This window comes from Parabacteroides sp. PF5-6 (assembly GCF_029504695.1).
Taxonomy (GTDB): domain Bacteria; phylum Bacteroidota; class Bacteroidia; order Bacteroidales; family Tannerellaceae; genus QVMG01.
On the sequence record NZ_JAQFIN010000015.1, the window covers coordinates 1 to 57,671 of the forward strand.

General features: G+C 52.0%; 51 protein-coding genes and 1 pseudogene (1 of these 52 running past the window's edge). 21 read left to right on the plus strand and 31 right to left on the minus strand.

Features of this window, described 5'->3' with window-relative positions:
• Positions 1 to 82: 82 nt before the first annotated feature.
• The 4 genes and pseudogenes from M2133_RS13780 to M2133_RS13795 form a co-directional block, all read right to left on the minus strand.
• Positions 83 to 1,129 (minus strand): annotated as a pseudogene (locus tag M2133_RS13780) (AAA family ATPase); the annotation flags it as partial.
• Positions 1,130 to 2,071: an SPOR domain-containing protein gene (locus M2133_RS13785; protein ID WP_277466763.1), complete on the minus strand. Its 942-nt coding sequence runs from the start codon at positions 2,069 to 2,071 to the stop codon at positions 1,130 to 1,132.
• A 27-nt stretch (positions 2,072 to 2,098) separates the two neighbouring features.
• Positions 2,099 to 2,653, minus strand: a complete 555-nt coding sequence (locus M2133_RS13790; protein ID WP_277466764.1) for a PepSY-associated TM helix domain-containing protein — start codon at positions 2,651 to 2,653, stop codon at positions 2,099 to 2,101.
• Positions 2,637 to 3,155, minus strand: coding sequence for an OB-fold nucleic acid binding domain-containing protein (locus tag M2133_RS13795; RefSeq protein WP_277466765.1), 519 nt, complete (start codon positions 3,153 to 3,155; stop codon positions 2,637 to 2,639). Before M2133_RS13795 ends, M2133_RS13790 begins: the two co-directional genes overlap by 17 nt.
• Positions 3,156 to 3,397: 242 nt before the next feature.
• Here M2133_RS13795 and M2133_RS13800 point away from each other — a divergent pair, with 242 nt between their 5' ends.
• On the plus strand, positions 3,398 to 3,691 hold the full coding sequence (locus M2133_RS13800; RefSeq protein WP_277466766.1) for a hypothetical protein: 294 nt from the start codon (positions 3,398 to 3,400) through the stop codon (positions 3,689 to 3,691).
• A 158-nt stretch (positions 3,692 to 3,849) separates the two neighbouring features.
• On the opposite strand, the gene M2133_RS13805 is transcribed toward M2133_RS13800, so the two are convergent.
• Both M2133_RS13805 and M2133_RS13810 read right to left on the minus strand, forming a co-directional pair.
• Positions 3,850 to 4,437 carry an LEA type 2 family protein gene (locus M2133_RS13805; protein WP_277466767.1) on the minus strand — a complete coding sequence of 196 codons (588 nt, stop codon included), beginning with the start codon at positions 4,435 to 4,437 and terminating at the stop codon, positions 3,850 to 3,852.
• A 393-nt stretch (positions 4,438 to 4,830) separates the two neighbouring features.
• Complete coding sequence (locus tag M2133_RS13810) at positions 4,831 to 6,042, minus strand: hexokinase (protein WP_277466768.1); 1,212 nt, start codon at positions 6,040 to 6,042, stop codon at positions 4,831 to 4,833.
• Positions 6,043 to 6,228: 186 nt separating this feature from the next.
• On the opposite strand from M2133_RS13810, the gene M2133_RS13815 reads away from it, so the two are divergent.
• The 7 genes from M2133_RS13815 (at position 6,229) to M2133_RS13845 (ending at position 13,006) form a co-directional block, all read left to right on the plus strand.
• Entirely contained in the window at positions 6,229 to 6,588 is a 360-nt protein-coding gene (locus tag M2133_RS13815; protein ID WP_277466769.1) for a DUF1801 domain-containing protein, read from the plus strand.
• Positions 6,589 to 6,740: 152 nt separating this feature from the next.
• Complete coding sequence (locus M2133_RS13820) at positions 6,741 to 7,403, plus strand: ABC transporter ATP-binding protein (RefSeq protein WP_277466823.1); 663 nt, start codon at positions 6,741 to 6,743, stop codon at positions 7,401 to 7,403.
• A gap of 24 nt (positions 7,404 to 7,427) precedes the next feature.
• Entirely contained in the window at positions 7,428 to 8,684 is a 1,257-nt protein-coding gene (locus M2133_RS13825) for an ABC transporter permease (protein WP_277466770.1), read from the plus strand.
• Positions 8,685 to 8,686: 2 nt separating this feature from the next.
• Entirely contained in the window at positions 8,687 to 10,021 is a 1,335-nt protein-coding gene (locus tag M2133_RS13830; RefSeq protein WP_277466771.1) for an FtsX-like permease family protein, read from the plus strand.
• 57 nt (positions 10,022 to 10,078) lie between these two features.
• Positions 10,079 to 10,291 carry a hypothetical protein gene (locus M2133_RS13835; RefSeq protein WP_277466772.1) on the plus strand — a complete coding sequence of 71 codons (213 nt, stop codon included), beginning with the start codon at positions 10,079 to 10,081 and terminating at the stop codon, positions 10,289 to 10,291.
• Positions 10,292 to 10,356: 65 nt separating this feature from the next.
• On the plus strand, positions 10,357 to 11,706 hold the full coding sequence (locus M2133_RS13840; protein ID WP_277466773.1) for a sigma-54 dependent transcriptional regulator: 1,350 nt from the start codon (positions 10,357 to 10,359) through the stop codon (positions 11,704 to 11,706).
• 1 nt (position 11,707) lies between these two features.
• Positions 11,708 to 13,006, plus strand: coding sequence for an ATP-binding protein (locus M2133_RS13845; RefSeq protein WP_277466774.1), 1,299 nt, complete (start codon positions 11,708 to 11,710; stop codon positions 13,004 to 13,006).
• Here the strand turns inward: M2133_RS13845 and M2133_RS13850 are convergent.
• From M2133_RS13850 to M2133_RS13875, 6 genes are all read right to left on the minus strand, one after another.
• Positions 12,963 to 15,440 (minus strand): DUF4982 domain-containing protein, encoded by a 2,478-nt coding sequence (locus M2133_RS13850; RefSeq protein ID WP_277466775.1) that lies wholly within the window; start codon positions 15,438 to 15,440, stop codon positions 12,963 to 12,965. The genes M2133_RS13845 and M2133_RS13850 overlap by 44 nt on opposite strands.
• 111 nt (positions 15,441 to 15,551) lie before the next feature.
• A complete protein-coding gene (locus M2133_RS13855) occupies positions 15,552 to 17,915 on the minus strand; it encodes an ABC transporter permease (protein ID WP_277466776.1) in 2,364 nt (787 codons plus the stop codon).
• Between the two features lie 228 nt (positions 17,916 to 18,143).
• Positions 18,144 to 18,629, minus strand: a complete 486-nt coding sequence (ybaK, locus tag M2133_RS13860) for a Cys-tRNA(Pro) deacylase (RefSeq protein ID WP_277466777.1) — start codon at positions 18,627 to 18,629, stop codon at positions 18,144 to 18,146.
• Between the two features lie 117 nt (positions 18,630 to 18,746).
• Entirely contained in the window at positions 18,747 to 20,873 is a 2,127-nt protein-coding gene (locus M2133_RS13865; RefSeq protein ID WP_277466824.1) for a Tex family protein, read from the minus strand.
• Between the two features lie 185 nt (positions 20,874 to 21,058).
• Positions 21,059 to 22,441: an ATP-binding cassette domain-containing protein gene (locus M2133_RS13870; protein ID WP_277466778.1), complete on the minus strand. Its 1,383-nt coding sequence runs from the start codon at positions 22,439 to 22,441 to the stop codon at positions 21,059 to 21,061.
• Positions 22,442 to 22,447: 6 nt separating this feature from the next.
• Complete coding sequence (locus tag M2133_RS13875) at positions 22,448 to 23,338, minus strand: ABC transporter substrate-binding protein (RefSeq protein ID WP_277466779.1); 891 nt, start codon at positions 23,336 to 23,338, stop codon at positions 22,448 to 22,450.
• 113 nt (positions 23,339 to 23,451) lie between these two features.
• Here M2133_RS13875 and M2133_RS13880 point away from each other — a divergent pair, with 113 nt between their 5' ends.
• The 6 genes from M2133_RS13880 to rseP are packed head-to-tail and all read left to right on the plus strand — an operon-like array spanning position 23,452 to position 29,286.
• Positions 23,452 to 24,075, plus strand: a complete 624-nt coding sequence (locus tag M2133_RS13880) for a DUF4290 domain-containing protein (protein ID WP_277466780.1) — start codon at positions 23,452 to 23,454, stop codon at positions 24,073 to 24,075.
• Positions 24,072 to 25,376, plus strand: a complete 1,305-nt coding sequence (gene murA, locus M2133_RS13885; RefSeq protein ID WP_277466781.1) for a UDP-N-acetylglucosamine 1-carboxyvinyltransferase — start codon at positions 24,072 to 24,074, stop codon at positions 25,374 to 25,376. Before M2133_RS13880 ends, murA begins: the two co-directional genes overlap by 4 nt.
• 11 nt (positions 25,377 to 25,387) lie before the next feature.
• Entirely contained in the window at positions 25,388 to 25,909 is a 522-nt protein-coding gene (rimM, locus tag M2133_RS13890; protein WP_277466782.1) for a ribosome maturation factor RimM, read from the plus strand.
• A gap of 5 nt (positions 25,910 to 25,914) precedes the next feature.
• A complete protein-coding gene (locus M2133_RS13895; protein ID WP_277466783.1) occupies positions 25,915 to 26,787 on the plus strand; it encodes a M23 family metallopeptidase in 873 nt (290 codons plus the stop codon).
• Positions 26,788 to 26,791: 4 nt separating this feature from the next.
• Positions 26,792 to 27,940 (plus strand): 1-deoxy-D-xylulose-5-phosphate reductoisomerase, encoded by a 1,149-nt coding sequence (locus tag M2133_RS13900; protein ID WP_277466784.1) that lies wholly within the window; start codon positions 26,792 to 26,794, stop codon positions 27,938 to 27,940.
• A 17-nt stretch (positions 27,941 to 27,957) separates the two neighbouring features.
• Complete coding sequence (gene rseP / locus M2133_RS13905) at positions 27,958 to 29,286, plus strand: RIP metalloprotease RseP (RefSeq protein ID WP_277466785.1); 1,329 nt, start codon at positions 27,958 to 27,960, stop codon at positions 29,284 to 29,286.
• A gap of 138 nt (positions 29,287 to 29,424) precedes the next feature.
• Here the strand turns inward: rseP and M2133_RS13910 are convergent, their stop codons facing one another.
• The 9 genes from M2133_RS13910 to glmS all read right to left on the minus strand — a co-directional run bounded on the left by M2133_RS13910 (position 29,425) and on the right by glmS (position 38,299).
• On the minus strand, positions 29,425 to 29,991 hold the full coding sequence (locus M2133_RS13910) for a Fe-S-containing hydro-lyase (RefSeq protein ID WP_277466786.1): 567 nt from the start codon (positions 29,989 to 29,991) through the stop codon (positions 29,425 to 29,427).
• A 140-nt stretch (positions 29,992 to 30,131) separates the two neighbouring features.
• Positions 30,132 to 30,974 carry a fumarate hydratase gene (locus M2133_RS13915; protein ID WP_277466825.1) on the minus strand — a complete coding sequence of 281 codons (843 nt, stop codon included), beginning with the start codon at positions 30,972 to 30,974 and terminating at the stop codon, positions 30,132 to 30,134.
• A 2-nt stretch (positions 30,975 to 30,976) separates the two neighbouring features.
• A complete protein-coding gene (locus tag M2133_RS13920; protein WP_346843245.1) occupies positions 30,977 to 31,927 on the minus strand; it encodes an alanine-tRNA synthetase second additional domain-containing protein in 951 nt (316 codons plus the stop codon).
• Positions 31,927 to 32,247: a DUF4387 domain-containing protein gene (locus M2133_RS13925; protein ID WP_277466827.1), complete on the minus strand. Its 321-nt coding sequence runs from the start codon at positions 32,245 to 32,247 to the stop codon at positions 31,927 to 31,929. The genes M2133_RS13920 and M2133_RS13925 overlap by 1 nt, the downstream gene beginning before the upstream one ends.
• Positions 32,248 to 32,251: 4 nt before the next feature.
• Entirely contained in the window at positions 32,252 to 33,613 is a 1,362-nt protein-coding gene (locus tag M2133_RS13930; protein WP_277466787.1) for an acyclic terpene utilization AtuA family protein, read from the minus strand.
• 16 nt (positions 33,614 to 33,629) lie between these two features.
• Positions 33,630 to 34,874, minus strand: coding sequence for a methylaspartate ammonia-lyase (locus M2133_RS13935; RefSeq protein WP_277466788.1), 1,245 nt, complete (start codon positions 34,872 to 34,874; stop codon positions 33,630 to 33,632).
• Positions 34,875 to 35,011: 137 nt separating this feature from the next.
• Entirely contained in the window at positions 35,012 to 36,469 is a 1,458-nt protein-coding gene (locus M2133_RS13940) for a methylaspartate mutase subunit E (RefSeq protein ID WP_277466789.1), read from the minus strand.
• Positions 36,470 to 36,500: 31 nt separating this feature from the next.
• Entirely contained in the window at positions 36,501 to 37,874 is a 1,374-nt protein-coding gene (gene glmL / locus M2133_RS13945; RefSeq protein WP_277466790.1) for a methylaspartate mutase accessory protein GlmL, read from the minus strand.
• A gap of 11 nt (positions 37,875 to 37,885) precedes the next feature.
• Entirely contained in the window at positions 37,886 to 38,299 is a 414-nt protein-coding gene (gene glmS, locus M2133_RS13950; protein WP_277466791.1) for a methylaspartate mutase subunit S, read from the minus strand.
• 289 nt (positions 38,300 to 38,588) lie between these two features.
• Between glmS and M2133_RS13955 the strand changes: the two genes are divergently transcribed.
• From M2133_RS13955 to M2133_RS13970, 4 genes are all read left to right on the plus strand, one after another.
• Positions 38,589 to 39,749: an NAD(P) transhydrogenase subunit alpha gene (locus M2133_RS13955; RefSeq protein ID WP_277466792.1), complete on the plus strand. Its 1,161-nt coding sequence runs from the start codon at positions 38,589 to 38,591 to the stop codon at positions 39,747 to 39,749.
• 6 nt (positions 39,750 to 39,755) lie between these two features.
• Positions 39,756 to 40,067, plus strand: coding sequence for an NAD(P) transhydrogenase subunit alpha (locus M2133_RS13960; RefSeq protein WP_277466793.1), 312 nt, complete (start codon positions 39,756 to 39,758; stop codon positions 40,065 to 40,067).
• On the plus strand, positions 40,067 to 42,070 hold the full coding sequence (locus M2133_RS13965) for an NAD(P)(+) transhydrogenase (Re/Si-specific) subunit beta (RefSeq protein WP_277466828.1): 2,004 nt from the start codon (positions 40,067 to 40,069) through the stop codon (positions 42,068 to 42,070). Before M2133_RS13960 ends, M2133_RS13965 begins: the two co-directional genes overlap by 1 nt.
• Before the next feature lie 506 nt (positions 42,071 to 42,576).
• Positions 42,577 to 43,203, plus strand: a complete 627-nt coding sequence (locus tag M2133_RS13970; protein ID WP_277466829.1) for an HAD family phosphatase — start codon at positions 42,577 to 42,579, stop codon at positions 43,201 to 43,203.
• A gap of 351 nt (positions 43,204 to 43,554) precedes the next feature.
• On the opposite strand, the gene galE is transcribed toward M2133_RS13970, so the two are convergent.
• From galE to M2133_RS14015, 9 genes are all read right to left on the minus strand, one after another.
• Complete coding sequence (gene galE / locus M2133_RS13975; RefSeq protein ID WP_277466794.1) at positions 43,555 to 44,583, minus strand: UDP-glucose 4-epimerase GalE; 1,029 nt, start codon at positions 44,581 to 44,583, stop codon at positions 43,555 to 43,557.
• Between the two features lie 86 nt (positions 44,584 to 44,669).
• Positions 44,670 to 45,242 carry an electron transport complex subunit RsxA gene (gene rsxA, locus M2133_RS13980; RefSeq protein WP_277466795.1) on the minus strand — a complete coding sequence of 191 codons (573 nt, stop codon included), beginning with the start codon at positions 45,240 to 45,242 and terminating at the stop codon, positions 44,670 to 44,672.
• Between the two features lie 19 nt (positions 45,243 to 45,261).
• Positions 45,262 to 45,846 carry an electron transport complex subunit E gene (locus M2133_RS13985; protein ID WP_277466796.1) on the minus strand — a complete coding sequence of 195 codons (585 nt, stop codon included), beginning with the start codon at positions 45,844 to 45,846 and terminating at the stop codon, positions 45,262 to 45,264.
• Positions 45,839 to 46,534: an RnfABCDGE type electron transport complex subunit G gene (locus M2133_RS13990; RefSeq protein WP_277466797.1), complete on the minus strand. Its 696-nt coding sequence runs from the start codon at positions 46,532 to 46,534 to the stop codon at positions 45,839 to 45,841. Before M2133_RS13990 ends, M2133_RS13985 begins: the two co-directional genes overlap by 8 nt.
• A gap of 1 nt (position 46,535) precedes the next feature.
• On the minus strand, positions 46,536 to 47,492 hold the full coding sequence (locus tag M2133_RS13995; RefSeq protein WP_277466798.1) for an RnfABCDGE type electron transport complex subunit D: 957 nt from the start codon (positions 47,490 to 47,492) through the stop codon (positions 46,536 to 46,538).
• A 66-nt stretch (positions 47,493 to 47,558) separates the two neighbouring features.
• Complete coding sequence (gene rsxC / locus M2133_RS14000) at positions 47,559 to 48,890, minus strand: electron transport complex subunit RsxC (RefSeq protein ID WP_277466799.1); 1,332 nt, start codon at positions 48,888 to 48,890, stop codon at positions 47,559 to 47,561.
• A 1-nt stretch (position 48,891) separates the two neighbouring features.
• A complete protein-coding gene (locus M2133_RS14005; RefSeq protein ID WP_277466830.1) occupies positions 48,892 to 49,755 on the minus strand; it encodes a Fe-S cluster domain-containing protein in 864 nt (287 codons plus the stop codon).
• Entirely contained in the window at positions 49,755 to 50,180 is a 426-nt protein-coding gene (locus M2133_RS14010; protein ID WP_277466800.1) for a SoxR reducing system RseC family protein, read from the minus strand. Before M2133_RS14010 ends, M2133_RS14005 begins: the two co-directional genes overlap by 1 nt.
• Positions 50,181 to 50,267: 87 nt before the next feature.
• Positions 50,268 to 51,815, minus strand: coding sequence for a DUF3078 domain-containing protein (locus M2133_RS14015; RefSeq protein WP_277466801.1), 1,548 nt, complete (start codon positions 51,813 to 51,815; stop codon positions 50,268 to 50,270).
• A gap of 933 nt (positions 51,816 to 52,748) precedes the next feature.
• Here M2133_RS14015 and M2133_RS14020 point away from each other — a divergent pair.
• From M2133_RS14020 to M2133_RS14030, 3 genes are all read left to right on the plus strand, one after another.
• On the plus strand, positions 52,749 to 54,233 hold the full coding sequence (locus tag M2133_RS14020) for a TolC family protein (protein ID WP_277466802.1): 1,485 nt from the start codon (positions 52,749 to 52,751) through the stop codon (positions 54,231 to 54,233).
• A 40-nt stretch (positions 54,234 to 54,273) separates the two neighbouring features.
• Positions 54,274 to 55,647 carry a sigma-54 dependent transcriptional regulator gene (locus M2133_RS14025; protein ID WP_277466803.1) on the plus strand — a complete coding sequence of 458 codons (1,374 nt, stop codon included), beginning with the start codon at positions 54,274 to 54,276 and terminating at the stop codon, positions 55,645 to 55,647.
• Positions 55,648 to 55,780: 133 nt separating this feature from the next.
• Positions 55,781 to 57,082, plus strand: coding sequence for an ATP-binding protein (locus M2133_RS14030; protein WP_277466804.1), 1,302 nt, complete (start codon positions 55,781 to 55,783; stop codon positions 57,080 to 57,082).
• 495 nt (positions 57,083 to 57,577) lie between these two features.
• Here the strand turns inward: M2133_RS14030 and M2133_RS14035 are convergent, their stop codons facing one another.
• On the minus strand, positions 57,578 to 57,671 hold the 3' portion of the coding sequence (locus tag M2133_RS14035) for an aminoglycoside phosphotransferase family protein (RefSeq protein ID WP_277466805.1). Its footprint extends 1,001 nt past the window's final position; the window shows 94 of its 1,095 coding nt (coding positions 1,002-1,095); the start codon falls outside the window, past its right edge; its stop codon occupies positions 57,578 to 57,580.

A 57,671-nucleotide genomic window follows, 5' to 3' on the forward strand; every position in this document is an offset into this window, starting at 1 on the left:
ACTAATCAACCCCTTAAATGGGACTTTTTACGAAAAGATAAGAAAAATTAAAGGATTTATGTTTCACGCTGTGTCACAAACTATTACGCCAGGAAGTCATCTCCACCAGATGTTCGACACCACTTTCCAATAGGACATAGACGTGTCCCTCTTCGTCGATGCCGGAGATCATGCCGATCGTGCCGTTCACCCAGCGGCGTTCCGGGTCGTTATCGATAAAGATAACCTGCGCCTGCTCTTTGATCGACAGGTTTAGTTGGGTCGGCAGGGAGCTTTCCGGGAAATCTCCGTCGATAGCGCCTTGGGAGATGAATTCTTCGCCGGGCAGTTCGGCCAGTTTCTTTTCGTTGATATGGTCTACCTGGTCGCGACGGGTGGCCAGAGTGATGTACATGTCTTCGTTGCGCGGATCAAAACCCGGGAAATGGCGGGCGTTGATGATCTCCAGCTCTTCCTTGCGGATCGCATTGTTGCGGATATGATCCAGGATCTGAATAAAGGTCTGGTCGGTCTGCCGGTACACTTTCTGCAGTTCGATCGGCACCAGGTTGATCTCCCGGAATACCCGGGCGGAGAAAAAGAACGGGCTGGCATAGAACAGGCTGAGTATCTCTTTCTGATCGCTGGGCACGACCGGTTCCAACTGGAAGATATCCCCGACAAACAAGAGTTGTTTGCCGCCGAAAGGCAAGCGGGTATTGCCCGAGAAGACGCGCAGGATGCGGTCGATCGTATCGATCGTATCCGCCCTGACCATGGAGATCTCATCGATAATGATCAGTTCCACCTCTTGCAATAGCTTCCGGTGTTTCTTCTGGTATTTGAAAAACTCAAAGATACGTCCGCCTTTGGTACTCAGGTCGGGGTCGTCGGGCATCATCGGACGGAAAGGAAGCTTGAAGAAGGAATGTAATGTCACCCCTTCGGCATTGATTGCCGCAATGCCCGTAGGGGCCAATACGACATATTTCTTTTTGGTGTGTTTGCAGATGTATTTGAGGAAAGTGGATTTACCCGTACCGGCTTTTCCGGTCAGGAAAACCGATTGCCGGGTATGGGTGATCAGGCGCAAGGCGTCCTGAAACTCTTTATTGTCCGTATCTAATTGGAATTCTAACGCGCCATTCATCTATCTACTGATAAAAAGCCAGGCATCTTTATGTTTCTCGCCTTCCCTTATCACCGATAAATATGTCTCTGCGTCCTGCCGGTTGTCGAACTTGCGGATATACACCCGGTAGCGGTTATCCCGCACGACAAGGCCGCTCTCCCGGTACAGGGATTGGTCTATGCCGGCCATATACTCGTCGGCCTTCTCCTGGTCGGGGAAGCTACCTATAATAATATGGTACATCTTTTGGGAAGTGGCCGGTGGAATAGGAGTCTCTTTCGCGATATCTACTATGGCAACTGTTTCACTCTCCGGTTCGGCGACTGTTGTCGTTTTCGGCAGCAGGATCTCACACGGCAGGATACTGGCGGTATAAGCCGATTGCTTGATGTCTTTGACCGGTGTGGAGATCAGAAAGAACAGGGCTATAGCGGCAGCCGAGGCTACGGCTCCGCGAATGAACCGTTTGTTGACCGGGATATAGAACATATCTTTCTTCCGCTTGAACTCTGCCTCCCGGTCTTCTGAAAAGACAAGAGGCGGGAGCGCCGGGAAATGGAAAGAGGAGAGCCCGTAATAATCGACATCAAACCGGTCGGCTTTCCCTCTATGGAAGATCAGTTGTCCTTCTTCTCCACGGGTAAGGGAGCCGATAGTCCCTAATGCGGCTTTTCCGTATTGCTGTAATGCCGATTGGATCTCGGCAATATCTTCATCTACCATCGCTTGCGCCTTGCGGTAGTCTGCCCCGTAGGTTTGCATATAGGAGCCGGTCAACAGGCTGTCGTTATGTTGTAAGGCGCTATTGAATACAATCTCCTTATGCATGGGGGCGAATGTGTGGTCTTCTTTGCGGTAAACAGACGGAACGGTCTGTAACACAAAGCCACCAATGCCCGGGATGATCACACAGTCGTGGATAAACAATAGTCGTTCTATATGTGTTGTGATGCGAAGCATACGACAAAGATAACGTTTTTTCTTCTCTTACACAAAAAATAAATAGATAAGCGGGATCAGTAATCCGGCCAAAAGGTACCATTTTCCCCGGCCGGCAAGTCCTTTTTTTCCTTTGACCATCACCAGCCCGGAGAGGGCGAAAAAGAGCAAGACTACAGCAAACAGGTCGGCCATAAAGGTCCAGCCTTTCACCTGGTTGTAATGCAGTTTGTTGATGAAATAGACGAAGGGACGTTTGATGTAGAACTCATACGTGAGTTCGCCCGTCGCCGGATGATACTGCGCCGTGCCTCCGTTGGCTAGGATCCTGGCCGGACGGTCGCCGGAGGGGAGAATGCGCTTGATCGCCGGCAGATCGGATTCTTTCGCCCATTCTGCCGTCAGCTCCTTTTCGGTCAGCCCCGGCGCGATCGTTTTACTGCCTTTGACTACCTTATAGGCGGGGTCGCTCCCGCCCATGTGATTCAATAGAATGCCGGAGATGGCATAGATCACGCAAAGCCCTACCATCAGGAACCCCAGGTCCCGATGCAGGATACGCATCCAGCGGGTGAACGTTTTACCGTCAATCGAGCGCTTCATACGACAGGCCGTCTATCCGGTAAATGGTGAACACCTCTTTGTTGTGCTCTTTCATCCACTTGCGCATATCCTCGATGCTGGCACGTTCCGTATCGCATTGTTCTTCTTCCAACGTACCTTCCGTTTGCATGGCTAAGACTTTGTCTTCCTGCGCCTGCAAGTCTTCGGGTGAGAGTTGTTGGGCTTCTTTCACAATGCCTTTCACCTGGATCCGTGAACCGACCAGTTCTTTGTCGAACGTCTCGATCTCGCCGCCGCTCATAATCTGTATCGACACCTTGCCGGTCGCGTCGGTGATGAAACACTTCTTGCCGGAATGTTTGCATACGTGGGTGACAATTCCTTCAACGGATACTTCCTGCTCGACTTTTTGGTCGATCTCCGTCATGAGTGTACTCAGTTCATACGCCACGTTTTCGTTGGCTTGTTCGGCTTTTTTCGATTGGCATGCGGAGAATAAAACGACAACTGCCAGGGTCATCAGGAATGGGAGGTTTTTCATACTGCGATTCTTTTTAGTTTTGTACATATTAGGGACTCAAAAATAAGTAATTACCACAAAAATAGGCAAAAACTATGAAACAAGGTATACATAAACTAAAAAAGGAAAACGACGCTTTGGTTTTTTAAGATTAGGAGTGGTGATTTGGAACAAAACAGTCGCAATATTGACCTTGGAAAATCGTTTTATTCTTGTGATCTTTGAGTGTGGATCACAAAGTATAAATTTAAACTGATATAGAGATGAGGATCGCGTTAGTATTAAAGCAGAAGAAGCAGGATGAAGTCGAGAGACATATCAGTCAGGCAGTCGTTTTCAATGTGGAAGACGGCAGAGTAATGGGAGTAGAGAACGAAACGGTCGATGCCGACAATCTGAATTCTTTATTTCTTTGGGCACTCTCCCGCAAAGTGGGAGAAATCTATATCCCGGAAGTGGCCGATTGGGTCAAAATCCTTTTCCACGCCGTCGGGGTAACCATCAAACGGTATGATGAACTGGAAGACAATAAACTCTTCCAAACGTTTATAGTATGATTTCTTCCTTGATGGTAAGAGAGCACGCAGATGACACAGACTAAAGCGCAGATGACCGCAGATAAATATTAAGTTAACAATAAATTATCTGCGGTCATCTGCGCTTTAGTCTGCGTCATCTGCGTGCCATAATATCAAGGATGAACCTTTCTGTTTCTTTATTTCTTCCCCCCAAAAGCAAACTGGACCGGGATATAAGCCGGAGAGGTGATGGCCTGGTTGCCGATCATAAAGGTCGGGCGGATCTGCAGGGTGACCTGTGATTTCTGGTCGTTGATGCCCGCGATGTTCTTGACGATATTCAGGGCCGCATCTTTGCTTTCTCCCTTCAATAAGGTAGCCAGGTCGAGGCCGATGGAAAGCGGCAGGAGCTGCTTCTCGCCCGATGCGATATTCAACGCCTGATTGATCGTGCCGGTGGTAAACTGCACGTTGTCGATATTCAGGATATATTGTAACCCATGCAACATCGCCGCGGTTGGATTCGGATTGCTCACATCAATGTTCAAGTTGAAATTCAATGGAATAGACGAAGCATTCCCGGTCAGTACCGACGTCAATTGCACCACTTGCAATGCCGAGATACCTTTCGACAGATCCACACCCGCCAGATTCATCGCCGAGATCGAATTGAAATCATATTTACACTGCGTCAGGTTGTATGCGCCACTCACCTGCTTGGCCACATCACACCCGAAAAAGGTCAACATCACGGTTAAAAGAAGAAAAATACATTTAGTTTTCATACGTCATTATTTTATTCAATTAGAGGAAACAAAGATAATGAAAAGATTTTATCCCCCTCTACTTCGCGTTGGGATCGGGGGGAGGAGAAGTGAAAAGTGGCGGGAGTATTTGTTTGTTGATAACCGTCAACACATTTGTTGACAATTGTCAACAGATCTGTTGATAACTATCAACAAATCTGTTGATAATTATCAACAAATAAATGCTCCTTGCAGTAGTTTGATTTTCAGGCTGTTGTAGCTATTGCTTTCGGTGGTGAAAATTTTGGGTGAAAAAGGGGCTGAAAAATGCGGTCTATACAAAAAAAACCGGGGTAGCAACCATATAAGGTTTGCTACCCCGGGCAGTATTTCTAATAGCTATCTTCTAACTACTATCTTCTATCTTCCGTCTTAGCTAATCGCTGCAATTGCCGTTCCGATCAGGTTGGCATTTTCCATCGGTTCGACGTAGACGCGTACTTCCGGATAGCCGAACTCGTTCAACAGGTTCTGCAATTCTTCCATACACATGTCTTTGTAGCTGCGGCCGAAACGCACGGTGCTCCAGAAGAGGCTTCCTTCGGCGGTGAGACATACTTTCTTTACCTTCGGGTTGTGGGCGATCAATACTTTCACCAGACCGGCCAGGGAGGCGGCCACTAACTTAGCCGAACGCACATAGATCCAGTTGGCTACCTGTACGTGATCTTCTTTGTAGATGTCGGGATAGCTGATCATGGTGGTCAGGCGCTCGGCATCGAATTTCTTTTCGAACTCTTCCAATGGGAATACCGCTTTGAGGATCTCACCCAGATACATACCGGAGATCGCTTTCTCGAAACGTTGTCTGCCCCGGTTGTCGGAAAGGGCGTCGACGGTATTGTCGATCGAAGTGAGGTGCGGCGGGCAGAAGTTTCCGGATTCCAGGTTGATCGGCATGGAACCGAAATTCTTCAGGTCGTTATCTAATTTACCTACGTTCTTGGAATCGATAAACGTTGCCATATTCGTTCCCGTACCTACGATCAAGCCGATATAGGCGTCGTATTTCTCTCCGGCATAACCGGCAAAGAGGCTGGCCACCGTGTCGTTGATCACCTTCACACCGGTGAACGGGATCTTCGGGCTCTTCTCGTTGAGGTAGGTCATCAGCGGTTTACCCACGGGTTTGCCTACCATCTCTTCGATATTCACGCCTTTGGTCCAGCGCAACAATACGCCGTCGCCATCGGTCATCGATTCCGCCGGATAAGAGAAGCAATAGCCGATCGGCATTTCTTCTTCGCGTTTGATTTCAAGGATCGGATCCGCCAGTTCGGTAAAGAGGTCTTCCTGGCTGAATCCTTTCGTTTTCATTATCTGTAAGTCTTTCTTCCAACCGTTTTCCGGATGGATCTTCGCTTTGTTTCCGCTAAAGTCAACGGTGGCTACCCGGTAGTTTGTTCCGCCCAGATCCAATACGACGGCTTTGTCGCTTTCTTGCGGTGCTTTGGGGGAGATGTAAGTGGGCAGACATTGAATCTGGCTGTTGGGCGTGTTCAGCCCTTGTTCTACTTCTTTCTGTAACGCGTCGGCAATATCCTTCAATTGCTGCGTACTCAACTCGAATACATTCTTCTTCATAAAGTCTGTGTTTTATTAATATTAGAAAATTCAATTGGTCTAATGGAGCCCAAAGATGTAAAGTATTTTTCAGAAAAACAATTCTGAGCCGGCAAAATCAAAGGAATTCCGGCTGAATTATTTGGAGAATGGGTGTAAGATCACTTTATTTGTCTGTTGAACGAAACACGATAAAAAGGCATTCTTATGACACCGGAAAAGCAGACACCCCAGACGATCGATCAGTATATGGCAGATTTCGAGCCGGAAGTACAGGCCCGGATGGCGAGTGTGCGCCAACTGGTACGCACTTTAGTCCCCGAAGCATTGGAAACCATAAGCTGGGCGATGCCGACCTTCAAGTACCGAAAAAAGAACCTACTCCATTTCGCCGGACACAAAACCCATCTGGGCCTCTACCCCGGCCCGGAAGCGATGGTCGCCTTTGCCGATGAGCTTACCGCCTACAAAACAAGTAAAGGAGCCCTCCAGCTCCCTTACAATCAACCGTTACCAATCGACTTGATCACCCGCATCATCCACTACCGGGTGGCGGCGTTGTCTTGATGTCTTACTGCTCTGTGGACAGATTTGTCCGAATTCGGACAGGCCCTTTTTCTGAAAATGCTTTGTTTTCAGGAGAATAGCTTTTTGGCATATCCCTTGCTTGTATGGATGACGTAGATAAACACTGAAATAAATAATAAATAGCTATGGGAATAATCAAACTGGAAGGTATAACCAAGATATACCGCACGAAAGAGGTCGAGACAGTCGCGCTGGAGAATGTGAACCTCGAGGTGAAAGAGAAGGAGTTTCTTTCCGTTATGGGTCCTTCGGGCTGTGGGAAGAGTACACTGCTCAATCTGATGGGGTTGTTGGACTTGCCCGACGAGGGAGAGATCCGGATCAATGGGATCGATACCACCGGAATGAAAGACGGGCAGATGGCAGACTTCCGGAACGCAACGTTAGGCTTTGTGTTCCAGAGTTTTCATCTAATCAACTCATTAAATGTATTAGATAATGTAGAGCTCCCGTTGCTCTACCGCCCATCGACGGAGAAAGAACGGCGGGAAAAGGCAAAGGCGGTGCTCGAAAAGGTCGGCCTGTCGCATCGGATGCGCCATTTCCCTTCACAGCTCTCGGGTGGGCAGAGTCAGCGCGTTGCCATAGCCCGGGCGATTGTAGGTGGGCCGAAGATTATCCTGGCCGACGAACCGACGGGTAATCTGGACAGTCGCATGGGGCAGGAGATTATGGATCTCTTATTCCAGTTGAATGAAGAAGGCGCCACGATCGTGATGGTCACGCACGATGAACATATCGCCGAATCGACCCAGCGCATTGTGCGGTTCTTTGATGGGAGGAGAGTGGAGTGAATAAAGAACGAAGAATGAAGAATTATGTATAAATTATATTTCAAGCAAGCCATAGCAATGCTGAAACAGAATAAGTTTATCAGCTTGATCGCTATTCTGGGTACGGCATTGGCTATAATGATGATTATGGCGATTATCGTTTCGGATAATATAAAAACCATCAGTATAGGGGCTGAACCAAACAGGTACCGGACTTATTATATACCGACTATGATGGAACGGGATACGGTTCAGAATTCCTGGATGACGGGGACAATCTCTTACGATCGCTACCAGGGTTATCTCTCCGATCTCCAGACTCCGGAATACAGTACAATAATGAGTCGGAGTGAACAACTGGTATGTCGTGAGGGAGAATCGGAGATTCATACTTTAAAAAGGCGTACTACCGGAGAGGATTACTGGAAGATTTATTCTTTCCGGTTTATAGAAGGTGCACCCTGGGGAGAAGAAGAAGTACAATCGGGAGTGAAACATGCGATCCTGTCGGAAAGCGCCACGCGCAAGCTCTTTAAAGGAGAGAAAGCGGTCGGGCAGATGATCCTGATCAATTTTGTGCCTTATCGGGTGACTGGTATCGTGGAAGATATTTCCGAAATATTCAATATGGCTCATGCCGATCTCTGGATTCCTTATACCAGTATTGATAATTATCAATCCTGGGGCGTTGATATGCTGGTGTTGATGGCAAAAAATAATTCCGATCTGCCGGAGATCGACCGGGAAGTGAGGCAGGCGGAAAAGAAGTACGACGCCTCGCATGCCAATAAGGTGCTTTCTTACCGGGGACCGGCCAAACACTCCGATTATCAGCTTTCGGGCTGGGCGTCTACCAATGAAGACGCAGCTGTAAAGATCAGAGTGGCCCGTCGGAAATCTCTGTTTATCTTTCTGGTTCTTCTGTTGGTCCCGGCGATCAATTTATCCGGACTAAGCCTTTCGCGCATGAAAAGGCGCACGGAAGAAATCGGTGTCCGGAAAGCTTTCGGAGCCAAACGGCATGTGATCCTGATTCAGGTGCTTTTCGAAAACCTGATCACCTCCCTATTGGGTGGGGTTGTTGGGCTGTTGTTGTCCTATGGTGTGATCTACCAGATGAAACATTGGCTGCTTGGAGTGCCCGAGGATAGTTATATCCCTTTCAATGCGCTTGTCTCCTGGCCCGTTTTATTATCGGTGGTGCTCGTGTGCGTATTGTTAAATCTCTTATCGGCAGGGATACCCGCCTATCGGGCTTCGTGTATGAATATTGTTAATTCACTTACTCAAAATGATAAATAAAGATGATACGGCATATATTAAAAATTATCTGGAATGAGCGCAAAGCCAATGGCTGGATTATTGTCGAATTTATTGTGGTGTTCTGTGTCTTGTGGTTTTGTTGCGATTATATGAGTTTCATCGTTAAAAGCAATCATGAACCGTTGGGTTTTGATATCGATCACACGTATGAGATAAGAATGTCGAAAAAGACCGGGATGGAACCGAAAGAAGAAGAGGCTATCGATCATTATTCGTTGGTGCAAACTTTTATCAGGCGGGTGAAGCAATATCCCGGAGTCGAAAGTGTGTCTTTTTCGAACTCGGCCGCACCTTATTTGCGGTCTTCATCGAGCGGAACTATGGTGTCGCTGCCCGATTCGATCCATGTGCAAACAAGGATACGGTATGTGTCTTCTGAATTTTTCGATGTGTTTAAGATAAAATTAGAACAGGGGCGTATCTTTAATTGGGAAGATAATGCAGAGAGTAAAAATGTGATAGTCTCCGGAAATCGTAACGGGCATTTTGAATATACCGCTGAAAACAATAAAAATGTGGAAGTCTCCGGGAAAGGAAAGGGGAGTTCGGAGCGCACAGAGGCAGGTGATAAAAAGCAGGAACTGGAATTGTCTAAAATCCGTGCGTTATATAACGATCATATGAAAGAAGAATATCCGATTGTTGGCATTGTGAATCCGACAAAAGAAGACCCGTATGCTCCCTACCTAGGAGGAGTATATTACCCTCTCGGACGAGATCGGACTTCTCTGAATAGTCAGATTGTCGTGCGTATAACCCCTCATGCTGATAAGGATTTTCCCGAACGATTTACCCGCGAAATGCGACAACAGTTAAATCTGGATCCTTATTTCCTGGCCTCTGTCGTTTCATTGCAGAGTCTGAAAAAGGATGTGTTGGCTTATAGTGGGATAACAGGAAATCTGAATAGCATCTATGCGATCACTACTTTTTTGGTGATCAATATCTTCTTAGGCATTATCGGAACCTTCTGGTACCGGGTACAAGCACGCCGGAATGAGATCGGAACACGTATTTCGATGGGGGCCACCCGGAAAGATGTGCAACGTATGTTGTTTGGAGAGACCTTGTTGCTCCTGTTTATCGCCAGTTTTGTCGCTGTAAATATCTGTTTGAACATTGCGCAGACTGATTTCCTGGAAGCTATCGGTTTGCCCAAAGCCAACCGTGAGCAAATAGGGATGGGGATAGAACAAGATGTTATCAATTATTTTGTCACTTACTTCTTCCTTGCGATCATTTCCCTTCTTGCCGTCTGGTACCCCACCCGGCAGGCTTCACGCGTGGCACCGGCGGAGGCGCTGCGGGAGGAGTAATGCTTTGGTAGTTAGCTGAAAAGTATTATCTTTGTTGTAACCTAAAGATATAAAGATATGAGGAAATTAGTGTTGGACATAGATATCGATGATCGTTCGGATGTGAAAAAGATTGTGGACGCATTGAAAATGTTTAAGGGAGTGAAGCGAGTTTCCTTGGAGCGGGATATAATATATCCCCAATTGGATCGGGCGTTGGAAGAGGTACATTCCGGAGAAGTAGTCCGGGTTAAGACTATTGCGGAATTGAGGCAAAGTCTCGATTCTTAACTCTATCGTCATGTATGAGATTGAGTATGCCCCCCACTCGGACTTATTTCGATAAATAAAGCTTTATGATTTTAATCTGCGACGACGACGCGACTGTTCGGACTTCTTTGACGTTGGTCTTGAAGCGGGCAGGGTATGCGGTGGAGGCGGCTTCGACTCCCCGGGAGGTGATTGGCTTTGTGCGGCAGAACTGCCCGGAGTTGATCCTGATGGATATGAATTATTCCAATACCACGACGGGGGAGGAAGGGTTGCAACTCTTGGCCGAGGTGCGGGTGTTTCGTCCCGAGGTGCCGGTGATCCTGATTACCGCCTGGGGTTCGATCGACTTGGCGGTGCGCGGTATCAAAGCCGGAGCCTTCGACTTCGTGACCAAACCCTGGAATAATCTGATGTTGTTGCATACCATCCGGACTGCCATCGAATTGAGTGGACAGGGACAGGAGATAAAGAAGGGTTCGACCGCTATAATACCACAAGGCCGAATTATCGGGCGTTCACCTCTGTTGATGCAGGTGTTGGAAACGGTTAATCGTATCGCCCATACCCATGCTTCTGTTTTGATTACGGGTGAGAGCGGTACGGGCAAGGAACTGATTGCCGAAGCGATCCATGAAGCCAGCCAGCGGCGCGAGAAGCCGTTTGTGAAGGTGAACCTCGGTGGCATCTCCCAGTCGTTGTTCGAAAGTGAGATGTTTGGCCACCGGCAGGGCGCTTTCACCGATGCGCGACACGACCGTGTGGGGCGGTTCGAGATGGCGCATAAAGGAACGATCTTTCTGGATGAGATTGGCGAGTTGGACCTGGTGTGCCAGGTGAAACTTTTGCGGGTGTTGCAGGACCAGACATTTGAAGTCTTAGGCGATAGCCGACCCCGACAGGTCGATACGCGCATCATCAGTGCCACCAACCGGAACCTGGCGGAGATGGTCACCCGGGGCACGTTTCGCGAAGATTTGTTTTACCGCGTCAACCTGATCTCGATCCGTGTGCCCGCCTTGCGTGAGCGGTTGGATGATTTACCACTCTTGGTCGAACATTTTGTTCGTCAGCAGGCACGCCAGAATGGAATCGACGAGGTAGAGATCGCTCCCGATGCCTATACTTTCCTGCGCAAATTGCCTTTCCCGGGAAATATCCGGGAACTGAAGAACCTGGTCGACCGTACCATCCTGGTGTCGGGCAAGAAACGCATCACCGAGCAGGACTTTAAAGACCAGTATGTCGAGATCCCGGTGAATCCCGAACGGGAGCAATATTCGGTCCAGTCTCTTGAACGGGTCGAACGGAATATGATCCGCAAGGCGATCGAACTGTATGGCAGTAACCTCTCGAAGATCGCCACGGCATTGGGTGTGAGCCGGCAAACGCTTTATCGCCGGTTGGAAAAGTACGATATCAAACTACCGGAATAGTATGCGATCGAAGTGGGTGTTTTGGGCTATTGTCGCTTTTATCCTTCTTATTCTGATAGGGGTCGGCTTCCTCTTTTTCCGGGATAAGCCTTTCCCGTTCTGGGTGATCCAGTGCATTGCCTTACTCTCTTTCTTTTTTGCGTTGTTCTTGTATCAGAAGTTGATTCGTCCGTATCACCTCTTATTGAGTGGTATGTCGTTGTTGAAGGAGCAGGACTTCGCGACCCATCTGCGGCCGGTGAATAACAAAGATGCCGACCAGGTGATTGCTGTATTTAACCGGATGATCACCCACCTGCGCAGCGAGCGATTGGTGGTGCGCGAGAAGAACCAATTCCTCGACCTATTGATCAAAGCCTCTCCGCAAGGCATTCTCCTATTGAATTTTGATAAACAAATTGCTGATATAAACCCGGCAGGTCTGAAGATCCTGGGCATTGAGAAGTTGGCGGAAGTCAAAGGAAAGAAACTGAATGAAGTCTCTTTTGCGTTAGCCCCGACACTGGCCGCGTTGAAACCTCAGGACGATATGATCGTGCGTGGAGCGGGTGCTTCGGTCTTCCGTTGTGTGCGTTCCTCTTTTGTGGATCAAGGCTTCGACCATCCTTTTATCTTTATCGAAGAATTGACGCAGGAGTTATTGAAGATCGAGAAGGAGTCGTACGAGCGCATTATCCGTATGATGTCGCACGAGGTGAATAACTCGGTGGGCGCGATCGGCTCGACATTGAATGTCGTCTCTGATATCTTCCGGCAGGAAGGAAATGGAGAGTGGGAGGATGTGTTGGTGGCGGTTGATGCTTCGTACAACCGCTGTGGCAACCTGGCGCATTTTATCGATAACCTCTCCCGTGTGGTGCGTATCCCTGAACCTACCTTGTCGTCTGTCTCTTTGAATGAGCAGGCGCGCGCCGTTGAGGCACTCACGCGGATGGAGTGCCAGCGCCGTCATATCCCGGTGAAACTTTTCTTGGCGGAAGAAGATCAAGAGATTTCGGTCGATGGCATCCAGTTTGAGCAGGTCCTGTTCAATATCCTTAAGAACGCCTACGAAGCGATCGGGGAATATGGGGAGATCCATATCCGCACACTGGCGTCTCCGCTATCAATCACGGTCGAAGACAATGGCCCGGGCATCGATTCCGAAGCCCGGGAAAAACTTTTCACCCCCTTCTTCACCACCAAATCTACCGGGCAGGGCATCGGCTTGATGTTTGTGCGTGACGTCTTGATCAACCACCGCTGCCGCTTCAGCCTCACCTCGTGTGACGGCTGGACACGGTTTGAGATTTTGTTTTGATCTCTACCTTCGCGGTTTTCAAGCCTTTGGCTTTGGCTTCGAACAGGAGGGTGCCTTCTGTTGTGCCGGCCTGTACGATGGCGGTGAGCTGGCCGCTGAAGAGGGGCATCCGGGGCAGATGGAAGAGATCGAGCGAGGTCGGATCTCCATTCGCGGCGGCACGATAGGTGCCGGCTCCTTTCACTGTGAAGTTGACCAGACGGCTGTCGAAAGGACAAAGGTTTCCCTCCTTATCTACCGCGCGTACGGTGAGATAGGCCAGGTCTTTGCCGTCGGCACTGAGTTCGGTCCGGTCGACGATCACTTCCAGGCGATCGGCCTTGCCTGCCGTCCGGAGGGTTTTCTCTTCGGCAGCTTTCCCTTGCGCGTCGTAAGCGACTACTTTTATTTCGCCCGGTTCATACACCACATCCATCCACATCAACCGGTAACGGTGTTGCAGCGTATTGTTGTTTTTCTTTTGCTTTCCCTGGCTTTTTCCATTGACGAAGAGTTCGGCTTCGGGGTAATTGGTGTAGGCAAATACCGGAGTGACTTCGCCTTCGCGTCCTTTCCATGTCCAATGCGGAAGGATATGCAGGGTCGTTTCGTTTTTGTTCCAGAGGCTGCGATACAGGTAATACCGGTCCTTGGGGATACTGGCCAGGTCGATGATCCCGAACAGGGAACTGTGGTTGGGCCAGGCATCTGTATCGTAGGGCGAGGGTTCGCCCAGATAATCAAAGCCGGTCCATACAAACTGCCCGATCGTCCAGGCGTAATCGTCGGCAAGGGCAAAATCATCATCCGGCAGGTTGGCCCAGGAACAATACTCCATATCGTAGGACGACGACTGATGATCGTCGTATTTGGCATCCGGTTTCTTCTCGACAGGGAATTTATAGACGCCGCGGGAGCTGACGGTCGAAGCGGTCTCCGACCCGAGCACGATATTCTGCGGCAGTTTGCCGTAAGCTTCCGTATAACGGTGTGCCCGGTAGTTAAGGCCCGGCACATCGATCATCGCGGCAAACCCATTACTCAACACACAACTCACCTGGTCCATGCCGCAGGTCACCGGGCGTGTCGGGTCTTCCCGGTGGCAGATATCCTGCAGGAAAGAAGCCACCTTGTAGCCTTCCGGGCTGCATTGCGTCGGCACTTCATTGCCAATGCTCCACATCACCACGCAAGGGTTATTCCGGTAGTTATGCAACATATTCACCATATCTTTTTCCGCCCATTCATTGAAATAGCGGTGGTAACCGTTGGCGCATTTGGCAATATCCCATTCATCGAACGGTTCGATCATCATCATGAAACCCATCTCATCGCATAAGGCGACCAGTTCCGGGGCAGGCATGTTATGTGCCGTACGGATCGCGTCGCATCCCATATCTTTCAAGAGGGTCAACTGACGGCGTAAAGCCGCGGTATTGATCGCCGCGCCCAACGGTCCCAGGTCGTGGTGGTTGCAGACGCCCTGAAACTTCCGGTGTTGCCCGTTCAGATAGAAACCTTTGTCGGCAATGATCTCGATATGGCGGATACCGAAACGGGTGGTATAGGTATCGACCTGCTTCTCCTCGACGAAGACCTTGGAAACCGCCTGGTAAAGGGCCGGCGATTCGGGCGACCATAACTGTGGGGCTTCAACCAGGAAATTCTGCTCGAAAGGTTTGCCGTGATTGATTTTCCGGGTATCGTCTTTCTTTGCCACGACTTTCCCTTCGGGCGAAAGGATCTCGGTAAGGATGCGTACTTCCCGGTCGCCCGCGTTTTCGATACGCGTTTGCAGGCGGACGGAAGCCAGATCCGACGATACATGCGGGGTGGTGAGATACGTGCCCCAAACCGGCACATGAACTTCATCGGTAAGGATCAGATGCACGTTGCGATAGAGCCCGGCACCCGGGTACCAGCGCGAGGACTGGGGTTTGTTTTCCAACCGCACAGCCAAAGTTTGCACTTCTTTATCGGTATGCAGGTATTCAGTAATATCACAATGAAACGAGTTGTAACCGAAAGGCCAGAAGCACGCTTCCTGTCCGTTCACATAGACACGGGCTTCGCTCATGGCACCGTCGAAAAGCAGGACGGCGCGTTTGCCTTCCTGCTGTTCGGGCGAAAGCGTCAGTTCGGTGCGGTACCAACCTGTGCCGACATAAGGCAATCCACCGGTACGCCCGGTTTTGACCGAGGCTTGCCGCTCGAAATTCTGGGTGACGGCAACGTTCTGCAGGTCGTTATTCCGGTCGAACGGCCCATAGATCGCCCAGTCATGGGGAATAGTAACCGCCTCCCACCGGGAATCGTTAAAGTGCTCACCGGCTGCCGCCGCCGGATCTTCCCGTGTAAATCGCCATTGTTCGATAAGTGACTGGCTCCGTTGCGCCCAGCCTGTCGCAGCATACATAAACAGATAAAGGAATAGGATAAGTTTTGTAGTTTTCATGTTCTCTGTATTTAAAAAGATATATCACACATTTGTTTCTATGCAAAAATACATAACAAATGTGTGATATACACTGCCCGTCTTCCGGTTTTTTGGAAAAGGACTTGGAAGTTATTCCGTTCGCAGATGCCTGACCGGGTTTTCATTGGCCACTTGCCAGGCACGGAGGGTCACGCAGGTGATGATGCCGGCCAATACCATGACGGCACAGGAGGCAAAAAGGAAAAAGTCGAGCGGGATCTTGACCGCAAACTGTTGCAGCCATTGCGCACCGACGAGATAAGAGAGGGCAAAACCCATCAATAAGGCGGGGATGGCGATATAGACAATGCCTTTGGTGATGGTCGTCAAGACACTCAACACCTGGGCGCCGACAATCTTACGGATCGCGATCTCTTTGCTTCGCCGGCTGATCTCATCCTGGGTGAAACCGATCAGACCCAAAGCAGTGATCAGTAAAAGGAAGAGAGAAGCGCCCAATATAGCGTTGCGGTATAAGAGCGCGTCCTGGTAATTCTGCGCCAACAAGACATCGTAATCGATAAAGAAAGCATTGGGTTTCTCCAATAATTCACGCATCATCACATTGATCTTTGTAACGACCGCTTCATCCGTATCATGCAGTTTCACCATCACCCGCTCCCAGGCGAACAGCCAGTTTTCTTCGCCCATATCCAACGGGAAGAAGGCAACCGGTGGATAGAGATCCTCCAATTCTTTCCCGTTCAAGGAAGAGATCTTGTAGTCGGACATGACGCCGATCACCTGAATCGGCTTGTCTTTCCCGTTCAGCCCCGACAGAAAAGTTTTCCCTACCGGCGAATCTTTCCATCCCATCTGCTTGACAAACGATTCGTTGACGATGGCACGGGTATATCCCTGGCTATTATCGCCTACATTCTCGCCTTGCAGGAGTTTGATTCCCATTGTCGCCAGGTAGTCGCTATCGGCTGCGATCCCCCGACAGGGGATAGTATGCGCATGATCATCGATATCCATCGCGCCCAAGCCTTCCAAGCCCCGGATCGGCAGCGTGGAAGCGACGGAAACGGAGGCCACTTCGGGCATTTGTTCGAGTTCCGCTTTCAACAGGGCCACCTTCGTACGGGGCACGCCCGAGATATTCTCCGAATAATAAAGGTTATGAGTTTGATAGCCCATATCGACATGCAACAACAAGTCGTACTGCTTGACGATGATCACCAAGAGGGTCACCATAAAAGCAGCGCCGGTGAATTGCACAAAGAGCAACATCCGTTTCCAGGCACCTTTATGCGTGGCATAGGTCCGGAACAGGTTCGTCACCGGCACGGCCGAGAAGATCATCGCCGGGATCACCCCCGCCAGGAGCAATAAAACAATCAATACCAGCCCGGCGACCCAAAGGTTGTGTATTGAGAAAATGGCGGAAAGCGGCGTTTGTATGATACTTTCGATCGACGACCGGAAAGCAAAGATGATCAGCAAGGCAAAGACCATGGCGACCAACAGGATCGTGATCGTTTCGTAGAAGAAGATGCGGAAGATATGTTTGTCGGAAGCCCCATTGCATTTATGCACCCCCACCGCTTTGGCACGCTGGGCCAAAGATGAAATCGAGATCAACACATAGTTCATCGCGGCAACAAAAAGCAATGAAAACGCCAGAATGCTCAGAATCATCACCAGACGCCGCACATCGCTCAGCCCACTGTGAAGCTTCGTGACCGGATAGAGATAGAAATCGTGGAAATTCCCTTGGGCATTGGCCGCTTCCACATCGATAAACTTCGGCAATACTTCCTGTATGCGCTTTTCCACCTGTGCCGGTGTGACGTCGGCGGCCAGTTTGATATAGCCGTAGAAAGGATCCGGGTTGTGCCAGCCCAGATGAGCGAAGGCTTTGGTATCCATCGGGATAAACGCGGAATAGAGCAGGTGGCTATTCTCCATATCGGCATAGACTCCGCCGACGGTCAGGCTCTCGCGGTTGCGGCTGACGGTCTGCCCGATCGGATTCTCGTCGCCGAAGAAACGTTTGGCCGTGGAACGGGATAGAAAGATCGTTGTCGGGAGTTGCAACAAGGCCGGATCCCCTTCCAATAATGTGATACCGAACACCTCAAAGAAACGGCTGTCGGCAATCAACACTTTCTCCCGGAAAATCTTCTCGCCAATGTGCAAATAGATATGGCTTGCCTCGCTCATCGTGGTCGTTCCGGTTTCGATCTCCGGCAGTTCGGCTTGCAGGTCGCGCACCACCGGAGCATACAGGCGGGGATTCTGCTCGATCTTCTTGCCGTCGCCCGCTGTTTTCCGAACCAACTGGTAGATCCGGTCGGCATCGGGATAAGCCGTATCGAAAGTCATCTCGAAAGCTACTTTGGAAAAGAGAACCAGGGCAACCACCAGCCCCAGGGTCAATGAAACCACCTTGATCAGGTTATTCCCCCGCCCGTTCAGTAGGTTTTTAAGGGCATAAAAAAACTGTTTCATAACGTACGTACATTTGTGTTCACCCATTGAATAGCAAAAGACATGCCAAAACGAATAACACATTCACTACAAACAGATTAACAAACACGCACGCTTACCCCTTATGTCAAATTATTGGACATCATTGTCCAATAGTTTGACACTGCCGAAGCCTCTTTCCGGCTCGCTTTTCTCCATGCCTTGTGCATTACAGACACTTTTTTGAGGGATAAGAAGGAGTGGTAAGAATCAGAGGGTTAGATCGGCGACGATGGCTTTTACTTCCCGGATCAGATCGGTGGGAGAGAGGCAGAGTTGCAAGCCGCGCTGGCCGGCGCTGACATAGATCTGCTCGAAGAGCTCCGCCGTTTCGTGGATGTAGGTCGGGAAGGACTTTTTCATGCCGATCGGCGAACAGGCGCCCCGGATATAGCCGGTCAATGGCAGGAGTTCTTTCATGGGGATCAGGTCGCACTTCTTGTTGGCGGAGACTTTCGCTGCCTTTTTCAGGTCGAGTTCATCGGCACCGGGGATGATACAGACGAAATAGCCGCTCTTATCGCCCTGCAGGAGCAGGGTCTTGAAGACTTGCTCGACGTCTTCGCCCAGTTGTGCGGCGACGTGGGTGGCGCTGAGATCGCTCTCGTCGACTTCGTAGGGGACGAGGGAGTATGGGATTTTCGCCTGGTCGAGGAGGCGGGCGGCGTTTGTTTTTTGGATTTTTTCTTTTGTCATGTTTTTTTAAAGGGGATTAAGGGGGATAAGGGGATTAAGGGGTACAAGGGGTTTAAGGGGGGGGAGCTTTCCTTAAGCCCATTAAGCCCCTTGTACCCCTTAATCCCCTTAAATCCCTTAAACCCCTTTCATCGAAAGCTGCACCCGCTTCCTTGCCAGATCAACACTCAACACCTTCACCCGCACATGCTGATGAATAGAAACCACCTGCGTCGGGTCCGTGATAAACCGGTCGGCCAGTTCGGAGATATGCACCAATCCGTTCTCTTTGATGCCAACATCGACGAAGCAACCGAAATTCGTCATATTCGTTACGATCCCGGGAAGGATCATTCCTTCGCGCAGGTCTTCTATTGTTTTGATCGTCGGGTCGAAAGCGAAGACCTGAATTGCCTGACGCGGGTCACGCCCGGGTTTATCCAGTTCGTCCATGATATCCCGAAGGGTAGGCATACCGACCTTATCGGTCGTATACTCCTCCAGCCGGAGCTTTTTCTTGAGTTCTTTGTTGGCGATCAGTTCGGCAACGGAGCAGTTCAGGTCCTTGGCCATCCGTTCGACGACGGGATAGCTCTCGGGATGTACCGCCGAATTGTCCAAGGGGTTCTTCCCGTCGGAGATCCGCAGGAAGCCGGCGCTCTGTTCGAACGCCTTCTCGCCCATACGCGGCACTTTCAACAGCTCACGACGGGTAGTAAAAGGGCCATTCTCCGTCCGGTAGTTGACGATGTTCTGTGCCAAAGCCGGCCCCAGGCCGGAGACATAGGTTAAGAGGTGTTTGCTGGCGGTATTCACGTTCACGCCCACGAGATTCACGCAGCTTTCGACCGTCAGGTCCAGGCTCTTCTTCAAAGCCGTCTGGTCGACATCGTGCTGATACTGCCCCACACCGATACTTTTCGCGTCGATCTTCACCAGTTCAGCCAGCGGGTCCATCAGGCGACGGCCGATGCTGACCGCGCCGCGCACCGTCACATCGTATTGCGGAAACTCTTCACGCGCAATCTTCGAAGCAGAATAGATCGATGCGCCATTCTCACTGACCACAAACACCTGTACCTTGCGGTCGTAGCGGATGCCGGTGATAAACTGCTCCGTCTCCCGGCTGGCCGTGCCATTACCGATCGCTATCGCTTGAATATCGTAGGTCTCTACCAGGTGAGCCACCTTGACACCGGCTTTGTTGCGCTCGTTCTGCGGCGGATGCGGGTAGATCGTTTCATTGTGTAAGAGATTGCCCTGGGCATCCAGGCAGACCAACTTACAGCCTGTGCGGTAACCGGGATCGACGCCCAATACCCGCTTCTGTCCCAGGGGTGGAGCCAGAAGCAACTGGCGCAGGTTCTCGGCAAATACCCGGATCGCTTCTTCATCGGCCTTGGCCTTGCTCAGGTTGGCAAATTCGGTCTCGATAGAAGGTTTCAGCAACCGCTTGAAGGCATCGTCGACTGCTTCTTCCACCTGTTCGGAAGAGGCGCCACGGCCCTTCACAAACCGTTTCCGGAGGCGTTCCAGGCTCGATTCTGTATCCGGCGAGATGGTTACGCGCAGGAATCCTTCCGCTTCGCCCCGGCGCAAGGCCAACAGACGATGCGAAGAGGTGCGCTTCAAGGGCTCACTGAAATCAAAATAGTCCTGATACTTCGCGCCTTCCGTCTCTTTTCCCTTGACAACCTTGGAAGAGATCACTGCCGTATGGGTAAACGCGTTACGCACGGCATGACGGGCGCCTTCGTTCTCATTCACCCACTCGGCCATGATATCACGGGCGCCCTGCAGGGCGTCCGCGGCATCCTTCACCTCACCCCGGACAAAGGCAAAAGCGCGAGTCTCCGGATCCGGTTCGTTTTGCAACATCAGGATTTTCGCCAGCGGCTCGAGCCCTTTCTTGCGGGCGATCTCGGCACGGGTGACACGCTTGGGTTTGAATGGCAGGTAGATGTCTTCGATCTCCGTACTGTCCCAGGAGTCTTCGATTCGTTTCCGGAGCTCGGGCGTCAGTTTTTCCTGCTCTTCGATCGATTTCAGGATGGTTTCTTTGCGTTTGACTAGTTCGGTCAGTTTATCCAGCTGGTCTTTGATCCCACCGATCTGCACTTCGTCCAGTCCGCCGGTCACCTCTTTTCGGTAACGGCTGATAAAAGGGATGGTGGCTCCTTCCTGCAAAAGGGCGACGGTCTTTTCCACCTGTCGGGAAGGGATATTGAGAGCGCTTGAAATAAGATTATAGATAATTGAGGTCATCATGATTTACACGTTAGATTGGAGGGCAAAGATAATTCTTTGAACCTGTATTATTCATCTCCGCACCCCCTTTTTTCAAACTACCGGTAGTTTGCGCACCAACTACTAATATTTTGTTGACGAACTACCGGTAGTTTGTCGACAAACTACCGGTAGTTTTCGAGGAAGGTGTTGGTTCTTCACTTTCAGCGGGTTGCAAGATTGGCATTTAGAGTAACCACCGTATCGGCCAGGGAGGAGAGTTCGTCGGCCTGATGGGAGGTAAACAATACGGTTTGCTGCGTTTCTTCCTGCCGTTGGCGGAGATAAATGATCAGCCGTTGGCAAAGCGGGCGGTCGAGTCCCTTGAACGGTTCGTCCATAAACAGGAAAGGGGAGGGGTAGGCCAATGCCCGGGCGATAGCGACCCGTTGCTGCTGGCCGTAACTCAGTTGCGCAGGCAAACTCGAAGCATAATCGTGCAATTCGACATGCCGAAGGAAGATGTCAGCCTTCGCTTCGGCCTCTTCCCGGGAATAATAGGGGGCGATAACCAGGGAAATATTCTCCCGGACCGTCAGGTGCGACAACAAAAGAGGTTCCTGAAAGACCGATGCCACCCCTTCGGAGCGGTCGATGGTCAACGTGCCTTCGACCGGCAGCAAGGTGCCGTTCAATAGATTCAATAACGTGGTCTTTCCTGTGCCCGAAGGGGCGGAGATACCGTAGATTTTCCCGGCGTCAAAGCGATAGGTAAAGCCGGCGACGCCATAGGGGTAGGAGAGGTGATCGGCTTCGATGGGAAGACCGTTTGTGACTTTCATCTCTTCCGCCGGATGTTTCGCCGGCCGGTAAGCCACCCGGATCTCCCGCTTCGACAACCACTGAATGCCTTTGTCCGACAGGTAACTGATCACGACAGCGATCAGCGTCCAGGCCAATAATCCGGGCACATCGATAAAGCTTTGCGCCCATTTCATCTCGCTGCCGATGCCGGTGGCGCACTGTGCCAATACCTCGCCCATGATGATCGCCCGCCAACCGAACCCGGCAGCAGAAGCGACCCCGCTGAACAGAAAGGGTTTCAACTGCGGATAAACAATCTGGGTAAACCGGTTGCGACGACTCAGGCGAAACTGCCGGCCGGCCATGCGCAAACCGGGGTCCAGGCTTTGGAAGCCCCGGGTCAGGTTCTCTGTCAAGAGGGGAAACATGGTTAGGAAACCAATCAACAATGGAATGCCTTCGGTATGCAGAAAGATCAACGCAAGCAAGATAAAAGAGACCACAGGGATCGAGCGCATCAGGATAAACAACGGACGAAACAATTCGTAAAGCCATTCCCAGCGGGCAAAGACACCGGCAAAGAGAAGCGCCAGCGATAAAGACAAACCCATACCCGCCAGCCCGCGCAAGACCGTAGTGCCTACCGAGAGATAAAAAGAAGCGGAGCAAACCAGCTCGATCAGCGTCGTCAACAAACGGGGCAGCGAAGGGAAGATCTCGGGTTGAGCGACAAAGACTGCCGTCAACTGCCACACCAGAAGCAGGGTTGCTATCGATAGAAATACAGTCAGTCTCTTTCCCATATCCGATCAATTATAAAAAGAGTGATCCGGAAGGCGGCCACCGATGGCGCGCGGTTCGTACCGGTTGATGATCTCCAGGAAAGAACGGATCTCCGTATGCGCCTCTGTGGCGGTCAGATACATGATCCGGGACCGTTTTATGCCTTCTGTGCTCAGGAGCCCTTCGGGGAAGATCCGGTGTTTTTCTAAAAGGGCAATCACCTCTTCCGGCTGTTCTTCGGCATAGCGACAGGCTTTTTTCAACAGCCGGTTCAACGCTTCCTTTTCTCCGGATAAAGACTGGCTGAACAGAATCGCCGTCTCGGCAAATCCGGGAGAGGTCGCGGTCGGGTTATTCAGATCGGCCAGTATGCGGATGGAAGAGTCGCGCTGCATCACCATACTAACAAAAGGCTCACCCAGGACGGAGGCTTCCACCTTGCCGGCCAACAGACCACGAACGACTTCGGAGGCAGTGCCCAACGTATAGTTCAAAGTGTACGGGAGTTCATTCTTCTCGATATGGTAGCGCGTGAGGATATCCGGGGTTGTTCCGCTTCCGAACACATACATCTGCCGGGCATCTGCCCTTCCGACCCAATAGAGATTGCCCCAGATCGGGCAACCGGCCAGGCGGTAAGGCAATCCTTTGTTGTATAGGTTTGCCGCGTTGATCATAGGCAATACGGCCATATCTGTTTCCCCTTTGATCAGGGCGGCGACGACCTGATCCGGTGAGTCCGCCACGCGAACATTGATTTTCTTCCCGTCAACAACAGGCGGATTCCCCATCCACTGGGCTAAAGCAATCGCGGAAGGGCCGCGCAAAGCCAGTACCTGTATTTCTTCGGCGTTCTTTTTTGAGCTTTGGCAACCCAACAGGCAAAGACATAGAATAAAAGCGATAATCCTTTTCATTGTAATGCAAAGATACGGTTTTTCTTTTGTATCCTATTGGGGATTTTTATGATCTTGCTCTCGCTTAAATCAATAATAATCTGTAAATTTGCCGACTAAATATCTTTAAAGGAATGAAATATAACACGGAAGAAAAGAAATTGGTCATGCCCGAGTATGGACGTAACATTCAGAACATGGTAGACTACTGCCTGGCCATCGAAGATCGCGAAGAACGTACACGCTGTGCCAATACAATTATAAATATTATGGGGAATATGTTCCCGCACCTGCGCGATGTGAACGACTTCAAGCATATCCTGTGGGATCATCTGGCCATCATGGCCGATTTCAAGCTCGATATCGACTATCCCTACGAGATCATCAAAAAAGAAGATCTGCACAGCCGGCCGCCCCGGATTCCCTATAACAACTCCCGCATCCGCTACAAACATTACGGCAGAACCCTCGAACTGATGATTCAGAAGGCAACTGAACTGGAAGAAGGCGGCAGTGAACGGAACCAACTGATCAACCTGTTGGCCAATCACATGAAGAAATCGTTCCTGACCTGGAACAAAGAATCGGTCGACGACCGGAAGATCTTTAAAGACCTCGACGAACTGTCGGAAGGCGCCATTGTATTGGACGAAGAGAGTCACAAGCTGACGGAAAGCCGGGATATCTTAGCCCGCAACAATACAACGAACAACAACAATAACAACAACAAGAAAAACTATTCACGTAAAGGGCGATGAGTTCATTTGTCATAGAAGGAGGATACCGGCTTTCGGGTGAGATCGTTCCGCAGGGAGCGAAGAACGAAGCGCTTCAGATCATCTGTGCCACGTTGCTTTCGCCGGAGAAGATCACCGTGCGCAATGTGCCGGATATCCTGGATGTCAACAACCTGATCCAGCTCCTGCGGGATATGCGCGTCAAGGTGGAGCATCCGGCCGCCGATACCTATACGTTTCAGGCCGACGATGTCGATCTGGACTATATGTGCAGTGAAGACTTCTTTCGTAAGAGCGCTTCGTTGAGAGGCTCGGTGATGATCGTCGGACCATTGGTCGGCCGTTTCGGCAAAGCGATGATCCCCAAGCCGGGAGGCGACAAGATCGGACGCCGACGTCTGGACACGCACTTTGTCGGGATCCAGAAGTTGGGTGCTTGTTTTCACTACGACAATGAAAGGCAAGTCTACGAGGTAGAAGCCAAAGAGTTGAAAGGCACCTATATGCTATTGGACGAAGCCTCGGTGACGGGAACCGCCAATATCGTGATGGCTGCCGTACGGGCCAAAGGCAGAACGACGATCTACAACGCCGCCTGCGAGCCTTACCTGCAACAACTCTGCGCGTTACTGAACCGGATGGGTGCCCGCATCTCCGGTGTCGGCTCCAATTTACTGACTATTGAAGGCGTTGACGCTTTAGGCGCCGCCGAACATACCATACTTCCCGATATGATCGAGGTCGGCAGCTTCATTGGTATGGCTGCCATGACCGGATCAGACATCCTGATCAAGAATACCGGGTACGATCACCTGGGTATTATCCCCGACTCTTTCCGCCGGCTGGGCATTACCGTCGAGCAGAAAGGGGACGATATCCATGTGCCGACCCACGACTCCTACCAGATCGATACCTTTATCGACGGATCGATCATGACCATTGCCGACGCACCCTGGCCGGGGCTGACTCCCGACCTGTTGAGCGTATTCCTGGTCGTCGCCACGCAGGCGGTAGGCAGTGTCTTGATCCACCAGAAGATGTTCGAGAGCCGCCTTTTCTTTGTGGATAAACTCATCGACATGGGCGCGCAGATCATCCTCTGCGATCCGCACCGGGCAACGGTCATCGGACTGGGTAACCGTTTCCGCCTGCGCGGAGCTTCGATGATCTCTCCCGATATCCGTGCCGGAATAGCCATGCTGATCGCGGCTCTGAGCGCGGAAGGAACCAGCAAGATCGACAATATCGACCAGATCGACCGGGGCTATCAGGACATCGACAAACGACTAAACCAGATCGGAGCCCGTATCACCCGCCTGTAAGCCTTTGCACCATGATAAAAAAAGAAGAGGTATTCAAGATCGGACAATTCGCCAAACCGCATGGGGTGAAAGGGGAGATCTCCCTGTTGACCACCTGCGACCTGTTCGACGAAGCCGAAGAGCCTTACGTGGTCTGCGAGATCGACGGCATACTCGTGCCTTTCTTCGTGGAGGAATACCGCTACAAGAGCGATAACGTCATGTTGATCAAGCTCGAACACGTGGATACGGAAGATGCCGCCCGCGAATTCGTCAACCGCGAAGTGTATTACCCGCTGGAAGGCATGGAAGAAGATACGCTGGTGGGCGATATGACCTGGGACAGCTTCGTCGGTTACACGGTAAAGGACACCCGGGAAGGTCTTTTGGGCCGGATCACCGCCATAGACGAGAGCACGATCAACGTACTCTTGCATATTGATTACAAAGGGAATGAACTATTGTTTCCCGCGGCAGAAGAATTGATAGTTGACGTAAACCATGCCGAAAAGGAGATGACAGTCGCCCTGCCGGACGGTTTATTGGAGATTTAAGGACAATGGCAAAAAAGAAGAAAAAGAAAAACAGGAAATCTTTCTGGCACCAGATACGCTTCAAGTACAAGCTCTCCTTTTTCAACGAGAGCACACTGGAGGAGGTCTGGTCGTTGCGCGTATCCCTGTTTTCGGCGATCACCTCGATCTTGTTCTTCGCCCTTTTCCTGATCACAATCACTTCGGCGATCATCATCATGACGCCGATCCGCAACTACCTGCCGGGCTATCTGGATGTGGAAGTGCGCAAGGTGATCGTGCAGAACGCCCTGCGTGCCGACTCGTTGGAGCGGATGATCGCCATCCAGTCGTTCTACCTCGATAATGTCGCCGGAATCCTGGCGGGTACGACCCCGTTGGACTCCATCCGGACGGTCGATTCCCTGGCGCAGGTCAACCCTCACTACGAAATTCCCCGCTCGGCGCGGGAAGACGAGTTTGTGCGCACCTTCGAAGAAGAAGAGAAATACAACCTGACCAGCCTCAACCCCAACCCGGTACCGACAGACGGCATCTTCTTTGTCAAACCGATCAACGGGGTGATCTCGGCGGCTTACGAGCCGGAGATCAGGCATTATGGCATCGACCTGGTGGCCTCTCCGAACGAGAGTGTCTTGGCTACGCTGGACGGGACGGTGGTCTTTACCGGCTTCGATCCGAACTACGGCAATGTGATCCAGATCCAGCACCGGAATGGCTTTCTTTCCGTCTACAAGCACAATGAGTTATTATTGAAAGAGATCGGCGATCCGGTGGTTGCCGGCGAGGCCATCGCATTGGTCGGCAATACGGGCAAATTATCGACCGGGCCGCATCTGCATTTTGAGTTATGGTACCGCGGAAGCCCGGTCAACCCGGCGGAATACATCGCATTCTAAAGAGATGAAGAGACAATTAGCCATATTGGGATCCACCGGATCCATCGGGACGCAAGCCTTGGAAGTAGTCAGTGAGAACCCTGACCTTTTCGAAGTCTATGCCTTGACGGCCAACAACCAGGTGGATCTGTTGATCAACCAGGCACGCCGTTTCATGCCCGAGGTGGTGGTGATTGCCAACGAGCAGAAGTACCCCGAACTGAAAGAGGCTTTGGAAGACCTGCCGATCAAGGTATGGGCGGGAGCGGATGCCATCGCCCAGGTGGTGCAGTCGGAGCCGATCCAGATGGTGTTGACCGCCATGGTGGGCTATTCCGGCCTGAAGCCGACCATTGCTGCCATCAAAGCGGGCAAGGCTATCGCGTTGGCGAATAAAGAGACATTGGTGGTGGCCGGCGAATTGATCACCGCATTGGCACAGGAATACAAGGTACCCGTATTGCCGGTCGACTCCGAGCATTCGGCTATCTTCCAATGCCTGGTGGGCGCCTGGGAGAACCCGGTGGAGAAGATCCTGTTGACGGCTTCGGGTGGTCCGTTCCGTACGCTGCCGATCGACGAACTGGCGAAGGTCACCAAAGCCCAGGCCTTGCGGCATCCGAACTGGACGATGGGTGCTAAGATCACCATCGACTCCGCTTCGATGATGAACAAAGGATTCGAGATGATCGAAGCCAAATGGCTGTTCGGCCTTGCGCCCGAGCAGATCGAGGTATTGGTGCATCCGCAGTCGATCATTCATTCGATGGTGCAGTTCGAAGACGGTGCGGTAATGGCGCAGTTGGGCATCCCCGATATGAAATTGCCGATCGCTTACGCTTTCTCTTATCCCAAGCGGTTGAAGAGTACAGCGCCCCGGTTGGATTTCCTGCAGCAGCATTCGTTGACGTTCGAAGAACCGGATACGACCCGCTTCCGTAACCTGGCTTTCGCCTACGAAGCGATTCACAAAGGAGGGAATCTGCCTTGCGTGATGAACGCCGCCAACGAGGTGGTGGTCGCCGCCTTTCTGGAAGACCGGATCGGCTTCCTGCAAATGAGCGAGGTGATCGAACAGACCATGGCTAAGGTAACGTTTATCCAAACCCCAACCTACGATAACTATGTTGAAACAGACGCCGAAGCACGGCGCATTGCAAAAACATTATTTTAATAAGTAATACAAAGTTGATGGAAACATTTCTGATTAAGGCTTTACAACTCATTCTGAGTTTATCCATACTGGTGATCGTGCACGAGTTCGGACACTTTATCTTTGCCCGCATCTATGGCGTGCGGGTCGAGAAGTTCTATTTATTCTTCGATGCCTGGTTTGCCCTGTTCCGCTATAAACCGAAGAATAGCGAGACGGAATATGGCATCGGCTGGCTTCCGCTGGGCGGCTATTGTAAGATCTCCGGCATGATCGACGAGAGCATGGACAAAGAACAGATGGCACAGCCGCCACAGCCCTATGAGTTTCGTTCGAAGTCGGCCGGTAAGCGGTTGATGATCATGATTGCCGGGGTATTGTTTAACTTCCTTTTGGCCTTGTTTATCTATTCGATGGTCTTGTATAAATGGGGAGATACCTTCGTTCCGTTGGAAAAGATGAGCAACGGGATGTATTATAGCGAGACCTTCCACAACGTGGGCTTCCAGGATGGTGACGTATTGTTGAAAGCGGATGATCAACCGCTGGAACGCTTCGGCGAGCACAGCTTCCGGGCGGTGGTGAACGCGGCCAACGTAACCGTTTTGCGCAATGGCGTACCTACGGTGATTGCTATGCCGGAAGATATGATGCAACGCGTCTTGCGCGACAAGCAAGGCTTTGCCGATCCGAACCGTACACCGATGGTCGTCAAAGAACTGCCCGACAAGAACGCCCCTGCCGCCCTGGCGGGGATGTTACCCAATGATAGCATCGTCTCAATGAACGGCATCGCGACCCCTTTGGTGGAAGATGCGTTTAAGATCCTCGATGAAAACAAAGACCAGGATATCGAAGTGGGCTATTACCGGAACGGAGAGCTGCGTTCAACGGTGGTACACACCACGATAGACGGCAAGCTCGGCGTTTCCCTCAAGCTCTACCCCGATATCTACGGCACGGTCACCCGCACTTATGGCTTCTTCGAATCTTTCCCGGCGGGAATCCAACTGGGAGTGAATACACTGAAAGGCTATGTGAACGATATGAAGTTTGTCTTCACCAAAGAAGGCGCCAGCAGCCTGGGTGGTTTCGGCACGATTGGCGGCTTGTTCCCGGCAAAATGGAACTGGCGCGTGTTCTGGGAGCGTACCGCTTTCCTATCCATTATCCTGGCGTTTATGAATATCCTGCCGATCCCGGCGTTAGACGGCGGACACGTGATGTTCCTGTGCTACGAAGTGATCGCTCGCCGCAAGCCCAGCGATAAGTTTTTGGAATACGCGCAGATCACCGGTATGTTGATCCTTTTTGCCTTATTGATCTACGCCAATGGCAACGATCTGGTCCGCTTTTTTCTGAAGTAAGGCAGCCGAATGCCTAAAATAGGGAGCTATTATTATTTAGAGGTACCTCAAAACGGATTATGAGGTACGTCAAAACAAATTTAGAGGTACCTCAAAATCAAATTTGAGGTACCTCTAAATTTTTATGCCTGCCGGCTTTTAGTGAAGTGCTGCCGGATGGGCAAAAAGAGCCCGTCCTTCTTCGTACATATTACGGCCCTGACTGTCGATAGCGACGATCACCGGCAGTTCACGCACGACCAGGCGACGCACTGCTTCGGTGCCCAGTTCATCGTAGGCAATCACCTCGGCAGATTCCACACAGCGCCCCATCAGGGCTGCCGCTCCACCGATCGCGGCGAAGTAGACACCCGTATGTTTCCGGATCGCTTCGATCACCTCAGGGCTACGGAAGCCTTTACCGATCATCACCTTCAAGCCTTGTTCGATCAAGCGGGGCGAATAGAGATCCATACGGCCACTGGTGGTCGGTCCCACCGATCCGATGGGTTTGCCCGGCTTCGGCGGGCAGGGACCGGCATAGTAAATGGCAGCACCCTGAAAGTCAAAAGGCATTGCCTTACCTGCATCGAGGTATTCACACATCCGCTTATGAGCGGCATCGCGGGCAGTATAGACCACACCGGAGATATACACCATGTCTCCGGCTTTTAATTCCCGGATCACCTCATCGGTGAAGGGAGGGGTTATTATTTTTTTTGTCATTTCTTTATTTTTTAATATCCTCGTAGGGGCAGCCCTTGTGGCCGCCCGATGGTTGATCACACAAGACTCCTTGTGGCTGCCCGATGGTTGATCACACAAGAGGGCAGCCACAAGGGCTGCCCCTACAGGTTCATATTATATTACAATTTTCCTTCGCTATGCCGTGTCGCATGGCAACCAATATTCACCGCTACCGGCAAGCCGGCGATATGGGTGGCGTAGGTCAGGATGTTCACCGCCAAAGCCGTCGTCGTGCCACCGAAGCCTGCCGGGCCGATGCCCAGTTGGTTGATCGATTGCAGGAGTTCTTCTTCCAGTTCGGCCAAGGCCGGGTCGGGGTTTCGCTCGCCCACGGGGCGCAACAATGCTTTCTTGCTCAACAGGGCACTCTTCTCCATCGTACCACCGATACCCACGCCGACAATGATCGGCGGACAGGGATTAGCGCCTGCGTCGGAGACGGTCCGGATCACAAAGTCCTTCACGCCCGGCAAGCCCTGGCTGGGCTTGAGCATCCGCAGTCCACTCATATTCTCACTGCCGAAGCCTTTGGGCGCAACCGTGATATGCAAACCATCGCCCGGCACGATCTCGTAGTGGATCACCGCCGGCGTATTGTCTTTCGTATTCACCCGGTCCAAGGGATCGCGCACAACCGACTTGCGCAGGTAACCTTTCTCGTAACCCCGGCGCACGCCTTCGTTGATCGCCTCCTCGAGGGAGCCACCCGTGAGGTGTACCTCCTGCCCGAGGGTGACGAACACCACAGTCATACCCGTGTCCTGGCAGATAGGCGCCGTTTCGTCGCGGGCGATCTGTGCATTCTCGACCAGGGTGTTCAAGATATCTTTCCCCAGGGGGGATTGCTCCGTTGCCCGGCAGTTCTTCAGGCAACTGTAGATGTCATCCGTCAGATGACAGTTGGCTTCGATGCAAAGCCGTTCGACAAGATCGGTCACCTTGTCGGTATGTATTTCTCTGATCATCATATCTTTTTTCGTTGAAGGAAGTGGGCGGTGTTCAGGTTGTCGATCACGATGTCTTCGTTGTCGCTCAACACGCCGACGATGCAATACGTATCGGTCTTCGGGTCGGGAACGAACCGTTTGATCAACGTGAAGGCCTCCACCTCCGAGGTATTGAGTACATGCAGGCGCGGGAAGTTACAAGCCACCTTGCGGTCGCCGATCAGGATATGGTCTTCGTCGCAATAGCAGATATCCAAATGCTTATCGATCTCTTCACGGATGCGGGCATTCAGTTGTTCAAAGTCCAGCTCGGGCTGTTCGGTGAGTTTCAGGACAAAGCCGTTGCGCATATCGGAAGGATAGATGATACGCCGGTCGATGCCGAACTCCGTCGTCAGGAGCATGATCGTAATGTCTTCGATCGAGTGCGCCACCCGGCGGTAGTGCAACGAACGCGAGACGATATCGTAGATGCTCTGCGGCTGCGGTCCGAAGATACTCGGACGGGTCACGATAATCTCTTCCCCGATGCCCACCAGGATATCGGCATTGATACCCAAAGCGGGATACAAGAGGTTGAAATGTTCGATGATCACCCGCCGCCCGTGGTCGAGCGCGTTGCGCACAAAGTCGACGATCTCGAACATCTGCGTGAAAGCGATCTGAAACCGCATATCGATATGGTAGGTGCTGGCCTGTTCGACGCTGTCGAAGAGTTCACGCACCTGCATGATCTTCCGCGGGTTCAGCATATCGTCATCGTTCGAGAGCTCCAGCCCGGGAAACATCCCCCGAATCAGGGAGGACTTTCCCGAGCCGGCGTCACCCACGATGCCGATCAGCCGGTCGGTGTATGTCAGATGCCGCTGCGCGATCTGTTCCCCCAGAAACAAAAGCCGTTCCCGCCCATGCGGGGCGAAATACTGGGAGAAGACCGAATATTCCTGTATCGGGCTGCGCAGGTCCATCAGATCTGCACTTTATATCCCAAGAGCGGGGAGTGTTGCTGCGCGCCGTAGACATCCGTTTCTCCCAAAGCGCCGGAAGGGATCGGACGAACGATCGTAATCTTCACCGCTTTGGCAGGATCGAAATACACCAGTTTGATAATATCCGACTGCGGGATATTATACAAGGCCGCGAAGGCAGGCTCATTGATCGCCTTGGCCTCCTTTACTTTGTGGTACGTCTCGAAGTCTTTGAATATCACATCAAAGGTCAATTCGTACGGGCCGGAATTTTTGCTTCGGATAACCGAAGCGATATCTCTTAAGTTATATTCCATAATTCTTTTATTTAAACTCCATATACTCTACTGGGAAGTAAACCGAAGGATCATCGATCTTCATCAGGTGGTAGACATTAAACTCATACACCTCTCCAACCTTACAGTCGGAAGGCGAGAATGGGAACGCCAGGTTGCCCGCCGTAGAGATTCGTCCTTCGTAGCCGAAATGCAACATCGTGCTGCGGGCGAAACCACAGATCGTATTGGCACGTTCCTGCGTGTCGGCTACGGCTTCGATCACGATGCATAGTTCGTGCGCCGTGCGGTCGTCGGCATCGGGGAAGAGTCCCATTACACCGTTGCGGCCATAGATCTTAAAGTCGAGGAAGAAGTCTTTGATGCCGTAAGCTTCGAAGTTATCCTTCACCCGCGCTTTGACGCTGGCTACGATATCGTCGATCTTCTCGATCATTACCGGGTCTTTCACACCGGCTACGGAGATCGTACGGTAACCTACCTTCTTCACGCCTTCGAGTTTGACGAAGTAGTTGTCCGTCGGAACGAACTTACTGCCCGCTACCTTCACCGTATTGTCGGTCAGTTGCGTAAAGGTCGCGTTATACAGGTCGATCGCGCCTCCCGGGCCGGGAAGCATATAGGGGTTGGTCTTCTCGTAGAGCGTATGCGCGGCCACGGAGAGGGTCGTGCACTTACGCAGCGGCGAGAGCGGTTCCAATACGAAATCTTCTTTATGCAGATAGCCGAACATACAGTCGCTACCGCTACCCGGAGTGGCGGCGATCGAAGCACATTCGAGGATCTTTCCCAGGTGGATCGCCAGGCCGCGGTCGAATCCTTCCCGGATGGCCAGAGCGGCAAACACGGAAGGGTCGTACGAGCGTCCCGCCAGGATCACATTCGCTCCTTCATTCAGAGCATTGATAAACGGCTCCTCGCCCATCTGGGCAACGATACGCACACAGTCGTCCACATCGTCGGAAGTGATCTGCTTCGCCGGGAACAACGGTTCGATATCACCGGCTGCCAGTTTTTCTTTGATCAGTTCTTTGTCGAGTTCCGACTGGATGATCGCCAGCTTGAAGTTCAATTTCTTCTCTTCGGCGATCTGTTTGATGATCTCCAGGTTGAAGGCTACGTGAGGACGTCCGCCACAACCGCCAGCCGTACCGATGATCACCGGGATACCTGCTTCCAAAGCCGCAGGAATCATAATCTCCAGGTCGCGCTTGACGGAGTTGAAGTCGGTAAAAGAGATACCCGCGCCCAGATAGTAAGGTCCGGGGTCGGTCGAGCCCGCATCGACAGCAATCACATGCGGTTTGCGTTTCATTCCTTCCACAAACGACTCCATCGGGAACCCATAACCCAGGATGGCAGTCGGAGATAATATTCTTATTTCTTCCATCGTTCTTCTCTTTTTATTATAAAACATTTTTTAAGGCCAGGATGCGTTGCATCTCATTAAAGATAAGCATATAGCCTTCATCGACACCCATACCGGGTTTCGCCAGATATTGTACCGGAGACGTAGCCATGGCCACATGGGCACAGACTTCGGCAGAGCGGTTCGTTTCATTGCAGGTACCTCCCAGGTAAGCGCCGATATGGTTCTCTTTACAGAAGATCACCGCTTCGATGGAGTTGTTGATACCTCCCAGGTCAGGAGTCTTGATCTGGATCATGTGACCGGCTTTGCGGCGGGTGAAGTCCTGAATGTCTTCCAGGGTGTTACACCACTCGTCGGCAACGATCTCCGCCTTCGAGCCTCTCTTCTCGAGTTCTTCGCGGATGATACGCAGGCCTTCGATCTGCGCTTCTTTCTCGCCCATATCCACCGGACCTTCCACACGCAGAGCAAAAGGGGCAGCGATCTTCTCCAAGCCGGCGATATAGTCGGCGATCCGCGCGAAGTCATTATTAAACACCAGACCCAACGTGCCGTACACGTCGATATGGATCACCGGCTGGTAGCTCTCGTAAGGTTTGAACTGCAGGATACGGTTACGCAGCCATTCGATATAGGCTTCGATCTTCTCCCCTTTCAGTCCGGTCTTCTCTTCCACGTGGTTGAACAAAGCATGCGGCAATACCTGAGCGCCTTTCATAATCATCTTATCGGCATTCACGTAACGGTCGTCGCCCGACTGCGTAAAGATCGGAATCATCGTGTCGGACACGGCCGTACCGTATTCTTCGGCAACGACCTGCGCCATCAGTTTGCATTTACTCTTTGCCACGGCATCCAGACACGCCTGGGTTACCCCGTAGCGGATCGCCGTATGGTAGATCTTGCCCGTAGAAGGACTCTTCGTTTTATCCACCAGGTCGGCCAGTTCACGGAAAGAGGTGATCTCGCGACCGATATACATCGGAGCGATTTCTTTTTCGATCAAGGGGATAAAGTCCTTCGCCAGGAACAAAGGATCGCGTCCGGCGGCACCGGAATATTGCACGGCAGCACAGTCGCCATGCGCCACCGCTCCGTTCTCGAGGATAAAGAGTACGGAGATCGATTCGCCCGCCTGACGAACGGCTGTGAAACCTTCGGTCATCGGCTGGCCGATATAGAATGCGCCATCATGCCCGGCGCCGGCTTTGATTGCTTTCTGGTCGTCAAAGAAAAACCCTGTCTTCCCTTGAGCGCATACCACGTTTATGATTTTCATCTTATTACAAAGTTATTTATTTAGTAATCATGTATCTTAGCTCCTTGCCTGGCCAGGCGAGGGGGACCACCTCTCCACCACCGCAAGCGGTGGTCCCCCTCTCCTGGCCAGGAGAGGAGCTTTAGATAGTCTATTCTCTATTTCCCATGCGGACGCCCTACCAGGAAGCCTTTACCGATGGCATAAACATCATCAACCACCATCTGGAAGCTTACCGGACGTTTCTCAACCACGGCACGTTCTTCCAGTTTGGAACGATGCCAGGCTTTCAGTTCGGCAGTCAACGGCAGATTACCGGCATCCAACAGGCGTACCGCTCCGGCGTTGTCACGTGCCGGCATCAGTTTGCCCGCGTTGTACTTGCTCGGTGCGAAAGGAATATCGATCACGCCGGCAGCAAAGGCGGCGATCGTACCTTGTACGTAATCCCCTTTGCCCAGTTCTTCGACCTTACGCAGGATACATTCCACCTCTTCGATGATGACCTCGCTCTCGGCCACCACGGCGGGAATACCGATAAACGACTGGTCTTTCAGCATAGAAGTCAACTGCTTGGTAGCCTTCAAACCGGCTGCGTTAGCTTCTTTGGTAGGTACACCCATTGCTTCGTGTGGCGTCTTAACGATCACCTTGGTAGCCTTCGCTAAGACAGCGGCAGCAGCACCCCAGGAGATCACGGCAAACGATTTGGCTTCGTCTTGCGGGAAACCGCCCATCCACTGATGGAAGACTGTTGTCACCCGAACGTCGTTGAAACCGAACTTATCCAGATACTTCCGCGTCAGGTATTCCAATGAACGGATAGCAGCTACGTCCTGGATCAGGTTACCACATTGTCCATAACCCACCGTCACGTCTTTCACGCCCTGTGTGGCAGCCAATAAGGCTTCGATGATCGCTACCGCATTGGAGATACACGGAGGCACCAGAGTGCCAGTAAGCGGTCCAAACGGCTCGCGGTTGATCGATACGCCAGCTTCTTCGTACAAGCCCACCAGACGGTCGGCATACTGCCAGTACGCGATAGTGCTCTCTAAGGAGTGGCTCTTGGAATACGGAATATTATAAGAGATACCTCCCCCTTCGTAAGAGGTAAAACCACCGGCGATAGTGATCTCCGTCAACAGACGGGCATCGGGCGTACCGTGGCGCACCTGCACCGGGTTTTGCAAGGCGGAAGTCACCGCCCGGCAGATATCCACGCCGTAGTTGACCGCCGGGAAACCGTTCAGCATCGAACGTCCACTCTCTTTGCTCTTCTCGATCCCGATCTCCGCCTCTTTGTAGCGGTTCAGGCGCGTATAGCTATCGATCGTGCTGGGCAAGAGGTCGGCTTCGCCTTCCGTTTCCAGGTATTGCAATAACTTGATGTGTTCGGTGTATAACGCTACACCGGCGCGCGGCTGTATCAAAGTGATGCCTTCAGCTTTGGCTTTCGCCAGTTTCGCACCGAAGCGTTTGTTGGCTGCAATGCCACGTTGATACTCTACGGCTTTCTCGAAGTCTACCCCTTTACCGGTAGGCCATTGTTGAAGTACCTCTTCGCGTTCTTTAAAGAACTCATCGGAAGTAAGCTTTCTGTTCTTAAGTTCCATTTTTTTATGATTTGTGTTGTTTGTGTTTTCCTTATACGATTTCTTTCTTCATGAATTGCAAGGCCAATTCGGGCTCCAACGTATTCAATAGGCCCATGGAGGCGAAGATATATTTCCGGTCGCACAGGTATTGCGGTTCTTTAGGCCGCAACACGAATGGTTCGCGCGGATTGTACATCGCCCCTTTGAGGATATTGGGCGGATGATTGCTGTTGATGATTGCTCCGCCTATACCTATTATATAGGTGATTTCCGAAAGGTCTTTGCCCGTCAGGGTAAAGATCTCGCCCAGCGGGGTATAGGAGCTCTCCATAAAACCGCAATGTCGCCCAACGGCAACCTCTACCGCCCGACGCGCGAAAGCTTCGTCCAGCCGTTGTTCGGCAGGGCTGGAAGCGATCACATCGGGATTGGCCAGGCATTGTTCGATCCAGGCAGTCACCTCAGCAGGTTCCACGCCGAGTTCATCGGCTACCGCTTGGATATCCAGTTCTTCCAAGAGCGAAGTCAGGCTGTAGCGCATCCCCAGATCGCCTTCAACGGTTCGTTTACTGAACGGCTCGGGCAATCCTTTGACCAGTACATTCGTAGCCGACGGCTTACCGTCGGACATCGAATAGATATCCGTCGTCGCTCCGCCCAGATCGATCGCCATAAAGTCGCCGATACCGGGGCTCTTCGCCGTACCTTTGCTTAAGAGTTCACAACCCGCCATCACCGCCAGGGGCGTGGGGATCACATCGGCCGAAGCCATCTGTTGCACGCGGGAGAGTCCTTTGGCATCGATGATCTTCCGGATAAATACGTCGCGGATACTGTTGCGTGCCGGTTCGATATCCAGCATATTGAAGGAAGGCATCACATTGTTTGTGATCACATAATCCCGCCCGGCCGCTTCGAAGATCTCCCGGATCTCGTGCGAGGCACTTTTATTGCCGGCCACGATCACCGTAAAGGCGCGATCGATCGCGCATAAGCGATGGGCATTGGCAAGGATCACTTCTTTGTTACCTCCGTCGGTTCCACCACAGAGCAAAACAATATCCGGATCGATCTGCCGGATCTCTTCCTGCTCGTCACGGGAGATCTCAAAGGCATAGGTCTTCATCACCTTCGCTCCGGCGCTTGAAGCGGCCAGACGTGCCGCCTTAGCGGTCAACTCGGGCACCAGTCCCAGGGCAACCATCTTCAATCCGCCACCGGCACTGCTGCAGCACAACAGGCGGTCGTAGCGGAAGGGTCCGATTTTATCCTCAAGTAAATGCAAAGCGGTAGTAAAGCCATGAATAATATCTGTATCGATGGTAGTGAATGCGCTTGCTGTTCCGAGAATGACAGCGTCAGCAACATCTATGGCTGTGAGTTTGGTATAGGTACTACCAAAATCTACCGTAAGAATGTTCATGGTGAGTGTTTTTACGACAAACCCAATATTTCCTTTAAGTCAGCGATTGTTGTTTCGATTGCGGTTCCGGGCGGATAGACTTTGGTGAAGCCCATATCCATAAATCGTTTTTCTACTTCGGCGAAGTTTTGCTTGCCGACCACTAAGTTTCCACCGGCGAGTAACGGGATGTTCTTCAATCCGGCTTCATCACATTTCTCACGCAGTCCCTGGCAGTCGATCTCGCCATGACCGTAGAGCGAAGAAACTAAAATAACATCCGCGTTGGTTTCTAACGCTGCGTTAATGTACTCTTCCTGGGAGACCATCACGCCGAGATTAACAATCTCGAAACCTGCCTGTTCTAATGCGTAGGTAATAATCTTATTGCCTACGGCATGTACATCTGCACCGATTACACCGGTTACAACTGTCTTCTTTTCCATGTGTTTTTCTATTCTCTTTAGTTAGCTATATCTGAATCTCATTGAAATTCGCTCTATAAACGTCTAAATGGCGTGTGCTTAACAGGGGACAAATGTATCCATTATTTGAATATAAAAAGGGAATTACCGCTTTTTTATTTTCTGACTCATAATAAAAGTGAAAACAAGTTTGTATATCTCTATTTATTACTACTTTTGGAGCATTTTGAAACTAATACATACGAAGACACGTTGTGTCAGGTTCAAAACAACTTAAATCAAAGATTAAATCATTAAAAACACTGACATTATGATCATTGGTATTCCTAAAGAGATTATGCCTGGCGAAGCCCGTGTGGCCGCCAGTCCGGAGATTGTGAAAAAGTATATCGCCAACGGCGCAACAGTCCTGGTTGAACAGAAAGCGGGAGAAGGTTCTTTCTTCTTCGACGATGATTACCGGGCAGCCGGCGCAGAGATTATTGCTTCGGCCGAAGAACTCTTTAACAAAGCGGAACTGATCCTCAAAGTAAAAGAACCGCAATTTAACACCACGTACAACAAACACGAAGTCGACCTGATGCACCCCGGTCAGTATCTGATCACCTTTATCCATCCGGCCTCACCGGCCAACCATGAGATGGTCAAGCAACTGGCAGCCCGTGGCATTATCAGTATGACACTCGACGGAGTGCCTCGTATCTCCCGTGCCCAGACGATGGACGCGTTGACTTCGATGAGTACCTGTGCCGGATACAAAGGATTACTTCTGGCAGCGAACGCGATGTCAAAGTTCGTTCCCCCTATGTTTACCGCAGTCGGTTCTATCCCTCCTGCTAAGGCTTTGATTATCGGCGTAGGCGTAGGTGGCTTACAGGCATTGGCTACGGCCAAACGCTTGGGAGCAATCACATACGCCACCGACATCCGTCCGGCAGCCTTGGAGCAGGCGCAGAGCCTCGGCGCGAAGATTATCGATACAGGTGTACCCGCTGAACTGGCGATTGCCGAAGGGGGTTATGCCAATGAGTTGCCCGAAGAATGGCTGATCAAAGAACGCGCGAAACTGCGCGAGGTGATCAAAGATATGGACATTGTGTTCTTAAGCGCCTTGGTACCGGGTAAGATCGCTCCGGTATTGATCACGGAAGACATGGTGAAAGAAATGCCGAACGGCTCGGTGATCGTGGATATCTCGATCGACCAGGGCGGTAACTGCGACATCACCCCGGCAGGAACAACCGAAGTGAAACACGGCGTGACCCTGATCGGTATCAAGAACATCCCGGGCATGTTGCCAACCAGCTCAACCTTGATGTTCTCGAACAACGTCTACAACCTGGTGTCGTACCTGATGAAAGACGGCAAGATTGTATTAGACCGTACGGACGAGATCGTACAGTCGATCTTAGTCTCTATCGACGGAGAAGTAGTACATACCGGCGCTTTGGAAGCCATGAATAAAAAGTAAGTTGGCATGAATCCGATTTATCTGATACTGATATTTCTGGTATCCTCTTTCGTAGGGTATTTGATAATAAAGAATGTGCCGAGCCTATTGCATACCCCGTTGATGACGGGCATGAATGCATTGGCCGGTGTATGCCTATTGGGCGCGGTGATCACCGTCGGGTACTCGTACCAGGCAGGTGGCACCGGCCTGGTGATCGGGCAGATCTTCGGTGGTCTTGCCGTGGTACTGGCGACGGTGAATGTCGTAGCCGGCTTTGGCGTGACGCACCGGATGCTCAAGATGTTTAACCCCAAGAAAAAGAATACGAAGCAATGATGACAGAAACCATTTATTACATTGTTTGTGTAGTCCTTTCCTTACTCTCCCTGTGGGGCATCTCGATGATGAGCAAGGTCTCCAGCTCGGTGCGGGGTAATCTCTTATTATCATTCTGTCTGTTGGCAGGCACGATTGTTACCTTATTATATTATGGTATAGTAGAGGTCGGCACGATCTACGCCTTTATCCTGGTCGGTAGCCTTATCGGTGCCGTCTTGGCTTATAAGGTACAGATGATACAGATGCCGCAGACGGTCGCCATGCTGAACGGCCTGGGCGGTCTGGCGGGAGCCATCGTAGGGGCTTTGACATTGATCCATATCGGCGTGAAAGAGACCGACTACCCGGTATTTGTCAACGTAACCGCTACACTGGCCGTTGTGGTCGGTATGGTCACCTTCGTAGGCAGTATGGTCGCAGCCGGTAAATTGCATCGCCTGCTCTCGCAGAAACCCATCATCTGGAAGAACCATCAATTGATCACAATCGTGTTGATTATCGGCTCGATCGCTTCGGTAGTATTTGCTTTCCTGATCGGCAAGGACTGGGGACTGTTGTCGGATATCTATTTTATCCTGACTTGTTCTTTTGTATTCGGTTCACTCTTCGGATTAGCCTTTGCCATCCGCGTGGGAGGCGCCGATATGCCGATCACCATCTCCCTGTTGACTTCGCTTGCGGGGATCGCCGCGGCTATTGCCGGTATGGCGATTGGGGATATTTTGGTGGTATCGATCGGGGGTATCGTCGGTTCATCGGGTTTACTCCTGACGCAGATCATGTGTCGGGCCATGAACCGCAGCCTGGCGGTTATCCTGGCCGGAAAAACCTCTGCCGAAGCAGCTCCTATAGCTCCTACAACTCCTTCAGCTTCTTCAGCTCCTTCAGCTCCTGAAATTCCTTCAGCCCCTGAAGCAGCCCCTGAAGCCTCCCTGGCTCATATCCTGCGCGCCGCTAAACGCGCCATCATCGTACCCGGTTATGGCATGGCATTGGCACAGGCACAGCATCAGGTGCGTCAATTGGCCGATAAACTGGAGAGCCAGGGCACGGACGTACGCTACGCGATCCATCCCGTGGCCGGACGTATGCCAGGACATATGAATGTCTTATTGGCAGAAGCCGATGTAGCCTACGACCAACTCTACGAGATCGATAGTATCAACGACGACTTCAAAGAGACCGACCTGGTAGTGGTCATCGGCGCCAACGACGTCTTGAACCCCGCCGCACGCGATGCGGAAGGCACACCGATCCACGGTATGCCGATCCTCAACGTCGACCAGGCACGTCATATCGTGATCTGTAACTTCGACCGCAAGCCGGGTTATGCCGGTGTACCGAACCCGCTCTACGAGATGGAGAAGGTCACCCTACTCTTGGGCGACGCCAAAGAAACGCTTGCCGAGGTGATGCGTGAGATGAATAACAGCACAGCAGCACCGGCTGAGACCTCTTCGGATCCATCCTTTGTCACAGTCGCTCCGGATAACACTACCGACACCTCCGCCATCCTGCGCGAAGCCAAACGTGCCATCATCGTGCCCGGATACGGCATGGCATTGGCACAGGCACAACACCAGGTGCGCCAGTTGGCCGACAGCCTGGAACGCCAGGGCACGGAGGTACGCTACGCCATCCACCCCGTGGCCGGACGTATGCCGGGACATATGAACGTATTATTGGCAGAAGCCGATGTAGCCTACGATCAACTGTATGAAATCGATAGTATCAACGACGACTTCAAAGAGACCGACCTGGTAGTGGTCATCGGTGCTAACGACGTCTTGAACCCCGCCGCACGTGATGCGGAAGGCACACCGATCCACGGTATGCCGATCCTCAACGTCGACCAGGCACGCCATATCGTGATCTGTAACTTCGACCGTAACCCCGGTTACGCCGGAGTGCCCAATCCGCTCTACGATATGGAGAAGGTGACCCTGATGCTGGGTGATGCCAAAGAATCGTTAGCCGAACTGCTGCGAATGCTTAACTAATTCAATAGCGAAGCCCCTGGAATATCACTATTCAGGGGCTTCTATTTCTACCTTTCTAATTCCTTTTTAAGGATCAATTCACAAACAACGTTCGCTTAGCGAAGTGTAAAGCAATTACAATTACCATCATTAACAATTCAGATTTAGTTTTAGCAAGGCATCTTATACTCGATTTCTTTCCGGCCTCGGTCTGCCCGTTTAAGCGTATAAGGGAGAAATCGAGTGCAAGATACAAAGAAATTTGACATAATGTTACTTTTTAATCCTTTTTTCGCAGAAGGAACGGCGGATAAAGGTGGCAAATCGTCAAATCAGCCCGTCGATAATAACATTATGTGTATTCTATAGCCTTTGAAAATCTTAAAGAGTAGAAAAGAAGCCCACTTCTTCCGACTGCTGTAGGGGGAGTGGGTTTAATGTTTTATCTTTGTAGGGTGGGATAGGGGGTATTCCATGAAAAGAGTGGGTTCTCCCCGGAAGAAAGAGTGTAATCATTAAAAGATAGTATTATGGCAATTAAGAATATTGTTTTTGATTTTGGTGGGGTGATTGTGGAGTTGGATACGCAACGGCCGATCGATCGTTTCCGGGAGATTGGGGTGGCGGATGCTGCCGAGTTGTTGGATCCGTACGAGCAGAAGGGGTTGTTCCTTGAGTTCGAACAGGGCAAGGTCGATCTGGAAACTTTCCGCCAGCGGCTGAGTGCGCATGCGGGCAAGGAATTGACGATAGATGATATCTACTACGGCTGGATGGGCTTTATGCGGGATGTGCCGATGTATAAGTTGGAGTATATCCTGGCGTTGCGCGCGCGTTATAAAGTGTATATCCTGAGTAATACGAATCCGGTGATTATGCGGTGGGCGAAGAGTCCGGTGTTCAATCCGACGGGGCTACCGCTGACGGCCTATTGCGAGAAGATCTACGCCTCATACGAGATCGGACTGACGAAGCCCGACCCGGCCATTTTCGAATATATGCTGCGCGATGCGGGGATGGACCCTGCGGAGACGCTTTTCGTGGACGATAGCCGGCGGAATGTCGAGGTAGGGGCTTCGTTAGGCATGAAGACCTACCTGCCGGGGAATGAGGAGGATTGGCGGGAGGCGATAGGGGGGCTCCTGGAGGATTGAGGGGGAATTGGGGACTTAGGAGCTCGGACTTAAGAACTCATAAGAACTCATAAGAACTCATAGGAATTCATAGGAAGGAGCAACAAAGAGCTCGGAGTTAGGAGCTCGGACTTAAGAGCTCGGAGGAGCTCGGACTTAAGAACTCATAAGAACTCATAGGAATTCATAGGAAGGAGCAACAAAGAGCTCGGAGTTAAGAGCTCGGAGTTAAGAGCTCGGACTTAAGAACTCATAAGAGCTCATAAGAGCTCATAGGAAGGAGCAAGGGCTCCTAAGAGAAAGAACTCATAAGAGAGCGTCTGAGAGCCCTCCTATGAGTTCTTATGAGTTCCTATGAGTTCTTATGAGTTCTTAACTCCCTCTCTTAACCAGCCTCTTCTGCCACTCCCAAGCCGACACCAGCGTATCTTCCACCGACTCCTTGGCGGTCCAGCCCAGGACGGTGTTGGCATGATGGGGGTTGGCCCATACTTTTTCGATATCGCCTTCGCGACGGCCCACGATCTTATACGGTACTTTCACGCCTGTTCCTTTCTCGAACGTGCGGATCAATTCCAAGACCGACACACCGATACCGGTGCCCAGGTTGAAGATCTCCAGTTTCTCGGCGGATTTGTTTTCCAGCATCCGGTCCATGGCGATGACATGGGCTTTGGCCAGGTCGACCACGTTGATATAGTCGCGGATGCACGATCCGTCGGGCGTATCGTAGTCGTCGCCGAAGACACTCAGTTCCTTACGCATACCGATAGCCGTCTGGGTGACGAAAGGCACCAGGTTTTGCGGCACGCCGTTGGGCAGTTCGCCGATCTCCGTGCTCGGATGGGCTCCGATGGGGTTGAAATAACGCAGGATAATGCTCTTGATCGGCATATTGGCGTGGATACAATCGCGGATAATCTCTTCGTTGATCTGCTTCGTATTGCCATAAGGCGACATGGCGGGCTTGATGGGTGCATCTTCGGTGACCGGAAGGATATCCGGCTGTCCGTAGACCGTACACGACGAGGAGAACACAATGCCATCGATCCCGTGTTCGGGCATTAGTTCGAGCAGATTGATCAGTGTCACCAGGTTGTTGCGGTAGTAGAGCAACGGTTTATGAACCGATTCGCCCACCGCCTTGCTGGCTGCGAAATGGATAATGCCTTTGATACCCGGATTAGCTTCCAATACGGCTTGCACGCCCGCTTTGTCGTTCAGATCCAGTTCGTAGAATGCCGGACGTATGCCGGTAATCTTCTCAATGCCATCCAATACCTCCACGTTCGAGTTGGAGAGATTGTCGATAATAAGCACTTCGTAGCCTGCGTTCTGCAATTCGACCACGGTATGTGAACCGATATATCCGGTTCCGCCTGTAACTAAGATCTTTTTCATGTAGTTGAAAGTTGAAAGTTGAAAGTTGAAAGTTAAATGTTGTCTGCTATTCGCTTTCAACTTTCAACTTTCAACTTTCAACTGATTTATACTATTCCCGAAAATCCCATAAACGCCATCGCCAACAGGCCGGCAGTGATCAATGCGATCGGTGTGCCTTTGAGTCCTTTGGGGATATGTGTCATTTCCAGTTGTTCTCTTATGCCTGCAAAGATAATCAAAGCCAGTGCAAATCCAATGGCTGTCGATACGGCGTAGACAATGGCTTGCATCAGGTTGTAATCTTTCTGGATCACCAGGATGGCTACCCCGAGGATACAGCAGTTGGTCGTGATCAGCGGCAGGAACACCCCCAACGCCTGATAGAGCGAAGGCGATACTTTCTTGAGGATGATCTCCACAAGCTGCACCAGGGCGGCAATGATCAGGATAAAGCTGATCGTCTGCATATAGCCCAGGCCATAAGCGTCTAAGACGTATTTCTGAATCAGGAAAGTCACCAGCGTAGCAATCGTCAACACAAACGCTACGGCCGCTCCCATCCCGGCTGCCGTCGATACTTTCTTGGAAACCCCAAGGAACGGACAGATACCCAGGAACTGTGCCAATACGACATTGTTCACAAACACAGCGGCGATAAATATCAATATATATTCCATTTCTTACGTTGTTTTAGGGTTAAGCTTTACGCAGTTTGTTTACGATCGCAATCAGGTAGCCCAGGGCAATAAAGGCGCCGGGCGCCAGGACGAAGATCAGTGATCCGTATTCTTCGGGCATGAGCGTGAGGGAGAACAGTTTGCCCGTTCCCAGGAATTCGCGCGTAGCACCCAATAGCGTCAACGCCAGGGTGAATCCCAGGCCGATGCCGATACCGTCGAAGATCGAAGGTAAGACTTTGTTTTTAGCCGCAAACGCTTCGGCCCGTCCCAGCACGATACAGTTGACCACGATCAACGGAATGAACAATCCCAGGCTCGCATACAAGGCCGGCACGAACGCTTCCATACACATCTGCACAACGGTCACAAACGTGGCAATCACCACGATATACGCCGGGATACGCACCTGGTCGGGGATCAGGTTCTTCAACAGCGAGATCACTGCGTTCGAACAGATCAACACAAACATCGTGGCCAGTCCCATACTCATCCCGTTGATGGCCGAGGAGGTCGTTCCCAGGGTCGGACACATCCCCAGTAAGAGTACAAATACCGGGTTCTCCTTTAATATTCCGTTTGTCAATGTCTTCAGATTACTCATTTTCTCCTCCTTTCTCAGTCGATTCGGTCGTTTCGGTGGTTTCGGTGGCCTCTGCGGCCTCCGTTGCTTCGGTCACGGCGTCGGTGGCTGCCGTCGCTCCGGTGCCGGCATCGGTTCCTTTGTAGGCACTGTAGGCCCGGTTGAGCGTTTGCAGGAATGCCCGGCTGGTGATGGTCGATGCCGTGATGGCATCTACGTCGCCTCCGTCTTTGGCTACCGTCAGGTTGCCGGCGGCGAGGCTTCGTCCGATCACACTCTGGCGGTTCTTGTCCGTACGGAACCATTCTTGCATCTTCGAGCCCAGGCCCGGTGTCTCGGCATGCTGCAAAACGGAATAGTTCAGGATCTTTCCTTCCGTATCGAAGCCTACAATCACGCGGATCTCGCCGCTGAAGCCGTTCATCGTGAAGCTCTCGACGGCTACTCCGACGGGCTCTCCGCCTTTCAGGGCGGGATAGATCACCAACGAGTCGCCATCCGACGTTACCGCCCGGTAAGCATCCGCCAGGGGGCTGTTATCGAACTCCGGCGTCACCTCTTTGATTGCATTTTCAAGCGCCGCTGCCTTCGCTGCAGCGATCGGTCCGGCGGTTTGCATATTCACTGTCGCCAGCACTCCGGCCGCAAAGAGGCAGATCAGCGTCAGCGACAGGAGCATATTGGGTAAGGTAGATTTCAATTTCGCCATATTAGTTTCCTCCGAAGTGTTTAGGTTTGATATAACTGTTGATCAGCGGGGTGAATGCATTCATGATAAAGATCGCAAACGACATCCCTTCGGGGTAAGATCCCCAGAGACGGATCACGGACGTCAACAATCCGATCCCAATGCCGTAGACAATCATACCCGCCTTGCTCAATGGCGAAGTCACATAGTCGGTAGCCATAAAGATGGCGCCCAACAACAAACCTCCCGAGAGCAGGTGCACCAACGGATTGGCATACTGCGTCGGATCAACGGCATACATAATGCCGGTGAAGGCAGCTACGGTCGCCAGGATCGACACCGGGATATGCCAGGTGATGATCTTACGCCACAACATGAAAAGAAGTCCCAGAACGAGGGCAATAGCGCCCACCTCCCCGAGGCTTCCCGCCCGGTCGCCCGTCAGCATTTGCACATAAGAAGGCAACTCAGCCCCGGTACCGTCTTTGATCAACGTCAGGATAGTCGCTCCCGTTTCCACATCGGTATAGTTCATCGACATCACTTCGGGCACCGGCCAGGTAGTCATCTGCGCCGGGAAAGAGATCAACAGGAAGATACGTCCGACCAATGCCGGATTGAAAATGTTATTACCCAATCCTCCGAACGACATCTTGCCGATGCCGATCGCCACCAGGGCGCCGATCACGATAATCCATACCGGCAGGTTCGAAGGTAGGTTGAAAGCCAACAGGACTCCCGTCAGGATGGCTGATCCGTCCCAGAGTGTCGGTTCTTTCTTCATCAGGAACTTCTGGATCAGAAACTCAAACAACAGGCAGGAAGCCACCGACACCAACGTGACGACCAGGGCGCCCAACCCAAAGAAGTAGAGAGATACCAGGAACGCCGGAATCAGCGCGATCAGTACTCCGTACATATTCTTACTTATGCTGTCCCCACTGTGTATATGGGGCGAAGGCGATACATATAGATTCATTAGAATTATGAATTATGAATGATGAGATTTGTTCTCAATTATCAATTATCAATTATCAATTATCGATCACGCCTTGCGTGATCGTATGATTCCCATGACTTTTCCTTTTCCCAACCGGATATAATCCAGAAGCGGACGGTTAGCGGGGCAGGTATAGGTGCACGAACCGCACTCGATGCAGTCGGTGATATGGTTTTTCTCCGCCAGTTCCCAGTTGGTGAACTCGGTCGCCGTCATCAGTGTGGTCGGGTTGATCCCCATCGGGCATACATTGACACATTTGGCGCAACGGATACAGTCCATCATCGGCTTGCGGCGGGCTTCCTCTTCGGAGAGGATCAGTACACCTGAGCTTCCTTTGGCCACGGGCACGTCGGTGCTGATCAACGCTTTGCCCATCATCGGTCCGCCACCGATGATCTTACCTGTGCCTTCGGGCAGTCCGCCGGCGGCATCGATCAGTTTCTGGATCGGTGTGCCGATGCGTACGCGGAAGTTGGAGGCATTGGTCACGGCTTTGCCCGTAACGGTCACAATGCGTTCGATCAGGGGTTTGTTTTTCATCACCGCCTCGTAGACAGCAAAGGCAGTCCCGACATTTTGCACCACCGCTCCGACGGAGATCGGTAGGGCTCCGCTCTTGACCTGGCGGCGGATGATCGAATCGATCAGTTGCTTCTCGCCTCCCTGCGGATATTGGGTCTTCAGTGCCATCACTTCGATGCCTTTATAGTTGGCTGCCAACCGTTGCAGGTGGCTGATGGCGTCTTTTTTATTGTTCTCGATACCGATCACCGCCTTGGTCACGTGAATGGCTTTCATCAACAGGCTGGTGCCGGTCAGTACTTCTTCTCCTTTTTCGAGCATCAACGTATGGTCGGCGGTAAGATAGGGCTCACACTCGGCAGCATTGATGATCAATATCTCCGCCTTGCTTCCCGGAGGAGGCGTGAGCTTCACCTGCGTCGGGAAGGTAGCCCCGCCCAAGCCGACGATGCCGGCTTCGGTGATGCGTTGAATGATTTGTTCGGCGGTAACGGCTTTCTCGCGGACGAAGGTCTCCGTCCGGTCGATGGATTCTTCCCATTCGTCGCCCTCTACATCGATAAAGATAGCGGGTCGACGGTAGCCACTGGCATCGAGGGCGTCGTCGATCTTACTGACCTTGCCCGATACGGAGGAGTGGATATTGGCGGAAACAAACCCGTTGGCTTTGCCTACCAGACTGCCTACGCGTACGGGGTCGCCTTTCTTGACGACCGCTGCGGCAGGCGCGCCGATATGTTGGCTGAGCGGGATGATCACCTGCTCGGGCGGAGCCAGCGGCGTGATCTTCTTGCCGGCCGACAGTTTGTTTTCAGGGGGATGTATACCGCCGATGCGAAATGTCTTAAGCATACTATTCTGTTTTATTTGTGTTTTCTGTTGCAGTCTCTACAGCTTTCTCCTTGCGCGGAGGGAAGTTGGTCTCCAGGATGGCTCCTGTCGGACATACCGGGGCGCATTTACGGCACAAGCGGCATTTGTTGTAGTCGATATACGCCAGGTTGTTCTCGATCGTGATGGCGTCGAACGCACACTCCTTGGCACATTTGCCACAGCCGATGCAGGCGTTGGCACAGGCTTTACGGGCTACACCGCCTTTGTCTTTGTTGATGCAGCTGACAAATACCCGGCGCGACTTCGGTCCTTTCTTACGCAGTTCGATGATCTTGCGCGGACAAGCTTTGACGCACAGGCCACACGAGGTGCATTTGTCGTCGTCGACCTCCGGAAGGCCCGTCTGCGGATTGATATGGATCGCATCGAAGGCACAGACGGTCACACAGTCGCCAAAGCCGAAGCAACCATACGAACAACCCGTCTCGCCCATATACAGGCTGGAGGCTACCGAACAGTTGCGTGCTCCGTCGTAACGGTTGGTTTTCGGACGGGCGTCGCAGTTGCCGTTGCAACGGACAACAGCGACCATCGGCTCGGCCGTTCCGGCATCCTTGCCCAGGATGGTCGATACCTGCGCCATCGTAGCAGCGCCTCCAACGGGACAGTTCAAGCCGTCCATCGTGTCGGATTTGACACAAGCCGTCGCGAATCCCGAGCAACCGGGATAGCCACAGGCACCACAATTGGCACCGGGTAATACTTCCTGTACCTGACCGATACGGGGATCTTCATAGACCTCGAACTTCTTTGAAGCGGCATAAAGGAACAAAGCGCCGACAGCGCCTATCACGCCCAGGGAAATAACAGCAATTAATATCATCATAAGTTGTTTTCTTGTTTCTCAAGTGTGAACACGAATTTTCTCTTCAGTCTCTCGCGCATAAGATATACTATTACATAATAAGGGATCAAGCCGATCAAGCCCATTATGGCGCTAACGGGTTCGCTCCATCCCCACGCAATGCCTGTGGCCACCAGGGCAATCACCCACACGATGGGCAGGGCGAAAGCGATCACTACCGCTTGCAGCCCCAAAGCGGTCTGTCCGCAGATGACGACCTCTTCTTTTTCTTTGAACCGTCCCGAATGGTCGGTCACCTCCACCGTCTTGACTTTACTATCCGAAGCCGAACACATCCCACGGGCATGGCACCCGGCGCAGGCCGACTGTTGGAGGATACGGACGTAGACAGTGCCCCCTTCGATGCGCTCAATGATTCCGTTGTGACGTATGTTTTCTTTCATGGTTTGTAAACTCGACATTGCAAAACCAGGGCAAAAGTAAATATTATTTACGGAATATGTACAGATTAACAAAGATTAGTACACAATTTACCACTTATAATTGAAGCCGAAGCTCATCAATTCGTTCACCTGGAAGAAGCTGTCGAAGTCTTCATTCTTGGTCACCCCATCGTCGTAGCGCAGGTGCAGGTAGATCCGGGTCGAGAAAAACCGGCTGATAGCCATCGTCAGTGTATTCTCGAACTCGCCCACCACCCGGTCGTAGCTGGTGAAGTAGTAGAAGCGCGATTGCCAGCTCACGTTGCGGTTGAACTGCACGGTCAGGTCTGTCCGCACCGTCGAACCGATCTGGCTCAGGCGTGTCTTGTACTTGCCGGTCTCCTCATCGATCTTAAACCCGTGGCGTCCCAGGTCGATATCGTCTTTGATACTGTGCATATACGTATAAGAGATCGGCGCCAGGTTGAGCGTCAACTTCAGTTTCTTGTGTTTGTCGGTGAATTTCTTGTCCAACTGGTACTTCATCCCCAAGCCGAGGTTGATGCTGAACGGGGCCAGGAGCGAAGCCTGCACCAACTCGGTATTCTCTTTGTAGTTCTTCATCAATTGGGTCTTAAACTCGCCGTCGAACGTATAATACCATTTGTTGAACGCCTGCAAACCGAAGTTCGAGTGCAATCGCAAGAGGTCGTCCCCGATCTTGTAGTCGTGCAATGTATCCTTGGGCGCGTTGTAGGCGCTGATCTTGAGTTCCATCAGGTTGGTCCACTGCACCTTGTCTTTTTTATAGTCGTATTTGATGGCATGTTTGGTGAACAGGTTCAGGTTACTGCTCCCCCCTTTATGCCAGTTGGGCGATACGTAGTTTTGCGAGAACTGGATCGCACTTTCGAAGGCCGATTGCCAGTAGAGCCGATCGGGGATAAAGCGGATCGGCACGGCTTCGACATCTTCCACCTTCGCTTCGCTCTTGACCACGATCGGTGCCGCTTCGTAGCGTTCGCGGATATCGACCGTAATGGGCACCGGCGCGATGATATCGTCGGGCAGGTCTTTCATCGAGTAGCGGAACAGGGTCGGATGCTGGTCGGCCATATAGCGATAGAGCTCCTGCTCCTGTTGTTTCTTGGCGGCGTAATGGGGCATCACCTCCACGTGTGGCATCAGGCCGTCGAGCGGTCCCTCGGTGAGGTAGAAATCCGGATCGTAATACGGTCCTTCATACCGGTTCTCCCCCTGGAAGATCAATGGCAGGAAGATCGGGTTGACGATCACTGTGTCTTTGAACGTCATGTGGTGGTCGAAATACAAAGAAGCATCCATCGCGGTGCGCACCAAAGCGAGCGCTTCCGCCGGCAGTTCGATCTTGTCTTTGTTGATAAACCGCAGGATCGTGTTCCCGCGCGGTACCGGCCGTGCATACGTCCGGTTCTGTTTCTCGAACTGTGCGCGCAGCCCACCGATGGCATCGAGATCCTCTTCGTCCAGTTGGACCGGCGGGATCGTATCCGGCGCTGTCGCCGATTGCCGGTTGTCGCGCAGGATCGAAAGGGTAGAGGTCTTGTCTTCCTGCGCTTGGGCAACAAAGACTCCTCCTATGCATATCATCGATAATAGCAAAAATAAACGTCTCATCTCTCCTTATTTTTCAATCTCTAAGCTTTGTTAAACGGCAAAATTACCTAAAAAGTATGAAACAAGCCCTATATTTGACAAACCTTTATACAACTTTATGCCCTTCGCCGTCCGGCAGCAATTCCGTTCACCGGACCGGCAGTGATAAGCCCCTCGCGCTTGGAGGTGGAGGAAGAATTCCCCGGGGGGAGGAGATTTACCACCCCTCAGGGGCGGTAAAAAGAGGTGTTTTCCACCCCTCAGGGGCGGAAAAAAGACATCTTCAGGGGCGGAAAAATTACCACCCCTCAGGGGCGGAAAAAAAGAGTAAAAAGTGAGGAAAAATACATGCACCCCGGGGGAAAGTTCCCCGGGGGGGGCGGGGAACTTTTCCCCGGGGAAGCAGAGGAAAAGTTCCCCGGGGGGGTAGGGGAAGATTCCCCGGGTGAGGTAGAAGAAGTTGAATCGGGAACGGACGAAGCCGCAAAGCCATCTACGTCTTCCTTAAGCCCCTTAATCCCCTTTAAAACCTTAATCCCCTTAAAAAATCCCTTACCCCCTTAATCTCCTTACTCTGCCAACCTAGCCACCCCTTTTCCTTACTTCCTTAAAAAAAGGGAGGAAAGAGGAAAATAACCTATAAGAAGTCCCCTTTTTCCCTTTTCCCTCCTATTCTTTAGAAAGTTTATTTTTCGATTGGCAAGGTTGGCATTGGCAAAAACCCTGCCGGCCTTTTCGGAAACTCCGGCGGCCTTTTCGGAAACCCTGCCGGCCTTTTCGGAAACTCCGGCGGCCTTTTCGGAAATCCCTGCCGGCCTTTAGGAAGAAATCCCCTCAAAAACGGACAGAGTGTTCGTTTCCGAACAGTGGATCGAAGGAGGATCGTTCGGGATATCAGGAGGTTAGGTTTGTGGCACGGGTTTTGCCTCGGGAGAGGAAAAATAACAGATGAAGATGAAAAGGATATATCTATTGCTGGCCGTAGGGCTGTTTTTGTGGGGCGAAGGCAAGGCACAGAACGAGACACCGGTGGTCGACCTGTCGTTGCCCGAGGCGATCCGGTTGGCACAGTTGCAGTCGGTGGATGCTGCGGTGGCGCTCAATGAGTTGAAAACGGCTTACTGGGAGTATCGCACCCATCGCGCCGATCAGTTGCCGGAGGTGACCTTCAGCGGCAGCCTGCCCAATTACTACCAGCGGTACAATAAGTACCAGAAGGAAGATGGCTCGTACACGTTCGTGAAGAATAACTCGCTGGAGCTGAACGGGGAGTTGTCGGTCAAACAGAATATCGCGCTGACCGGCGGGCAGATCGCGTTGAACTCCGACCTGTCGTTCACCCGCCAACTGGGTACCGGCGCTTTCAATGAGTATATGAGTGTGCCTATCGGGCTGACGCTGACGCAGCCGATCTTCGGCACGAACCACCAGAAATGGCGTCGTCGGATCGAGCCGGTGCGCTACAAGGAGGCCAAAGCGGCCTATATGGAGAGCGTAGAGGAGGTGACGATCCGCACGATCAACTATTTCTTCAACCTGTTGCAGGCGCAGGAGACCTTGCGCAACGCGGGGCAGAACCTCGAGAACGCCCACAAGCTCTACGATATCGCCATCGCCAAACGGCAGATCGGGCATATCTCGGAGATGGAGCTGATGCGCCTCAAGCAGTCGGCCCTGCAGGCCGAGTCGGCGCATACGGCGGCGCAGTCGAACCTCAACGCCCAGATGTTTCAGCTACGCGCTTTCCTGGGGTTGAGCGAACAGGAGACGATCCAGCCGCTCGTGCCCGAGTTTGCCCCCAGCCTGTCGCTCGATTACAAAGAGGTCTTGGAGATGGCCCTGGAGAATAATGCGTTTGCCAAGAATATCCTGCGCCGGCAGATGGAGGCGGAATACAATGTGGCGACCGCCAAAGGCAATCAGCGCTCGATCGAGCTGTTTGCTTCGATCGGTTACACGGGCAAAGACCAGGCGATGCGGGGGGCTTACCGCGACCTGATGGACAACCAGATCGTCGAGGTGGGCGTCACCATCCCTTTGCTCGACTGGGGCAAACGGAAAGGACAAGTCAAGGTGGCCGAGTCGAACCGCGACGTGGTGCTCTCGCGTATCCGCCAGGAGCAGATGCATTTCAACCAGAACATCTACCTCTGGGTGGAACGTTTCAACAACCAGGCGGAACAGCTTCGCATCGCGGCCGAGGTGGACCAGCTGGCGGAGAAGAGATACCAGACGTCGATCGAGACCTTTATGGTGGGTAAGATCAGTATCCTCGATCTCAACGATGCCCAGAACTCAAAGGATAACGCCCGGGCACAACATATCTCCGAGCTCTACTATTTCTGGAATTACTACTACAATATCCGTAGCCTGACGCTCTACGACTTCTTTAACCGGCGGACACTGGATGCTGATTTTGAAGCGTTGGTACGAAATTAAAGAAAGAAACACGTATATTTGATTCCAAATTGAATCGCTTATGATATTGATTGTCGACGACGATGCGGTGGTGCGTTCCTCGCTCACCTTCCTGTTAAAGCGGGCGGGTTATGCCCCGGAGGCGGTCGGCGGGCCCCGGGAGGCAATGACCGTGGTGCGCCAGACGGCTCCCCAACTGATCCTCTTGGATATGAATTTCACGCTGACGACCACCGGAGAGGAGGGTATTCAGTTGCTCCGACAGATCAAGGTGTTCCGCCCCGAGGTGCCCGTGATCCTGATGACCGCCTGGGGCTCGATCCAGCTGGCGGTGCAGGGCATGCAGGCGGGAGCTTTCGATTTTATCACCAAGCCGTGGAACAACCTCATACTGTTGAACACCATCCGCACGGCGCTCGAATTGTCCGAGCAGCAGAAAGAGGAACAGAAACCGCTCGAGCGGCTGCAAGGCAGTGTGTTTCCCTTCGATAAGATCATCGGACAGAGTCCGGCATTGCTCAACGTATTGGGCACCGTGGCGCGCATCGCTCCCACGAACGCCTCGGTATTGATCACCGGCGAGAGCGGTACGGGCAAAGAACTGATTGCCGAGGCGATCCATACCTATAGCCCGCGCGCGGCCGAAGCGTTCGTCAAGGTCAACCTCGGCGGGCTTTCGCAGAGCCTGTTCGAGAGCGAGATGTTCGGGCATAAGAAAGGAGCTTTTACCGACGCGTATATCGACCGTACAGGGCGTTTCGAGCTGGCCGACAGGGGAACCATCTTCCTCGACGAGATCGGCGATCTGGAGCTCTCCTGTCAGGTCAAACTATTGCGCGTATTGCAAGACCAGACGTTCGAAGTCTTGGGCGATAGCCGCGCGCGTAAGGTGGATGTCCGGGTGGTGAGCGCCACCAATCGCGACCTGCGTGAGCTGGTGGCTCAACGGCTCTTCCGCGAGGACCTGTTCTATCGCATCAACCTGATCACCGTGCATCTGCCCCCGTTGCGCGAGCGACGGGAGGATATCCCGCTCCTGGCACGGCACTTCGCGCAAAAACAATGCGAAGTCAACGGCCTGCCGCGGGTCGAGTTTGCCGCCGACGCGCTGGCGTACCTGCAGAAGCTGCCTTTCCCGGGCAATATCCGCGAATTGAAGAACCTGGTCGAACGCACCCTCTTGGTCTGTGGCAAGCCTGTCTTGCAAGCCTCCGACTTCCGGGCGCAAGCCGAAGAGCGGACCGATCCTTCGCCTTCGCCCCATGCCCCCCTCTCGGGATTGACCCTCGACGAGATCGAACGACAGACGATCCTGCAAGCCCTCGACACCCACAAAGGTAACCTCTCGCATGTCGCCTCCGCCCTGGGCATCAGCCGTGCCGCCCTCTACCGACGACTGGAGAAGTATGGATTGAAGGTAGGAGACAAATTCTAATGATTAATGATTAATGATTAATGATTAATTCAGAAGAGAGAAGAGAGAAGATAGAAGTTCTTATGAGTTCTTATGAGTTCCTATGAATTCCTATGAGTTCCTAAGAATTCCTAAGGCTCCTAAAAAATACACCATGAAGCTAAAATCCCTATTCTGGATCCTGACAGTCCTACTGATGACCGCATTGGGCATATTGACCTACTATGCGTTCTACGCCGCCTCGCCCTATATGTTTTTTGTGGTCGAGGGGCTGTTACTCTTGACGGTCGTCTACCTGGTGGTGTTCTATCACCGCATCGTTAAGCCTTTGCATATCATCGGCAATGGGATGGAACTGCTGCGCGAGCAGGATTTCAGTTCGCGCCTGAGCTTCGTGGGGCAGACCGAAGCCGACAAGGTGGTCGAGGTATTCAACAAGATGATGGAACAGCTCAAGAACGAACGCCTTCACCTGCGCGAGCAGAATCATTTCCTCGATCTGTTGATCAAGGCTTCGCCGATGGGCGTGATCATTCTCGACCTCGACGGTAAGATCCAGTCGGTCAACCAGGCCGCCCGTCAGATGCTCGGCATGGGCGACTACGACGTCACCGACAAGACCTTCGCCCAGATCGACTCGCCACTGACCGCCGAGCTCAACCGCCTGCCGCCCTACGAAGCGCAGACCTTCCGGCTGAGCGATGCCAATATCTACAAATGCACCCATTCATCGTTTGTCGACCGGGGCTTCCACCACTCGTTCTACCTCATCGAATCGCTCACCCGCGAGGTATTCAAAGCCGAAAAGAAAGCATACGAGAAGGTGATCCGCATGATCGCGCACGAGGTCAACAATACCACCGCCGGCATCACTTCGACGCTCGATACGCTCGTCGATGCCTTTGGCGAGATGGGCGATAAGGAAGACTTCAGCGAGGTCTTGCGCATCTCGATCGAACGCTGTTACAGCATGAGCCGGTTTATCACGAACTTCGCCGACGTGGTGCGTATCCCCGAAGCCCAACTCGAACGGCACGAGCTGAACGAGGTCGTCGTCTCCAGCCAGCGCTTTATGGAGAGCCTGTGTCGCAACCGGCAGATCACGATCGTGATGGAGCTGGCTCCGGCATCGCCTGTGGTCTGGCTCGACCGCACGCTCTTCGAGCAGGTATTGCTCAACATCATCAAGAACGCCGCCGAGTCGATCGGCTCCGACGGTAAGATCTACGTACGCACCTCCTCCCATCCCGTCAGCCTCGAGATCGCCGACACCGGACGGGGCATCGACCGGGAAGTCGAAAGCAAGCTCTTCACCCCCTTCTATTCCTCCAAACCCAACGGCCAAGGCATCGGCCTGACCATCATCCGTGAGATCCTGCAAAACCACAACTGCACCTTCTCCCTCCGAACCTACGCCGACGGACTGACCCGGTTTAAGGTGGGGTTTAGTAAGTGAGGAAAGCCTATTAAGAGCGCTATTTAAGAACTTATTGCCCTATTTAAGAGCTCATAGGAATTCATAAGAACTCATTGCCCTATTTAAGAGCTCATAGGAATTCATAAGAACTCATTGCCCTATTTAAGAGCTCATAGGAATTCATAAGAACTCATTGCCCTATTTAAGAGCTCATAGGAATTCATAAGAACTCATAAGAACTCATAGGAAAGGGGCTCCTGAAAAGAAGCCCCCTTCTGCGAACTCTTATGAGTTCTTATGAATTCCTAATGAGCCCCTCCTATGAGCTCTTATGAGTTCCTATGAATTCCTAATGAGCCCCTCCTATGAGCTCTTATGAGTTCTTATGAGTTCTTATGAGTTCCTAATGAGCCCCTCCTATGAGCTCTTATGAGTTCCTATGAGCTCTTATGAGTTCTTATGAGTTCCTATGAGCCCCTCCTATGAGCTCTTATGAGTTCTTATGAGTTCTTATGAGTTCCTAAATACGCTCTTTCAAAGCCACTGCTCCATAAAGTTTATCATTTCCTCGGCATGTTCTTCCAGGCTTTGCAGCAGGCGGTACTGGGCGCGGGTGCGTACCAGGTTG

Bases quoted from the DNA above. Each gene is read 5' to 3' on its own strand.
- M2133_RS13785 (WP_277466763.1), bottom strand. From the start codon at position 2,071: ATGCTTCGCATCACAACACATATAGAACGACTATTGTTTATCCACGAC.
- M2133_RS13790 (WP_277466764.1), bottom strand. From the start codon at position 2,653: ATGAAGCGCTCGATTGACGGTAAAACGTTCACCCGCTGGATGCGTATC.
- M2133_RS13795 (WP_277466765.1), bottom strand. From the start codon at position 3,155: ATGAAAAACCTCCCATTCCTGATGACCCTGGCAGTTGTCGTTTTATTC.
- M2133_RS13800 (WP_277466766.1), top strand. From the start codon at position 3,398: ATGAGGATCGCGTTAGTATTAAAGCAGAAGAAGCAGGATGAAGTCGAG.
- M2133_RS13805 (WP_277466767.1), bottom strand. From the start codon at position 4,437: ATGAAAACTAAATGTATTTTTCTTCTTTTAACCGTGATGTTGACCTTT.
- M2133_RS13810 (WP_277466768.1), bottom strand. From the start codon at position 6,042: ATGAAGAAGAATGTATTCGAGTTGAGTACGCAGCAATTGAAGGATATT.
- M2133_RS13815 (WP_277466769.1), top strand. From the start codon at position 6,229: ATGACACCGGAAAAGCAGACACCCCAGACGATCGATCAGTATATGGCA.
- M2133_RS13825 (WP_277466770.1), top strand. From the start codon at position 7,428: ATGTATAAATTATATTTCAAGCAAGCCATAGCAATGCTGAAACAGAAT.
- M2133_RS13830 (WP_277466771.1), top strand. From the start codon at position 8,687: ATGATACGGCATATATTAAAAATTATCTGGAATGAGCGCAAAGCCAAT.
- M2133_RS13835 (WP_277466772.1), top strand. From the start codon at position 10,079: ATGAGGAAATTAGTGTTGGACATAGATATCGATGATCGTTCGGATGTG.
- M2133_RS13840 (WP_277466773.1), top strand. From the start codon at position 10,357: ATGATTTTAATCTGCGACGACGACGCGACTGTTCGGACTTCTTTGACG.
- M2133_RS13845 (WP_277466774.1), top strand. From the start codon at position 11,708: ATGCGATCGAAGTGGGTGTTTTGGGCTATTGTCGCTTTTATCCTTCTT.
- M2133_RS13850 (WP_277466775.1), bottom strand. From the start codon at position 15,440: ATGAAAACTACAAAACTTATCCTATTCCTTTATCTGTTTATGTATGCT.
- M2133_RS13855 (WP_277466776.1), bottom strand. From the start codon at position 17,915: ATGAAACAGTTTTTTTATGCCCTTAAAAACCTACTGAACGGGCGGGGG.
- ybaK (WP_277466777.1), bottom strand. From the start codon at position 18,629: ATGACAAAAGAAAAAATCCAAAAAACAAACGCCGCCCGCCTCCTCGAC.
- M2133_RS13865 (WP_277466824.1), bottom strand. From the start codon at position 20,873: ATGACCTCAATTATCTATAATCTTATTTCAAGCGCTCTCAATATCCCT.
- M2133_RS13870 (WP_277466778.1), bottom strand. From the start codon at position 22,441: ATGGGAAAGAGACTGACTGTATTTCTATCGATAGCAACCCTGCTTCTG.
- M2133_RS13875 (WP_277466779.1), bottom strand. From the start codon at position 23,338: ATGAAAAGGATTATCGCTTTTATTCTATGTCTTTGCCTGTTGGGTTGC.
- M2133_RS13880 (WP_277466780.1), top strand. From the start codon at position 23,452: ATGAAATATAACACGGAAGAAAAGAAATTGGTCATGCCCGAGTATGGA.
- murA (WP_277466781.1), top strand. From the start codon at position 24,072: ATGAGTTCATTTGTCATAGAAGGAGGATACCGGCTTTCGGGTGAGATC.
- rimM (WP_277466782.1), top strand. From the start codon at position 25,388: ATGATAAAAAAAGAAGAGGTATTCAAGATCGGACAATTCGCCAAACCG.
- M2133_RS13895 (WP_277466783.1), top strand. From the start codon at position 25,915: ATGGCAAAAAAGAAGAAAAAGAAAAACAGGAAATCTTTCTGGCACCAG.
- M2133_RS13900 (WP_277466784.1), top strand. From the start codon at position 26,792: ATGAAGAGACAATTAGCCATATTGGGATCCACCGGATCCATCGGGACG.
- rseP (WP_277466785.1), top strand. From the start codon at position 27,958: ATGGAAACATTTCTGATTAAGGCTTTACAACTCATTCTGAGTTTATCC.
- M2133_RS13910 (WP_277466786.1), bottom strand. From the start codon at position 29,991: ATGACAAAAAAAATAATAACCCCTCCCTTCACCGATGAGGTGATCCGG.
- M2133_RS13920 (WP_346843245.1), bottom strand. From the start codon at position 31,927: ATGGACCTGCGCAGCCCGATACAGGAATATTCGGTCTTCTCCCAGTAT.
- M2133_RS13930 (WP_277466787.1), bottom strand. From the start codon at position 33,613: ATGGAAGAAATAAGAATATTATCTCCGACTGCCATCCTGGGTTATGGG.
- M2133_RS13935 (WP_277466788.1), bottom strand. From the start codon at position 34,874: ATGAAAATCATAAACGTGGTATGCGCTCAAGGGAAGACAGGGTTTTTC.
- M2133_RS13940 (WP_277466789.1), bottom strand. From the start codon at position 36,469: ATGGAACTTAAGAACAGAAAGCTTACTTCCGATGAGTTCTTTAAAGAA.
- glmL (WP_277466790.1), bottom strand. From the start codon at position 37,874: ATGAACATTCTTACGGTAGATTTTGGTAGTACCTATACCAAACTCACA.
- glmS (WP_277466791.1), bottom strand. From the start codon at position 38,299: ATGGAAAAGAAGACAGTTGTAACCGGTGTAATCGGTGCAGATGTACAT.
- M2133_RS13955 (WP_277466792.1), top strand. From the start codon at position 38,589: ATGATCATTGGTATTCCTAAAGAGATTATGCCTGGCGAAGCCCGTGTG.
- M2133_RS13960 (WP_277466793.1), top strand. From the start codon at position 39,756: ATGAATCCGATTTATCTGATACTGATATTTCTGGTATCCTCTTTCGTA.
- M2133_RS13965 (WP_277466828.1), top strand. From the start codon at position 40,067: ATGACAGAAACCATTTATTACATTGTTTGTGTAGTCCTTTCCTTACTC.
- galE (WP_277466794.1), bottom strand. From the start codon at position 44,583: ATGAAAAAGATCTTAGTTACAGGCGGAACCGGATATATCGGTTCACAT.
- rsxA (WP_277466795.1), bottom strand. From the start codon at position 45,242: ATGGAATATATATTGATATTTATCGCCGCTGTGTTTGTGAACAATGTC.
- M2133_RS13985 (WP_277466796.1), bottom strand. From the start codon at position 45,846: ATGAGTAATCTGAAGACATTGACAAACGGAATATTAAAGGAGAACCCG.
- M2133_RS13990 (WP_277466797.1), bottom strand. From the start codon at position 46,534: ATGGCGAAATTGAAATCTACCTTACCCAATATGCTCCTGTCGCTGACG.
- M2133_RS13995 (WP_277466798.1), bottom strand. From the start codon at position 47,492: ATGAATCTATATGTATCGCCTTCGCCCCATATACACAGTGGGGACAGC.
- rsxC (WP_277466799.1), bottom strand. From the start codon at position 48,890: ATGCTTAAGACATTTCGCATCGGCGGTATACATCCCCCTGAAAACAAA.
- M2133_RS14005 (WP_277466830.1), bottom strand. From the start codon at position 49,755: ATGATATTAATTGCTGTTATTTCCCTGGGCGTGATAGGCGCTGTCGGC.
- M2133_RS14010 (WP_277466800.1), bottom strand. From the start codon at position 50,180: ATGAAAGAAAACATACGTCACAACGGAATCATTGAGCGCATCGAAGGG.
- M2133_RS14015 (WP_277466801.1), bottom strand. From the start codon at position 51,815: ATGAGACGTTTATTTTTGCTATTATCGATGATATGCATAGGAGGAGTC.
- M2133_RS14020 (WP_277466802.1), top strand. From the start codon at position 52,749: ATGAAAAGGATATATCTATTGCTGGCCGTAGGGCTGTTTTTGTGGGGC.
- M2133_RS14025 (WP_277466803.1), top strand. From the start codon at position 54,274: ATGATATTGATTGTCGACGACGATGCGGTGGTGCGTTCCTCGCTCACC.
- M2133_RS14030 (WP_277466804.1), top strand. From the start codon at position 55,781: ATGAAGCTAAAATCCCTATTCTGGATCCTGACAGTCCTACTGATGACC.